Origin of the sequence: Rhodococcus sp. MH15, from assembly GCF_019266045.1 — a bacterium.
GTDB lineage: Bacteria > Actinomycetota > Actinomycetes > Mycobacteriales > Mycobacteriaceae > Rhodococcus_F > Rhodococcus_F qingshengii.
Map to the genome: position 1 here is coordinate 619,476 of NZ_LPNP01000080.1, position 57,671 is coordinate 677,146.

Genomic DNA, 57,671 nt, shown 5'->3' on the forward strand with positions numbered 1-57,671 from the left:
CTGGGTGTACATACGAGTATCGACGTGAGCGGCGCTCACGTCGTAGGTCCGATCAGTAGATCGGACACCCGGATGTACAGACATGCGCAAAGTCGACATGGCGCCGCCGCGTCAGCAGCGTGCCCGTCTCGTATGCGCCGATTCCCGTCACAGGAGAGACTGTAACCGGTTCATACCCTTTCCGACCAGACGTATAGGAAATCTGTCTCGGATTGTGGTCTGTCATGCGGGCGGCAGTCCGCTCCATCGGGGTGTCCGACGAGTGGCGAAAGCGTCGAGTCCTTCGGCGATGTCCGGAGAGCGCAACACTGCGTCCTTGGCGTCGTCGGTGACCTTCCATCCGTCGGCGTCGGCGTCGGCGTAGAGAGCCTCGATGGCCTTCAGGCTCAGACTCACGGAGGTGGGGGAGGACTCGCAGATCTCCGCTGCCATCACCAGTGCCTCGTCGAGTGTCTTACCAGGGGCAGTGACTGCATTGACGACGCCGAGGTCCTTTGCCCGTTCGGGATCGAGTGTGCGGCCGGTGATCAAGAGTTCACGGGCGACGTTGATCGGAAGCGCGCGAGGAGCCCGAAAGAGTGCGCCGGACGTCGCAACCAGACCGCGTTTGGTTTCGGGAAGGCCGAATTGCGCTGTGGCAGAGGCGACGATCAGATCGCAGGCCAGTGCGATTTCGAAACCGCCACCAAGCGCGTAGCCCTCGACTGCAGCGATCAGGGGCTTGTTCCGCCGGCGCCGAATGACGCCGTACTCACCGCCGCGAGGCATGCGAAGGTCGGCCCGCTCTCGGATATCGGTTCCGGCGCAAAAGATGTTGGGGGTTCCGGTGATGATGCCGACCCACAGATCAGGGTCGTCGTCGAGAAGATTCAGCGCGGCTTCGATTCCCTCGGCAGTCTCACGGTTGATCGCGTTACGGCGTTCTTCGCGTTCGATCCTGACGATGAGAACGCGGTCATGGCGTTCGGTGGAAACAGTCGACATAATTGGACTGTAGTCCACCTATCGGAGGCGGAGGTGCGTCACCTGACGGGACGGACATTGGACACATTCCGGACTGTGGCGAAGACTGTGTTCTGAGGCGGAGAAGGGCAGGTCGACGTGATTTCCAAACGAGAACAGAACAAGCGCGACACCAACGACAGGTTGCTCTCGGCTGCTCGAATTCTGTTCTCGGCGCAGGGTTTCGCCAGCACGACCGTCGACGACATCGCCGAGCGAGCCGAGGTGTCGCGAGCCACCTTCTTCAATTACTTCCAGGGCAAGGACTCGGTTCTCGAGGCGTTGCACAGTGATCATCTCGATCAGCTCGCGGCACTGGTGGATCAGCTCATGGAATCGCCGATGCCGACTTCTGATCGGATCTCCCGGATTTTTCAGGACTTTGCGCAGCAAGCGATCATGCACCCGCGCTATCTGCGCATGGTGACTGCAGAACTCGAGCGCGACTTCGCCTCCTCCGGAGCGGGGGCGGCCCACGATCATCGGTTCCACGTGGAACTTCTCCGGATCGTCACTGCCGGTATCGAAGCCGGCGAAGTGAGATCGGACTACCCGCCGCTCTTTCTCGCACAGATGATCGGTGGTACGTACGGAGCGTTGGTCCGCTTCTGGCGGCAAGACGCCGATTACGACGTGGTCGGAGAATTCGATCGCGGAGCCAGGTACGTCGCGGAAGGCATCGCTGCTCGCTGATCAGGGAGTGGGCACTACCAGGGGCAGCATCTGCTGGACGCTCTCCGAAAGATAGTTTGCGGCAGTCTGATCGCCGGACAGATGGCGCAGCAGGCTCTGCTGGAACAGGCCGTCGAAGATTGCGTACATCGCCGCCGAGGTGACCGATGCCTCTACGTCGAGAAGCTCGGCGTAGCGAGAAACAATGCGCCAGATCATGTTTTCGAGACTCTCGTCGATCGCGGCGACGTCGGCTCGGAACGACTCCTCGAACATCGACTGCGCGCGCAGGTCGTACCAGAGGCGGTGCATCGTGGGTTCTTCGATCATGGTCTCGGCGAGCAGTGCGCCGAAACCGGTTTTCAGTTCCTCCGGTGTCTTCGCGGTGGCGACGATGCCGTCGTAGCGGGTGACGCAGCGTGCCTTGTAGTGGCGCACGCAGTGGGTGATGAGATCGACCTTGTCGCTGAAGTAGTAGTGCAGGACGCCGTGGGAGAACTCCGAATTCTGGGCGATTTCGCGCAGGCTCGTGCGTGCGTAGCCCAATTCGGCCAGGGTTTGCAGTGCGGCCTCGGCGAGTTGATCACGTCGCTCGGAGAATTTGTCGACCTGGCGACGCGACACCTTGTCTGCGTTGGACCGCTTGGCGGAGTCGGACCGCTTCGCGGAGTCGGACTGCTGGCCCGGTGAGCTAGGTGCAGCCTTTTTCCCTGCCTCACTAGGCTTCTCGACTGTCGTGGTCACGATGGCACGTCCTGTTCCCTGCGGTTTCCACAGCGGCACGATCACCGCGTCCGAATCAGTGTAACCCCTGGTCTTGGACGAGCGTGTAACAAAATCTTGACAGTCGTCAAGATTTCTCTTGACACTCGTCCAAAGTTGAATACTCTGTGACTCACACCACTTGGCAGCGTCGCTGTGAACGGTGGCATCGCGAGAGTCGTTTCAGTCATGGAGGCAGTCGAAAATGAGCGTGTTTGATCTCGAGGGACGAAAAGCACTGGTCACAGGTGGTGCCAAGGGGCTCGGAGCCGGAATGGCTGAGGCGTTGGCGAAGGCGGGGGCGTCAGTGATGATCGGCGACGTTCTCGAAGACGAGGGTCGTGCCACCGCAGAGGCTGTTGGTTCGGGCGGAGTCAAAACCGGCTTCGTAAAGCTGGACGTCACCGACGATGCCAACTGGGAAGAGGCAGTCGCCGCCACCGCGGAGACTCTCGGCGGCTTCGACATCCTCGTCAACAACGCAGGCATCGAGATTTCCTCGCTGGTGGTCGACCTCGATCCGAACGACATCCGCCGTATGTGTGAGGTCAACATCCTCGGAACAGCGCTCGGAACCAAACACGGACTGCGCAGCATGCGTCCGGGTGGCGTAGCCGGAACCGGCGGTTCCGTCATCAACATCTCTTCAGTGGCCGCAACCATTCCGTTTCCCGGGATCAGTGGATACTCCGCGACCAAGTCCGCGGTCGATCGCTTCACCAGAGTTGCCGCCGCCGAGTCGGGCAAGCTCGGCTACGGAGTCCGCGTCAACTGCATCTACCCGGGTCTTGTCGCCACGGAGATGGGTCTCGGACTCGCGGCGGACATGGAGAAGCTCGGTCTCTGGCCCAGCGCCGAAGCAGCAGTCGGAGACGTCATCGGCCTCACCCCGCTCGGCCGCCTCGGTGAAGTGAACGACATGGCTGACGCCGTTGTGTTCTTGTCCTCCGACGCCGCGCGATTCATCACCGGAATCGGCCTACCGGTCGACGGTGGCATGGGCATGTAACTCGCCCTTCATTCGTACGTACACCCTTCTCACGTCTTCGAAAGGTTCCACGAACATGTCCGAAAAGAAGCCCGTCATCGTTTACGGCGTCTCCGGGTACACCGGCCGTCTGGTGTGTGAATACCTGCGCGAGTTCAACATCCCGTTCATCGCAGCCGGCCGCGACGCCGCTCGCATCCAAGAGGTCCTCGACAAGATCCCTGGTTTGGACACCGTCGATCACGAGGTCGTCGAGGTCGAGCACACGGTCGAGGCTCTCACCGAATTGTTCACCGGTGCACAGGTTGTCAGCAACATGGTCGGGCCGTTCATCAAGCTCGGCGGGACCGTCGTCGAGGCTGCGTTGAATGCCGGTTGCCACTACATGGATACCACCGGTGAGCAGGACTGGGTACTCGACGTCCAGGAGAAGTTCAGCGACAAGTATCAGGAGAAGGGCCTGCTTCTCTCGCCCGGTATCGCGCAGATGTACACCACCGGTGAGATCGCGGCCAATATCGCACTGGAAACGCCGGGGCTCGATACGCTCGACATCCTCGTGCTGTGGAAGGGATTTCCCACCTACGCGTCCACTCAGACGATCTTCACCATCCTCAAGGCAAACTGGTACTACCTCGAGCAGAACAAGTACGTGCAGTGGGCGCCCGGCCAGACTTTCGACGTCGTCGTTCCCGGCCAGCACGAAACTGCGCTTGCATTGCCGTGGGGCGGAACATGCCACCCGGTGTGGTTCAAGAACGATCCGCGAGTTTCCAACGTCAAGGCTGCGGGCGGAGTGTTCGACCGCACCGTGATGGAAGGCGTTGTCGCGACGCAGAAGATCGTGGAGGAGCAGATCAAGACCCTGCCCGCCGACGAGCAGGAAGCCGCCTTGGCCGAGATCGCCGGATCGGTTCAGGCCGGTATGCCCCCTCGTGAAAATCCGCGCATCAACACCTCACTCGACTCCGTCTACGCGTCGGGCCCGCTGGGTCGCTCGCACGTCGTGATCCACGGAAACTGTAACTACAAGCAGACGGGCCTCCTGCACGCCTATGCAGCGCATTCTCTGCTCCAGCAGGCGCCGAAGCGGACCGGGCTTGCCTCGGCTTGCCAGGCGTTCGGCCATCGCGAACTGCTCGGCGCGCTACGTAGTTTCGGGCTGGCTCTGGAGCCGGAAGTAACCATCAACGCCTAACTCGTCGTCCTCGTCATCATGTTCACGGCTCCCGGCGTGTAGCACGCCGGGAGCCCCGCCCTGGAGGCTCCCCATGCGTTTGACCGACTATCTCGACAAGGGAGCCTCTCTTGGTTCCACTGCACCGTGTTTGACGATGGGGGAGCGCACTCTCTCCTACGGCGAGGTGCAACAGTTCAGCCGACGCTTCGCAGCTTCGCTCGCGGCTTCGGGCATCGCGGCGGGCGAAAAGGTCGCGATTCTGTCCGGCAACGACCCGATCTCGTTCTCCTGCGTATTCGGTATCAGTAGGGCTGGTGCAGTCTGGTGCCCGATCAACCCTCGCAACGAAGCTGCGGAAAACCGAGACCTGTTGGATCTGTTCGATTGTCGCGCTCTGTTCTTCCCGAAGTCCTATGCGCCGCTAGTCGACCAGATCAAGGATGCGCTTCCCCAGTTGGTGACGCTCGTCTGCATCGACGGCGAATCGGAATCGGCACAGTCCCTCGAAAGCTGGCTCGGGGAAGACGAACTCGACGTCGCTGCGCCCGACGACGTCACCATGCTGGTCGGCACCGGTGGTACAACTGGACGGCCAAAGGGAGTGATGTTGACCGGGCACAACATCGAGACGATGACCGCAATCACCTTGATGAGTTATCCGTTCGAGGGGTGCCCGGTGTATCTGGCGCTGGCACCGTTGACTCACGCCGCCGGTGTTCTGTGCTTCCCGATCATGGCCCTCGGCGGCGAAGTGGTGATCATGCCGAAGCCCGATCTCGGGTACTTCCTCGCGAACATTCAGAAGCACAAGGTGACTCACACCTTCCTGCCGCCGACGCTCATCTACATGCTGCTCGAGCACGAGGCCCTGTCGGCCACGGATCTCAGCTCGCTGCAATGCTTCTGGTACGGAGCGGCGCCGATCTCCCCGACCAGACTCGCGGAGGCGATCGACAAGATCGGCCCGGTCATGGCTCAGCTGTTCGGGCAGAGTGAAGCCCCCATGATGATCTCGACGATGTCACCGAAGGAGCACTTCGGCTCGGACGGCACTGTCGCAACGTCACGACTTTCGTCGGCGGGTCGACCGTCGCCGCTGGTGACCGTGGGAATCATGGATGACAAAGGCGCGCTGCTCGGACATGGCGAGCGTGGTGAGGTGGTGATTCGCAGTTCGTTGGTGATGGCGGGTTATTACAAGAACCCCGACGCAACCGCGGAAGCGTCAGCCCACGGCTGGCATCACACCGGCGATATCGGGTACCTGGACGAGGACAATTTCCTGTTCATCGTCGACCGTGCGAAGGACATGATCATCACCGGCGGTTTCAACGTCTATTCGGTCGAGGTGGAGCAGGCACTCATGGCGTATCCGGGGATTCAGGACTGCGGAGTGATCGGGTTGCCGGACGACAAGTGGGGCGAACGCGTTGTGGCAGTGGTGCAACCGCACCTCGGCGCCGACATCGACGGCGCCGAGGTGATGGCTTTCGTGAAGGCTCGCATCGGAAGTGTGAAGACTCCGAAGCAAGTCATCGTCTGGGACGATCTACCTCGCTCCAAGGTCGGCAAAGTTCTCAAGAACGAGATCAAGAGCGAGCTGACGGGCTGAGGTCACGACTCGCACACCACGTCTTCGGCCGGCAGTGAGCCGTCGAGCAGGTACGAGTTGACGGCGGCGTTCGCGCAAGTATTCGCGTAGCCCGGGAACACCGCATGAGTGCGGCCTGGAACTGTCACGAGCCGTGAGCCTTTCATCGCTTCATGCATGCCGAGGCCTTCGTCGTACGTCGTGCGGGTGTCACCGGTTGCCTGGATCTGCAATGCCGGAACGTTGTTGTCGATGTCGATCCGCGTAGGGGCCTCACTGCGCCAGAACGCGCACGGCATGATCGTGTTGTGTGTGCCGGCAAAGATCGGCTGATCATCACGGTGCTCCTCCAACTTGTTGCGGTACCACTGGGGATCGCTCGGCATCGATACGTCTCCGCAGACGATGGCGATTGTCCCGGCATAGTCAGGACCGGTTCCCAGTTCGGTCTGGAACCATGCCTGCATCAATCTCGTCAGCTGGGGATGGATGTTCTCGACGGTCTTGCCTGCGGCGAGATCGCGCAACTGAACCAATACCTGTGCGAATGCCTCACTTTCCTTCTCGGTGTCGCCGGTTCCGTTGACGTACATCAGGAATGGAAGGACGTGATCGTCGACGGCATGATCACCGATCTGTATCGGAGTGGTGGCCGCGTCCGAGATCAGCTTCTCGATGAGGGCGCGAACTTCGGCGGGCGTCGATCCGAGTGCATAGGTGGAGTTGTGTTCTGCTGCCCACTGCGAGAATCCGTCGATCGCTTTCTCGTTGGCCGGGCCCATGTCCTGGAACATCTCGTATCCGTATTTCTTCGGATCCGGTGCACTGTCGAGAACCACACGGTCGATCCTGTCCGGGAACATTTGAGCATAGGTTGCACCGAGGTATGTGCCGTACGACCACCCGAAGTACGACGCCTTCTCCTGGTCGAGGGCGCCACGAATCACGTCGAGGTCGCGGGCGATGTTTTGAGTATTGATGTGTGGCAGATAGTCCGGGTACTTGTCCCAGCATGTGTCAGCGGCCTCGCGTGCGAGCGCAACACTTTCGTTCCATCCCTCGTCCGTGGTGCCCGGCGACCGCATCCATGTCATCTGTTCGACGCCGCAGTCGATCGGTGTGCTCTTGCCGAGTCCTCGGGTGTCCATGCCGATGACGTCGTATGCCGCTGCGACTTCCGGTGTCATGCCCGCATTCAGAATCTCGGGCAATCCCAGTCCTCGGCCACCCGGGCCACCAGGGTTGGTGAGCAGGATCCTTCGTCGCTGTGCGGGGTCGGTGGACGCGACCCGCGAGATCGCCACTTCGATCGTTTTGCCGTCAGGGACGGAATAGTCCAAAGGTACTGTGACCATGGCGCATTCACTTGCGGTCGACGTTCCGGCGTCTGTGGCGCATGGCCCCCACTCGAGATCCTGTTCGTAGAACGCGCTGAGATTCGATTGTGGATCTTCCTGCGGAGTAGCAGGATCCGAGCACGCCGCCAATGCCGGTACGGCGAGCGCGGCAGCGGCGATTGTGGTAGCCAGCCACCTTCGTGATCGAGGCATGCGTGATCTGGGCATGGTGAATCCAGTCATTGTCGTGTCCTTGCGTTGAGCCCATTTTCGGGCAGTGTTGGTCACCCCACTTCGAATGTGGGGGTCAATCAGGGTTTTTCAGAGGCGGGATTGACGGGCGGCGAACTCCGCGGCCACAGCCTTCGCGAATCTTTCCTGGGTGACGGTTCGTCGATCCGCTTGGTGTTCGCGCAGTACCGCTACCAGCCGGGTGGGGGAAGCGTCCTCCGGTGCAGCCTGTTCGGGTAGCACGCTCTCGGTGAAGTCGCAGAACTGAATGGCAAGGGCCGCAATCGTGTCCGCGTCAGCCGGTGCGTCGGCGAGGGCATACATGCGAGTTATCAATTCGATGGCCTGCTCGCGGTTCGGCTCGGCCAATACCCGGCGATGGGCGGACAGGAGTGAATCGCAGACCTCGGGATCGCCCCCGGAGACCGTGAGTGCGAGGATCAGAAGTTCACGCTCGTTGTCGATCCACGCTGTCGGCGCACCGGCAACGACGTACTGTGCGAGCACTTCCGAAAACGCGTCGGGTAGTTCAGGATCGGCATTGCGGCGTAGCGACTCGATGTGCGCACGCTGAACAGCGATCTGTTCGGCCTTCGTCGCCAATTCCTTGTCGAGGGCATCGAGTGCGGACCGAGTGTCGTGAGCGTCGCCGTCGAGTAGTTCGGCGATCTTGGCAACAGGAATCCCCAGATCGCGCAGGCGGCGGATGCGACTCAGTCGTGCCAGGTCCACCGCCCGGTACATGCGGTAGCCGTTGGGTTGGCGTTGTGGTTCTTCGAGAAGGCCGTTCGAGTGGTAGTAGCGCACGGACCTGACGGTGGTGCCGGCCAATTTGGCCAGCTCGCCGATGGTCATCATCGCCCTGCCCTCCCGTGATCGAATCGGATTCCGTCTGTGAAAACCATTCTCCAACCTTGACGCGGCGTCAGGGTCAAGATTCGCGCCGGAGAACGTGACCGTTGACACTTTAAGGAGGCGGACTTAATCTGACTTTTGTCCTTTACGACATCGTCGATTTCGAGGAAGTGCCCTGATGGCTACCCTTTTTCCTGCGGCAACAATCTTTCCGATCCCCACCGACCCGCTTGCTGCGTACGGTCCACTCGTTGCTCGCCGGAATCCCGAGTCGGTAGTTCCGGCACCGTACGAACACTTTGCGGTCAAGGCGGTCGCGCCGACGATCGGAGCGGAAATCTCCGGTATTCGACTCGGCGGGGGCCTGTCTGATGCCGTGATTGCGGAACTCCGCCGAGCTCTCCTCGAATGGAAAGTCCTCTTCTTCCGCGATCAGGACCTCGACCGAGCGGAACATCGAGCTTTTGCCGAGCGTTGGGGCGATCTCGAACAGCATCCGTTCTTCAAGTACACGCAGCCCGGGCAGACGGACGTCGATGTCACGACACTGGCGAAGGATGCGATGGTCGGCGGAGTCGAGAACAACTGGCACAACGACGTTACGTGGCACGAGTTTCCTTCGTTCGCAGCAGTTCTTCGTGCGGTCGAGGTGCCGGAGGTGGGTGGTGACACTTTGTGGGCCGATACTGCAGCTGCCTACGATCTGCTTCCTGAAGACATCAAGAAGCGTATCGACCCGCTTGTTGCAGAACACGATTGGATCAACTCGTTCGGCAGGTCGATGCCGGTGGATGCGGTCGAGATGTTGCGTCCGAAGTTCCCCGCTGTGCAGCATCCGGTGGTTCGGATCATTCCGGAAAGTGGCAGGCGGGTGTTGTTCGTCAACATGACCTTCACGCAACGGATCTTGGGTGTGTCAGAAGAAGAATCGAACGAACTTCTCACGATGCTGTATCGCCACGTCAATCGTCCGGAATTTCAGGTCCGTTTGAAGTGGGAGCCGAATACTGTTGCCTTCTGGGACAATCGGACCTGCCAGCACTACGCGGCCAGTGACTACTTCCCGGCTCGTCGTGTGATGGATCGAATCTCGATTGTCGGGGATCGACCGGTGGGCGTCGGGGGCTGATACGACGCTCAGCGCCTCGAGTGTCTACTACGGGAAGTAGTAACGCACCTCACATAGTTTTTCGACGCCTTGTCGATATGATTTCGACAAGGCGTCGATAAAAGTCGGCGTGACTCGTATCGACGACTTTGGAGCTTCCCGAATGTTCCTCGCCCTGCGTGAACTGTGGTTTGCGCGAAATCGATTCCTCTTGATGGGTGCCGTGGTTGCCCTCATCTCGATCCTGATGGTGATTCTGTCCGGCCTCTCGTCCGGACTGGTAAATGACGGTGTCTCCGCTTTGCAGCGGACGCCGATTCAGGCGTTTGCCTTCGCACCGGACACCAAAGCCGACTCAGCGTTTTCGCGCTCGGTCGTCACCGAGGAGCAGGCGCAGGCATGGCGTATGCAACCCGATGTCCAAGATGCCGAGCTCTTCGGCAACATGATCGTCAATGCAAAAACTCGCAGTGGCACGCCTGTCGATCTCACGCTCTTCGGCATCGAACCTGGCTCCTTCCTCGAGCCCGTCTCCGCCGACGGGAGGGGGCTGCAAGCCGACACGGACATCATCGTCAGCTCTACCTTCCGTGACGACGGTGTTGCGATCGGTGACACCGTGATACTCGATCGACTCGGTACGGAGCTGACAGTTGTCGGATTCACCGAAGACAAGCGCACTTTCGGTCACGTCGACGTCGCCTACCTGCCCCTGCGTACTTGGCAGGAGGTTCACGCCGGTGCCAAGATCGGCGAAACCGCCAATGCCAGTGCCTATTCCGAAGCAAGTGTTGTTGCGATTCGGGGCATTGGTGGCGCGTTACCGGATCTCGTGTCGGGCGATGCGGCGGCGGGAACGTCCGCAAAGACGCTCGAGGAATCTTTCGACTCCTCACCAGGGTTCTCCGCGGAAATGATGACTATGTCGATGATCAAGGCGTTTCTGTACGCGATTTCGGCCCTGGTGGTCGGTGCATTCTTCAGTATCTGGACGGTTCAGCGCGGTCGTGAACTCGCAGTGTTGCGCGCGATGGGAGCCTCTACCGGCTTCCTGCTTCGTGACGGCATGGCGCAGGCACTGGTAGTGCTGCTTGGTTCCATCGGCCTCGGTGTGTTGCTGGGCTTGGGGCTCGGTTCGGGGCTCGAAGGCGGGGGGATGCCGTTCGCCCTCGAGTCCGGCCCAGTCGTCAACGGCGCAGTGCTCTTGGCGGTACTCGGGCTGGTCGGCGCAGCCGTTGCCATCGTCCGTGTTACCCGTGTCAACCCGCTCACCGCATTGGGAGAAAACCGATGACCACAGTCGAAAAGACCACAACCGGATTGGTATTGACCGCTGTCAGTCTTCGATTCGGTGACGGTGACTCCACCGTGCTCGCCCTCGACAACGTGAACCTGGAGGTCTCGTGCGGCGAACTTGTCGCGATCGTCGGACCGTCAGGCGCTGGAAAGTCGAGCTTGCTCGCTGTGGCCGGCGGACTCGGTCGGCCGTCGAGTGGAACGATTGTCATCGACGGCGTGGACGTGTCGGCGATGCCGGCCCGTGCTCTCGCCAAACTTCGACGAGACAAGGTCGGCTTCGTCTTTCAGTCCGGCAACCTGATTCCAGCGCTGACGGCGCGCGATCAGCTTCGGCTGATTCCCAAGCTCACGGGGCGGCCGGGTCGCGATCCCGAGGAGTTGCTCGACTCGGTCGGTATGAGTCACCGTGCAGATCGTCGACCCGGTCAACTCTCCGGCGGTGAACGCCAGCGCGTCGGTATCGCTCGGGCATTGATGAGCAATCCCTCGCTACTGCTCGTCGACGAGCCGACGGCTGCTCTCGACCGCAAACGCAGCCATGAGGTGGTCGAACTGCTCTCGCGCGAAACTCACGAGGCAGGCGTCGCTACGATCATGGTGACCCACGATCACGACGTGCTCGGGCACTGCGACCGCATCCTCGAAATGGTTGACGGTCGGTTGCGTCAGAGCGAGTAAGCCCGCGAGGGGACTGGAGGAGATTCGGTGCCGAGGATCGATGCGCCCACTGTGGTCGAGCATCGTGCTGCTCAGCGCCGTGCCCTCCTCGACGCTGCACACGCTCTTCTGTCCGAGGCCCCGGACCGGCCGCCGGGGCTCGGTGAGGTGGCAGCGAAGGCAGGGCTCGCCAGGTCGAGTGCCTACCACTACTTCCGGTCCCGGGAAGATCTCCTCAGTGCCGTCGTCGAAGACATGTTCCCGCGCTGGAACGACAAGATCGTCGAGGCGATGGCAGGCGCAGACGATCCGGTATGGGCGTACGTCGAGGCAAACCTCCAACTGGTTGCCGACGGGGAGCATGCGATAGTCGGAGCGCTGGCGACGCTGACCCCGCAAATGTTTCGAGATTCGCGGATCATGGAAATGCACGACAGTCTTGTGCTTCCTCTGGTCGAGGCCCTCCGTCTCCGTGGCGTGTCGGACCCGAAGCTCACCGCCAAGTTGATCAACTCGCTGGTGCATACGGGTACTGAACTGATCGAATCCGGTTGCAGCATGGACGAAGTCAGGTCCGCCGTGCGTGAGGTCCTCGCGTGAATGGCAGCCTCAGGCCGTAATCAGATCCATCCGAAGGTACTCGGTGATGCGGAGCAGCCTCGGGGGTTGGGAGACGTCTGAGGAAAGTGCTTGAAATGCTTCGTCTTTCGCGACGAGGCGCGGGGCGCCAAGGCGCACCTCCGTCTCGTCGACCGACAGTCGAGCACTTCCCGCTTTCAAGACGTTCTGCACCCAGTCCGAGCCTGATCCGTACACCAGAATGAAGACGTAGCCACCCTCGACCGGATAGGCGTCGAGAGGTGTCCGGTAGGTCGTGCCGGATGTACGTCCGACGTGTGTCAGTACCGGCCATTTCCCGCTCGAGATCGCGCGAGGATTGAACACTCGCTTGTTGACATGTCCCCACCATCTCGGCATCGGCATTGCAATCTCCCTTCGCGAGCGCCTTACGAGCGTAAGGCTGACTTACACCTGTAAGGGTGACTTACGGATGTAAGGTTGTCAACGTATTCGTTCCTCGGAGGGGAGTCTGTGTGTCACGGCAGCCGCGACAGTTGCTGAACAGGACTCGCGTAATCGAGGGTGCGATCCGCGTTGCCGACGCGGGTGGTGTCGAGGCCGTCACGATGCGACGGGTGGCTCAGGAGCTGGGCATCGAGGCGATGTCGCTCTACCACCACGTGCCCAACAAAGATGCGATTCTCGACGGCGTCGTCGATGCGGTCTTCGAGGCGATCGACCTGCCCGACAGTGAGTGTGTGGATTGGCGAGACGCAATCCGTGGACGCGCCTATTCCGCTCGCAGAGTCCTGTCGCAGCACCGTTGGGCTCTCGGTCTGCTGGATTCGCGACGCAGCCCTGGCTCGGCGACCCTGCGTCATCTCGACGCTGTGCTCGGAGTCCTCCGGAAGGCCGGGTTCACACTCCCGATGGCCGCGCACGGAGCCTCGCTGATCGACAGCTATATCGGCGGATATGTTCTCCAGGAGGCGAATCTACCGATGAGCGCACCCGGCGACGTCGAAGAAGTTGCGAGTGACATCCTCGAGCGCCTTCCGGCTGAAGAGTTGCCCTTCCTTCACGAGATGATCGTCGATCACGGTCTGAGTCCTGATTACGACCACACGAATGAGTTCGCCTACGGTCTCGATCTCATCCTCGATGCGCTCGAGGCGCGCCGAGGCTAGCGCTGAACCGGCACGTGCTTCGTGACTATCCGGTGGATCAGACGAGCAGCCGTTCGGGCAGTGCGATTGTCGACGTCTAGGCTCGGGTTCAGTTCGGCGACATCGAGAACCGCGAGTTTTCCGCTGGACGTGACTCGGTCACATACGTATTGGATGGTTTCGAGGCTGACTCCGTAGGCCGCAGGTGCGCTGACGCCCGGCGCCACAGCTGCAGGCAGGACATCGAGGTCGATGGTCAGGTAGACCAGATCGACGTCGTCGAGGAAGTCTGCGAGGAACTGATCCACGACGCCTCGGCCGATCGCTCCGCATTCTTCGTCGAGCAGATAGCGAACACCGAGGCGGTGAGCCGTGTCGAACAGTGCCGTGGTGTTGCTCGGTTGGCTGATTCCGATCACGCTGTACTGATGCGAGGTGCCTGCCGCGGCTTCGTCCTCGGCGATCTGACGAAAGGGTGTGCCGGAGCTGGGTATCGGATCGCCCCGCAGGTCGAAGTGCGCATCCAAGTTGAGGATTCCGAGTTTGGCTCCAGCGGTTCGCAACTCGGAGCCCGCGACGCCGAGGTATGTACCGTAGGCGATTTCGTGTCCTCCCCCGAGAACCACGGGGAAGTGTCCCGAATCAAGCGCAGCGCTGACGGCGTTCCCGAGTGCGGCCTGACCGGCCTCGAGTTCTTCACCCGACACGGCAACGGTTCCCGCGTCCTGAATCTGCAGTGGTTCGGCCAGCGCCATGGAAGCCAACCCGGCTCGCAAAGCGTCGGGGCCATCCGCGGCACCGCGGCGGCCCTTGTTGCGGCGGACTCCTTCGTCGCTGGAGAATCCGATCAGAACACAGTCGCCGGGAGCTGTTTCGGCTGAATACGGTTGCACGGCATGATGCCACCGCAGATGCTCGGCAGTGGTGCCGTCGGAGCGCCCGGTCCACGGCTTGGGTTCGATGTCGACTGCGATCTGATGTGCCACGACGGCCTCCCGGTGAGTGTATTTCAGTAGCTTGTGGCGAGTGCGCCGTTTTTCCAGACCTCGCGCACCAGAGGGACGCCCGGGCGGTAGGCGAGGTGGAGGTACGACGGTGCATCGAGCGCGATGGCGTCGGCACGTGTTCCGAGAGAAAGGGTTCCGACGTCGGTGCGCTGCAGCGCCCGGGCGCCTCCTGCAGTGGCTGCCCAGACTGCCTCGGCGGGTGTCATGTGCATGTCTCGCACCGCAATTGCTATGCAGAACGGGAGGCTGGTGGTGTAGCAGGTGCCGGGATTGCAGTCGGCGCCGAGAGCTACGGTGACGCCGGCGTCCAGCAGTGCGCGGGCGTCGGGGTACTTGTTGCGGGTGGAGAAGTCGGCACCTGGCAACAGTGTTGCGACGGTGGAACTCTGAGCCAGGGCGTCGATGTCCTCGGCGGTGACGTAGGTGACGTGATCGACGGACGCGGCTCCCATCTCGACGGCGAGTTGAACTCCTGGCCCTTCGCCGAGTTGATTGCCGTGGACACGGGGGATCAGTCCAGCGGCGACGCCTGCGCTCAGGACTGCATGTGCCTGTTCGCGGTTGAACGCCCCTCGTTCGCAGAAGACGTCGATCCACTTCGCGTGTGGCGCACAGGCAGGGATCATCTCGTCGCACGCCATGGCGACGTAGTCATCGACGCGACCGGCATATTCGGGTGGTGGAACGTGGGCGGCCAGCAGTGTGACCTCGTCGGTGAACTGTCCGGCGATCAGTGCGCTGCGTAGTTCGCTCTCGGTGTTCTGCCCGTATCCGGTCTTGCATTCGACGGTTGTGCTGCCCGAGCGCAGGGATTCGTCGAGTAGGCGTCGAACATTGGCCTGCAATTGTTCGTCGGTGGCCGAGCGCGTCGCTTCGATGGTGTTGCGAATACCGCCGGCGGCGTACTTCTCGCCCGCCATGCGAGCTGCGAATTCCTCGGCCCGCTCGCCACCGAACACCAGGTGCGAGTGACTCTCCACGAATCCGGGGAGCAGGGCCCGACCGCCGATATCCTGACCGATATCGGCAGCCGGGGCGTCGGCGGAATCGCCGACCCAAGCAACAACGCCGTCGTCGAAAACGATTGCCGCGTCGTGTCGTACGCCGAGCTTGCCCTCACCCAGAGTCGGGTCATTGGTGACGAGAGTTCCGATGTTGGTCAGAACGGTGGTTCGAGAACCATTCGTGGTCAATGTAATTCCTAACTCAGGGTGAGGTGGTGAAGCTGTTTCAGTTCTCGGTCATCGGGATGCGGACGCCGCGGGTGGCTGCCGTGTCGATGGCGTGGTCGTATCCTGCATCCGCATGCCGGATGACACCCATCCCGGGATCGTTGGTGAGAACTGCTTCGAGCTTCTTGGCTGCGAGTTCGGTGCCGTCGGCGATGCACACCTGTCCCGCGTGGATGGAGCGTCCCATACCGACGCCGCCGCCTTGGTGAAGTGAAACCCACGAAGCGCCGGACGCGGTGTTGACCAGGGCGTTGAGCAGCGGCCAGTCGGCGATCGCGTCGGACCCGTCGATCATCGATTCGGTTTCGCGGTACGGCGAGGCGACCGATCCGGAGTCGAGGTGATCGCGGCCGATGGCGATCGGTGCGGAGAGCTCGCCCGAGGCCACCATCTCGTTGAACTTGAGGCCGGCGAGGTGGCGCTCACCGTATCCGAGCCAGCAGATGCGAGCCGGAAGGCCTTCGAAGGCAACCTTTTCGCCGGCCATGGTGATCCAGCGGCGCAGGTGCTCGTTCTCGGGGAAGAGTTCGAGGATGGCCTTGTCGGTGGCCTCGATGTCCTTGGGATCACCCGAGAGCGCTGCCCAGCGGAAGGGGCCGAGGCCTTCTTCGAAGAGCGGACGGATGTAGGCGGGAACGAATCCGGGGAAGTCGAATGCACGGTCGTAGCCGGCCTTGCGGGCCTCGTCGCGGATGGAGTTGCCGTAGTCGAATACCTCGGCGCCGGCGTCCATGAATCCGACCATGGCCTTGACGTGTGCGGCCATCGCGTTGCGGGAATCTTCGGTGAACTTCTGCGGATCCTTCTCCGACATGGTCTTCATGTCGCCGAAGTCGATGCCGATCGGCAGGTAGGCGAGGGGATCGTGCGCCGAGGTCTGGTCGGTCACGATGTCGATGGGGGCCTTCATCTCCAGCAGCGCCGGGAAGATCTCTGCCGCATTGCCTTCGAGGCCGATGGAGAGCGGCTTCTTGGCATCGCGTGCCGCGGTCGCCAGTTCGAGCGCGTGCTCGATGCTGTCTGCCTTGGTGTCGAGGTACTTGTGGGCGATACGACGGTCGATGCGGGTGATGTCGCAGTCGACGCAGATCGCGACGCCGTCGTTCATAGTGACGGCGAGAGGCTGAGCGCCGCCCATGCCGCCGAGACCCGCAGTGAGGGTGATCGTTCCGGCGAGTGAGCCGTTGTAGCGCTTCTTCGCGATGGCGCCGAAGGTCTCGTACGTACCCTGCAGGATTCCCTGGGTGCCGATGTAAATCCAGGAGCCTGCGGTCATCTGGCCGTACATGGTCAGGCCGAGGTCTTCGAGACGGCGGAACTCTTCCCAGTTCGCCCAGTCACCGACCAGGTTGGAGTTAGCGATCAGCACTCGCGGTGCCCACTCGTTGGTGCGGAAGACACCGACCGGCTTGCCGGACTGCACCAGCATGGTCTCGTCGTTCTTCAGCGTCTTCAGCGTGGCGACCATGGCGTCGAAGGCAGCCCAACTACGCGCTGCGCGACCGGTTCCGCCGTAGACGACGAGGCTGTCCGGGTGCTCGGCAACATCGGGGTCGAGGTTGTTCATGAGCATGCGCAGGGCACCCTCCTGCTGCCAACCGAGCGTCGTGAGCTCGGGGCCGCGGGGAGCGCGGACGGGGCGCGGCTCGTGGCCGGGGGTGCTGATTTCCATTGTGTTCTCCTAGCTTGCTGAAGTTCGAAAGACGTTGGGGGATCAGACGCGAGAGTCGGTCATCGCGGTGTGATCGGGGTAGATCATCGACGAAGGGGGATTGCTCGTGCGCTTGGCGAGTGGGTAATAGATCAGCCCGGTGAACACGATGCCGACGAGCCACGAGATGTCGGCGCCGCCGAGCATGTCCGTGACGGGGCCGGTGTACATCTTCTGGGCGAGGAACGGGATCTGGGCGAGAACGCCGGCGGCGTAGCAAGCCAATGCGGTGAAGTTCCATGCTCCGTATCGACCGTTGACGTCGTACAGCGCCGGAATGTCGATGCGTTCCTTGGAGATCAGGTAGTAGTCGATCAGATTGATCGCACTCCACGGCGTGAACACCATCAGCAACACCAGGACGAAGTTCTTGAAGTTGTCCAGGAAGTCGGCGCTGGCGGCGATGGCGATCAAGACCGAGACCGCAGTGAAACCGAGGATGTAGAGGGTGCGCGCGGTGCTCGAGATTCGAGACTGTCCGTTGAAGGCGGTGACGGTGGTCAGGATCGACATGAATCCGCCGTAGGCGTTGAGCACGTTCACCGTCAGCTTGCCGACCAGGATGACGAAGTAGATCAGGAAGGCGATGGCAGCGGGTCCGGCCAGATCTCCCATGAAGCCGACCTGGTTACCCAGGAACGCGTCGCCGGCGCAGGCCGCGACGAGAGCGCCGAAGGTCATGGACCACTGCGATCCGATGACACTACCGAGGAACGTCGACCAGAACGTGGTGCTCTCGGAAGTGCTGCGCGGCAGGTAACGCGAGTAGTCGGCGACGTACGGGCCGAAGGTGAGCTGCCAACCGGCACCCAGCGAGATCGCGAGCAGGAAGGTGACTATGTCGAAGCCCTTGATGCCGACGTACGAGGCGACGTCGTACTCGAGGAACAGTCGAACGGCCAGGTAGGAGAATCCGACGATGCCCACGACGGTGGCGATCCTGCCGACGATGTGGATCAGCTTGTAGCCGGTGACCGCGACGAATGCGGTGAGGAGACCGAAGACGACGATGCCGACGGTGGGGCTGTCGATGTGCAGGATCTTGTTGACGGCCTGTCCGGCCAACACGGTGCCGGTGGCAGCGAAGCCGAGGTACATCAGGATGACGAGAACAAGCGGTACGACTGCTCCCTTGACGCCGAACTGGGCGCGACTCGAGATCATCTGGGGGAGACCCATACGCGGGCCCTGTGCGGAGTGAAGCGCCATGACAGCGCCACCGAAGATGTTGCCGATCAGAAGTCCGACGATCGCCCAGATGGCGTCCGCGCCGAATACGACGGCGAGAGCGCCGTCGACGATTGCAGTGATCTGCATGTTGGCGCCGAACCAGAGAGTGAACTGGCTGCGCGGGGTGCCGTGTCGTTCTGCATCCGGGACGACGTCGATAGTGCGTCGTTCCGGAGTGAGGATGACCTCGGCCGGTCCATCGTGAGTCATAGGCCTGTCTTTCTGCTGCGAGCCCGTCGAGCGACGGAATCGACGTCGGGGTATTGCCCACCTTCTTCGTGCTTGGTGCTTTGCGCCTTGTGCTTTGTGCGCTGGGTCACTGTCACTGCGGATAAATGTATATGCCTGTATATACAGGCGTCAATACCCGGGACCCGTTTTCGCGTAAATGCTGTGTAACACCGCGCGAGAAATCAGAAACCCTTACCCGGGTTGAGGATTCCGAGCGGGTCGAAGGCAGCCTTGATCGATCGGTGCAGTTGCATGCTGTCCTCACCGAGCTCGAGAGAGAGCCAGCGACGCTTGAGAACGCCGACGCCGTGCTCTCCGGTCAGAGTTCCGCCGAGTTCGAGAGCACGCCGGAAGACCTCGTCCGCGGCGGTCCACACGGCTTCGGGGACCGAGCCGTCGGCAGCGCGGTCGAAGACGAAGGTCGGATGGACGTTGCCGTCACCAGCATGCGCGACAGTCATGATCTTGACCATGTGCTCGGCGGCCGCTCGGTCGATACTCTCGAGCATGTCGGGCAGTTTCGACCGCGGGACCCCGACGTCTTCCACGAGACATTGCCCGAGTCGTTCGGAAGCCGGATAGGCGAGTCGGCGAATCTCGAGTAGCTGTGCGGCTTCTGCCGCGTCCTGCGAGACGGCGACAAAATCGGCGCCCGCCCTCTCGAAGTGTTTCTGCATCGCCGCGGCTGCTGCGTCGGCATCGACCCCGTCGGCCTGTGCGATCAGCATCGCGGCGGTGTTGTCTTCCAACCCGATTCGTTTCCAGTCGTCGACTGCGCGCAGCGTTGCTCGATCGATCAGCTCCAGCAGGCTCGGTCCGATCCCGTCGCGAACGACCGCGGTAACTGCGTCCGCTGCGGAGCGGAGAGAATCGAAACTGCCGACGACGGTGACCGGTGCTCTCTTGGGCTTGGGCTGCAACTTCAGCGTGGCACTCGTGACGACTCCGAGTGTTCCCTCCGAACCGACGAGAAGACTGGTCAAGTCGTATCCCGCAACACCTTTGACGGTCCTTCGGCCTGTCCGCACGATCCGACCGTCGGCGAGCACAACCTCGAGACCCAGGACTGAATCGCGGGTGACGCCGTACTTCACGCAACGCAGTCCACCGGCGTTGGTGGCGATGTTTCCGCCGATCGTGGAGATCTCGAAACTGCTCGGATCAGGGGCGTACATCAGCCCGTACTCGTCTGCTGCTCGACTGATGTCGGCGTTGATCACCCCGGCTTCCACGACAGCGAGTTGATCGTCCGGATTGACCTCGAGAATCGAGCGCATGCGAGTGGTCGAGATGACCAGGCAGCCCTCGACGGCTGCCCCGCCGCCCGCCAAACCGGTTCCCGCACCGCGGGTTACCACCGGGACACGGTGAGCAGTAGCCCATTTCAGCGCGTCGGAAATGTCGGCCGCAGTTTCGGCGAGCATGACGGCTGCCGGATGGCCGGGTTCGGCGAGATGGGCCTCGTCACGGCGGTACGAGTCCATTACCGCAGGGTCGGTGATCAGGCGACTCGAACCGATCGACCGAGCAAGTTCGTGGACGGACATTCTTTTCTCCAGTCGGTCAAAGGTTGTATGCGAGTGCATCCACAGCGGAGATCACGGCGTCTTCTGCTGCCCGCTCACCTACGGTCACCCGCACTCCCTCGCCGGGGAACATCCGGACCGAGACACCCTGCGCGACGCAGGCCGCTTCGAGTGCAGAAGCTCTCTTGCCGAGAGGGATCCACACGAAGTTGGCACCGCTCGGGACCGTCTCGACGCCGCGCAGAGCCAATTGCTCACGTAGGTGAGAACGACCCTCGGTCACCGTTTCGACTATCGAATCGGTGTGTGCCGGATCGGTCAGGGCCGCGCAGGCCGCGGCCTCGGCAACGGCGCTGAGCCCGAAGGGCGGTGCAGCGCTGCGAAGATCCGCTGCGATCGCCGAGTTGGTGACGGCATAGCCGGCACGAAGTCCGGCCAATCCGTAAGCCTTGGAGAAGGTTCGGAAGACGACGATGTTGGGAAAGGCTCGAAGCAGGTCGACGCCGTCGACGTCGCTGGTCGCGAACTCCCGGTAGGCCTCGTCCAGGAGGATGAGGACGTCGCTCGGGATTGCACGGGCGAACGCGACGAACTCGGCGGTCGAGAACTCGCTACCGGTCGGATTGTTGGGGTTGCAGACGAGTACCGCGCGGGTTTGCGGGGTCACCGCCGCCGCCATTGCACTCAGATCGTGCCGATGTTCGGAATCGAGTGCGACGGGGACACCGCTCGCCCCGGCGATTCCGATCAGTATCGGGTACGCCTCGTAGCTGCGCCACGGGTAGACGACCTCGGTGCCCGGACCCGTGTACGCAGTCAATACCTGCTGGAGCAGTGCCAACGAACCGGCGCCGACCAATACCTGGTCGTCGCCGACGCCCAGGCGGCCGCTCAACCGAGCGATCAGCGTGTCGCCGAACAGCGACGGATACAAGTGCGAGTGTGAGGCCGCGAGATTGACGGCCTCGAGAATGGCCGCCGAGGGTGCAACCGTCGACTCGTTGCTCGACGCCCGCCACCGAACCTGCTCGAGGCCGGCGGCTTTGGAGTATCGAGGGAGTGCTTCGATTTCGGGTCGGGGGCGAGGCCTCAGCGCACCGGGCGCGCTCATGCCAGGGCGCCGATCGCGTTCTCCGCGGCCGCAACAAGTGCACCCGATGCCGCCAAGTCCACCGCGGCCTCGATCTCGGGGGACAGGAAGCGATCGGTACCCGGCCCCTGCACCTTCTCGCGCAGGGTCCGAAGGACGGCTCCGGTGGCGGGGGAGGGCTCGAGTGGGGAGCGCAAATCGATTCCTCGTGCTGCAGTCAGTATCTCGATCGCGAGAACTCGGGTGAGACCGTCGATGGACCGGCGGAGCTTGCGTGCACCCGACCATCCCATGGAGACGTGATCTTCCTGCATGGCCGAGGAGGGAATCGAATCGACACTGGCCGGGCTCGCGAGTCGCTTGAGTTCGGACACGATGGCAGCTTGTGTGTACTGCGCGATCATCAGTCCGCTGTCGACACCGGGGTCGTCGGCGAGGAAGGGGGTCAGACCGTGATTGCGTGCTACGTCGAGGAAGCGATCGGTGCGGCGTTCGCTGATACCCGCGACATCCGCGGTCACGATGGCGAGGAAGTCCAAGACGTAAGCGACGGGAGCTCCGTGGAAGTTACCGTTGGATCGAACCCGTCCGTCGAGGGTGACAACGGGATTGTCGACAGCACTGGCCAATTCGCGCCCGGCAACCAGTCGGGCGTGATCGACGGTGTCGCGTGCGCCGCCGGCGACCTGCGGTGCGCACCGCAGTGAGTACGCGTCTTGAACCCTGGTGCAGTCAGGGCCCGCATGGCTGGCGACGATCGGGGAGTCGGCAAGCAAGCGCACCATGTTCGAGGCGGCCGCGCCCTGTCCGGGGTGGGGGCGAAGCGCCTGAAGATCGGCGGCGAACACTTGATCGGTGCCGAGCAAGCCCTCGACGCTCATAGCGGCAGCGATGTCGGCCAACTTGAGCAGATGATCGAGATCGGTGATCGCAAGGGCCAGTTGACCGAGCATCCCGTCGGTACCGTTGATCAGTGCGAGGCCTTCCTTCTCGGCCAGAACCACCGGTTCGAGACCATGGGCAGCCAATGCCGTTGCCGCATCGGTGAGTTCACCGTCGGCGGTGCGGACGGAACCTTCACCGATGATTGCCATCGCCACATGCGCCAGTGGTGCCAGATCTCCCGAGCATCCGAGGCTGCCGTATTCGTGCACCACCGGGGTGATGCCTGCGGTGAGTAGGTCGGCGTACGCCTGTGCGACTACAGGGCGCACTCCGGTTCGCCCGGTGGCGAGCGTCGACAGACGCAGAAGCATCAAGGCCCGGATCACTTCGCGTTCGACTTCCGGTCCCGAACCTGCCGCATGTGAGCGGATCAGGCTGCGCTGCAACTGTGTCCGCAGATGCGCCGGAATGTGCCGGGTGGCAAGTGCGCCGAATCCGGTGGAAACTCCGTAGACCGGTGTGGGGTCTGCGGCCAGCGCTTCGATGCGTGCACGACTTTCGGCGATCGCGGCCAGTGATTCCGCGGTCAATGCAACGCCGTATCCGTTGCGCGCGACGTCGACGACGTCGGCGATGGTGACAGCGCCGATTCCGACCTCGATGGTTCGGGTGGCTGTCTGGGTGGCAGGGGTGGCGTTCATGGGACTCCAATGATGATGCGTGGCTATCTAACAAAGTCTTGTATACGAGACTCTAGTCTTGAATATGAGACGAAAACAAGGCCCGCAAAGTACGGAACGGAGAAATTGGCTACATGTCTGCGGTCGGGGTCTCCACCATTCGATCTCCGAGATCGGCGGAGAACTCGGCGCTGACGGCGCGCACTCGGTCGGCGATCAGGGCACTCTCCTCGGCCGATTTGGAGCCGGAGAGGAAGGTGACGCCGAGAGCTGCGACCGGACGACCGTCCCGTGTGATCACGGGGCTGGCGATGCAGTTGATCCCGGATGTCGTCGCATTCTCTTCGACCGCATATCCGCTCTCACGTGCTGCGGCGAGCAGTTCTCGCAGTTCGGCGAGCGTCGACGGACCCGTTCCGGTCCGCGTCGGCCAGGTGTACCCCTCGTAGAGCGCGCTGATCTGTTCCGCATCCAGACGGCTCAGAATCGCCCGCCCGACTGCGGTGAGATGCGCCGGAAGGCGGGTCCCGATCTCGGTCACCAACCGAACGCCGGGCTTCAGAGGTTCACGTTTGTCGAGGTAGATGACGTCAGAACCCTGAAGTACCGCCAGATGGGAGGTCTCGTCGGTCGACTGAGTGAGTGCCAGCATGAATCGTTGGCCCTCACGGTGAAGTGGGCCGGACCGCATGTACGACGCACCGACTTCGAACGCCGAGACACCCAGGGTCCAGGCGCGTTGATCAGCCCAGTACGAGACGAACCGTCGATCCCGCATGACATTGAGGAGGTGATGCGTCGTACTCTTCGGCAGCTCGAGGGCGCTGGAGATTTCTGCCGTCGCCAGCGGCACACCCCGGCGGGCCAGGAGATCGAGCACGTCGAGCACGCGCTCAGCAGATTTCACGCGGCTCGTCGTCATGTGGGGTGTGTCCTTACGGGTAGGGCTGAGGTGGGAGCGGGGAACCACATTGTCTCGGATACGAGACTGAATCGCCAAGTGCTCGGGGTGGTCAGGGTGTCTGGCTGCCGAGTTCCGCGGACAACCGGGCGCAGTGCTCCACCAAGACACGACCGTGGCTGGCGCAGACCTCGTCCGTCAGACGGAATGTCGGGCCGACGACGCTGAGCGCTCCGGCTATCTGACCGACCGCGTTGTAGATCGGCGCGGCAACTCCGGTCGAGTGATCCTCGATGGTGTCGTGCGCAATGGCGTACCCGCTCTCGCCTACCTTGCCGCTCAACGCTGCGCCGACGGCGGTGCCGTCCAGGGGAACGCTCTGGCCCACCCACCCCATGTGGCGGATCGCGTGCGTGCCCTCGATCTGATCGAGATACAGCGCAGTGTCTTTCGGTCCCTTCGTCGACAGGTAGGTCGACTCTCTCGTGGTTTCGGCGATGGCCTTCATCGCGGGCCGCGCTCTCGGCAACAGTTGATTGTCACCGAGAGCGCGAGCCCCGATCTGTAGTAGCCGCGGGCCGACGCGATAGACGTTGTCCTCGCCGCGGACGACGAACTCGGTTTGTTCGAGGCTTCTGATCAGGCGAAGCGCGGTACTGGTTGCCAGATCGGTTGCCTTGGCGGCGTCGCCGAGCGTCAACCCGCCGTGCTCGACGATCGCACCGAGAAGTTCGAACGTGCGATTCGCGCTGCGGGTCACGTCGCCGGGGGCCATGTCCTACTCCAAGTGCCGAGGGATGTCTGCGCTGAATCTATCGCGAGCCCGGCAGTACCTCACCGTGGTGCTCGTCCAGCAGGGGACTGCGGCGGACATCGGGGCGTCGGCTATCACCGAACACGACGGGTTGTCGTACGTAGGAGATTTTTCCTGCTACCGGGTGCTCGAACGATTCGACGACTCCGCGATACTCGGCCTGCGCGGAGGTGAGTGCCTGCTGGACGTCCCAGATTTCCGAGCCGGCGAGGCCCGCGTCGCCGAGAATACCGACCACGTCGGCGACGGTCTTTCCGGCAGCCCAGTTTTCGATCTCCTTGCGCAGTGCCGGTTCGTTCTCGGTCCGGGCGGTGTCGTCGGCAAATCGGGGATCTGCGATCAGGTCGACGCGATTCATCGTCTGCGCCAGCTTCTCGAAACCCGACTGGCTCGCAACTGCGAGGACGAAGAGTCCGTCGTCGGCCTTGTAGGTGTCGAACGGTGTTGACACCGGATGACGGTTGCCGACGCGTGGGGGAGTGAGCCCGGTGGATTGCAGTTGGCTGTGTGCTGTCGGCAGCATGGCGAGCATGCTGTCGAACATCGCGACGTCAAGGTGCTGCCCGAGTCCGCTCGCCCGTGCACTCAGCAGGGCGGTACTGATTCCCCAGGCGGCGAACAGCCCGGCGACCAGGTCTCCGAACGACTCACCCAACCGTGTCGGCCCGGATTCCTCCGAACCGGTGATGCTCATGATTCCCGAAAGAGCCTGGACTACAAGGTCGTAGGCGGCGGCTCCGGACATGGGCCCGTCCTGTCCGAAACCGGAGATGGACGCGTACACGATGCGCGGATTGCGAGCCCGCGCAGCCTCGTAGTCGATTCCCAGGCGCTTGGTGACGCCGGGGCGAAAGTTTTCGACGACGACGTCGGCGGTCTCGATGAGCGTCAGCAGCGCCTCACGGTCCTCGTCGTTCTTGAGGTTGAGTGCCACCGAACGCTTGCCACGATTGAGCACGTTGAAGTAGATGCTCTCGCCGTCGCGGAACGGGCCGAGGTGCCGAGAGTCTTCACCGTGTTCGGATTCGATCTTGACGACGTCCGCACCGGCGTCGGAAAGCAGTGCGGTGCAGTAGGGTCCGGCAAGGACGCGCGAGAGGTCGATGACCCGGATGCCGTCGAGTGGGGGAAGTGCAGTCATGTCCGCGCCTTTCAGAACTCGGTGGAACGCGGCGACGGAGCATTGCCGGCAATGGTGAGCAACTGGATCTGCGAGGTGCCCTCGAAGATGCGGAGAATGCGGCAATCGCGGTACAGGCGTTCGATTTCCGATTCGCGCATGAAACCTGCGCCACCGTGGATCTGTACGGTTTGATCGACGATCGAGAAGCAGGCTTCGGTGGCGACGTACTTCGAAATCGATGCGGCGCGGCGGATGTCCTGACCGGCGTCCTTGACGTCGGCGGCCCAGTCTGCGGTGACGCGTGATGCGACAAGTTGCGCGTCGCAGCCACCGAGGAGTAGCTGGATTGCCTGGAAGTCGAAGATCGGCGTGCCGAACTGCTTTCGCTCCGTTGCGTACTCGCGTCCCAGTTCCCAAGCGCGCAGAGCGATGCCGTTTGCCATTGCCGCTACGTCGATGCGTGCTCGGTTCAGGGCGGTCAAGGCAATGTTGCCGCCGCGACCTTCGGTGCCGATCACGGAGTCGAGCGGCAGAACGACGTCGTCGAGGTAGACGGTGTACGTCGGGGCCGAACGAATTCCCATCTTGTCCTGCGGCTCCGAGTAGCTGATTCCCGGAGTTCCCTTGGGGACGACGAAGGCGGTGATGCCTCGGAATCCTGCGCTCGGGTCCGTTTTGGCGAAGAGCACGACCAGGTCGGCTTCCTTGGCGTTGGAGATGTACGTCTTCGATCCGGAGAGATGCCAGCCGTCGTCCTCGCGTCGGGCGACGGTACGCATCGAGGCGATGTCGGAGCCGGCATCGGGTTCTGTGAGTGCAAAGCCGGCCAGTAGTTCGCCCGACGCGAGTTGAGGCAACCAGCGATGCTTCTGCTCTTCGGAGCCGCCGACGAGAATCGGCTCGAGGCCCAGGTAGTGCGCGGTGTAGATCGATGCCAGCGCGGCGTCGGTACGTGCAACTTCTTCGATGGCGACCAGTTGGGTTCGTGTCGACAGACCCAGCCCACCGAATTCCTCGGGCACGGAAATGCCCATGAGGTCCTGCTGCCCGAGGCGCTTGATCAGCTGCGCCGGGAACTCCTTGGACTCGTCGCGTGCGGCTGCTCCTGGGTGGATCTCGGCGTTGGCGAAGGCTCGGACAGTGCTGCGGAACTCTGCGAGATCGACGCTGTCGGTGTCGGGCGCGGTCTGGGTAGTCACGGGGGCTCCTTCGAGGCGGAATAGTTACGAATTTCATCTAATGAAATCTAATTGCCACTAGTTGGCATGGACTGACTATGGCCGAGGGTGGCGAATTTGTCCAGGGGTGAATTTGTTGTGTCGCGGCTCACGTTCTGCAATGATCAACTTGTCTAAGCCTGTATAGACAAGTTGATTGCGGATCGAACCCACTACAAGTCGGAAGCAGCGTGGCTTTCGGCGGAAGGTGCTGACATGAGCCTCGTTTCAGTCGACACGACACCGGACTCCGAGAATGTGAGGAGGGTGTCCAGTACGTATTTCGAGGGCTTGTCGGCGGACCGATACGCTGCGCTCGCCGAAGACCGCAAGCTGGCGATTGTCGCCGCGCACATGGACCTTTCGCGTCGACGAGGGCACAACTCGTCGATCTCGCGACTCGCGCCGGCCGGGGAGTTAGGGGATGGCCCCGCGATTCAATACGTCGGCGACGACATGCCGCAGCTCGTCGAAGCGGTCTTGGCGACACTTGCCCGTGCCCGCGTGGAACCTGAATTCGTGGTGCACCCCGTGCTTCGCACAGCCGTACAACCGGCGCACAGCACCGAAGACGCCCGGGCCGGGGAGCGCACCGAATCATGGATCCACATCGGACTACCCGCACACTGTTCGGACGCGCAGGCGCAGGTGATCGCGGACGACGTCGCCGGAATCCTCGACCGTATCGCGCGTGCCTTCCGCGATTCCGTGCCCCTGCGGGACCTCGCCGACGAGGCGCGCGAGCAACTGGACTCGAACGGCTACGCCGAAGAAGCTGACTTTCTCCGGTGGTGCAGCGCCGGAAACTTCAGTGTCATCGGTGGTGCGCGAACTGTCGACAGTGACGAGCCGTACGCCATCGGCGTGCTCCCCGATCCAACCGGCTCTTCGGATTCGAAAGCGGCGCCCCTCGCGATTGCAGTGGTGTACCTCCGGCAAGGGTTCGGTGGATCCGAATACGCCACCGAGATCGACGTGTCCGTCGGCGACCGTGCGTACCGATTCGTCGGGTTCTTCACCGCGACCGGTATCGTCGCCGACGTCAGGCGAACCCCGCTCGTGCGAGGACGCGTCGCAGACATCTTCGAGGCCTCAGGGTCCACCGTCGATTCGTTTGTCGGACAATCGATGCTGGCAGTGATTCAGTCGATTCCGGTCACAGTGCTCCTGGCGGCCGAGCCGGCCCGAATCGCGGACGCGCTGGACGAACTCACTTCCGTGGACGGCCGCACATCGATCCATCTGTTCTTGCAACCGGTGGGAAGTTCCCCGGTGACAGGGCGAGATCAAGAGTTGTCGGCTCTGCTCTTCGTTCCGCGCGAGAAATTCAGTACGACGATCAGAACAACGGCCGAGTCGGTACTCGCCGACGCACTCGGTGCTCACAATATCGAGTTCTCCAGTCGAGTCTCGGAATCCCCTTTGGCCGTCGTACATTTCACGGCCACAGTCGGCGGCGGCGCGAACTTCGCGTCGGCGCGACAAGCACGGGAGATTCGGGACCTCGTCGTCGACGCGTGCCTGACGTGGGACGAACGATTCGTTCTGGATGCTTCGCACTACGACGAGCGGCGCAGGCGTGCTCGGTTCGCCGAGCGAGTTCCGGTGGCATACAAGCAGGATTTCGACGCTGTCCGAGCCGCCGAGGACATGGCGGTGTTCGAGGGCCTCGCGCCCGGAGAAGTAAGTCCACGGTTGGCCCGATCTGTCGACGGACCGGGTACTCACCGTCTCGGGCTGTACGTCTCGGGTGATCCGCTCTCGCTGGGCGAGGTGCTGCCCGTATTGCAGAGCCTGGGCGTCGAAGTGGTCGACGAGCGTCCGTACGAGATCGCACCGGCGGGAACCGAACAGTCCAGGATCTACGAGTTCACGCTCGACTATCCGAGTGCTCCGGTCGAAGGCTTCGACAACTTTGCCGCGCGATTCGCGGCGACGTTTGCCGCGGTTCGAAACGGTGACGCCGAGCCGGACTCGTTCAACGAATTGGTCGCGATCGCGGGACTCGGCTGGAAACAGGTAGTGGTGCTGCGGGCGTACGCGGAGTTCTTGCAGCAAGCGGGATTTCCTTACAGCACCGGTCGCGTCGCCGAGGTACTTGCCGATCATCCCGAGATCGCCGGCAGATTGTGCGAATTGTTCGAGAGCCGTTTCGATCCTGACGTCGTCGACGGAGATCGAGGTGCACGTGCAGCAGCGGACGTGGAAACGGCCGTGGCGCAGGTGCAAGGACTCGACGCCGATCGGATCCTGCGCGCGTTGTCCGAACTGGTCCGTAACACGTTGCGTACCAACTATTTCGTGTATCCCACTCAATCGCTCGGCGCGCTCTCGTTGAAGTTCGATTCGGAGAAGCTGTCCGTATTGCCTTTCCCTCGACCGAAGTTCGAGATATTCGTGTACTCACCCGATGTAGCAGGTGTGCACCTTCGTTTCGGTACGGTGGCTCGCGGCGGCTTGCGCTGGTCGGATCGGAAAGAGGACTTTCGCACCGAGGTACTGGGATTGGTGAAGGCGCAGGCAGTCAAGAACGCAGTCATCGTGCCTGTCGGAGCGAAGGGCGGATTTGTCGTCAAACGCCCACCGGTTCCAGGGCTGGGCGCAGACGCAGACCGAGAAGCTGCGTTGGCGGCCGGGATCGATTGCTACCGATCCTTCATTCGCGGACTACTCGATCTGACCGACAACGTCGACAAGCAGAGCGGGGCCGTTGTCGCGGCGCGGCGGGTCGTTCGCCACGACGGAGACGACACGTATCTTGTTGTCGCCGCGGACAAGGGAACTGCGAAGTTCTCCGACATCGCGAACGAGGTTGCCGCGGAGTACGGATTCTGGCTCGGCGACGCCTTCGCGTCCGGCGGGTCGGTCGGCTACGACCACAAAGCCATGGGTATCACGGCGAAGGGCGCCTGGGAAACTGTCAAGCGGCACTTCCGTGAGCTCGGCGTCGATACCCAGCACGATGACTTCACCGCGGTGGGGATCGGAGACATGAGTGGCGACGTCTTCGGCAACGGTATGTTGTGCAGCAAGCACATTCGCCTGATCGCGGCGTTCGATCATCGGCACGTGTTCGTCGATCCGAACCCGTCGCCTGAGCGCTCGTACGACGAGCGATCACGTCTCTTTGCGCTCCCCCGATCCTCGTGGGCCGACTACGACCCGACCTTGATCAGTGCCGGCGGCGGAGTGTGGGAACGCTCGGCGAAGCGCGTTCCGATCAGTGACGAGATACGAGAGGCGCTGGGCCTCGAGGACGACGTCACCGAACTGACTCCACCGCAACTGGTTCGGGCGATTTTGCGGTCCCCGGCAGATCTGTTGTGGAACGGCGGCATCGGAACGTACGTCAAGGCCTCCGGTGAGTCCGACCTCGAAGTCGGCGACAAGAGCAACGACGCCGTTCGGGTGAACGGCAACGAAGTGCGTGCCCGAGTGATCGGTGAAGGAGGCAATCTCGGCCTCACCCAGGCCGGACGGATCGAATACGCACGCGGCGGTGGACGGATCAACACAGACGCCCTCGACAATTCGGCCGGAGTCGATTGTTCCGACCACGAGGTGAACATCAAAATCCTTCTCGACTCCCTGATCAGCTCAGGCGTCGTCACGGACTCACGTCGTGACGCACTACTCGAATCGCTGACCGACCAGGTCGCAGAACTCGTTCTCGCAGACAACCGTTCGCAGAACGAACTGATGGGTACCACGCGGGCGGATGCGGGGGCGATGATCGGTGTGCACGGCAGAGTGATTTCCAACCTCGAATCGCGCGGGATCGTCGACCGTGTCATCGAAGGGTTTCCGACCAAGAAGCAGTTCGCCGCGGCCGAGAAGTCGGGAACGGGGCTGACGTCGCCGGAACTCGCCACACTGATGGCCCACGTCAAGCTCGATCTGAAATCCACGCTGTTGGCGGGAAGCTCGATCGACAACCAGATCTACCGCAAGGCGCTGGTGAACTACTTTCCGGAGGGCGTTCGAGTTGCAGGGGGCGACGCCCTCGACCGGCACCCACTGCGGCGCGAGATCGTCGCGACCGTGCTGACGAACAACGTCATCGATCGGGGCGGCATCACCTATGCCTATCGGCTCGGTGAAGAGGTCGGCGCTGATCCGGAAGACGCGGTACGTGCCTTCACCGTGGTTTCCGAGGTGTTCGGACTGTGGAAGTTGTGGCACGACATCAGCGAAGCCTCGATCTCGACCGCCGTATCCGACGAGTTGATCCTGCTCACCAGGCGACTGCTCGACCGGGCGTCACGGTGGATGCTGACACGTCGTCCGCAACCGCTGGCCGTCGGGGCCGAGATCAGCAGATTCGGTGATCGCCTCGCGGAGGCGTCGGCAGAGCTCGATGGCTGGCTGGTAGGCGCAGATCAGCGGAACCTGGCTGCGCGAACGGTCCTCATCACGGACAAAGGCGCGCCGGAGAACCTGGTCAGGCGAGTGGAGATATTGCTCGATCAGTTCGGACTGCTCGACGTGGTGGAGATCGCGGACCTTGCCGATCGGACGATCTCGGAGACCGGCGAACTCTATTTCCGGCTCGGTGAGCATGTTGGGCTCGTCCCGATGCTCAATCGAGTGTCGGCATTGAGCAAGGACGGAAAATGGAACGCGTTGGCGAGGTTGTCGTTGCGGGACGAGTTGTACTCGACGGTGCGGGCCCTGACCCTCGACGTCTTGGCCGACGCGGAAGCGGGTGACACGACAGCGGAAAAACTCTCGAGGTGGGAAGAAAGGAATGCGTCGAGAATCGAGAGGTCCACTCTCGCGCTCGCAGAGATCGAAGCGTCCGGGCAACACGATCTTGCTGCGCTTTCGGTTGCGACGAGCCAATTGCGGCGCATGGTGGGTTAGGTCCGGCGCGGACGCTCGCGGATGGATCGGAAAGGTGCACGAGGCGGATAGACTTCGGAGGCCGAACGGGAGAACCGACTCGGTGGTTTTCGACGAACGGGTGGTGGCGATGGCGATTGCCGAAGTGGACGCAGAACTCGCCGTGCTGTTCAACGAGGCAGGCGGCGAGTCCGCCCCTGCCTACGAACGGGTCAAGAACCTCGTGGTCTCGCAGATCAACTCGGGTCGGTGGACCGAAGGCGATCAGCTGCCTTCGGAGAATCAACTGGTCAATGCGCTGGGGTTGTCACGAATGACGATCAATCGAGCGCTTCGCGAACTCACCAGCGACGGTCTGATCGTGCGGATGATGGGAGTCGGTACTTTTGTCGCCGCCACGAAGACCGCGTCCCCGCTGTTCGAAGTCAAGAACATAGCCGACGAGATTCAGCGCCGCGGCCACCGTCATCGAACCGAGGTCGTCTTCGTTCGTGAGGAAGAAACCGACCACGGGCAGACGTTCCTTCGTGAATCGGTGGGCAAACGGGTGTTCCATTCGCTGATGGTGCACTTCGAGGACGAAACTCCGATTCAGGTGGAAGACCGATTCGTGAATCCGAACGAGGCGCCAGACTATCTGCGCCAGGACTTCACCGCGATCACCCCCAACAACTACTTGAGTGACGTTGCGCCTCTGGTTCGCGGCGAGCATGTCGTGGAAGCGGTGTTGGGTAGCCCGGACGAATGCGAGCTGTTACGCATCGATCGCGGGGAACCGTGCCTGCTGATTCGCCGCCGCACCTGGTCGGCTAACGGATTGGTCAGCGCGGCGCGCTTGATCCATCCGGGTTCACGCAATCGCTTGGAAGGAACCTTCGAGCGCTGATCGTTTCGAATGGCGAATCCTGAACACTCGCTCGTCGGATTGCACCATTTTCGGGGTCGACTTCGGTGCAATCGACCAGGACGTGACTGCGAGCACACTGAGATCATGGGTGGACGGTTATTGCTTCCGCAACCTCACTTCCCGACGAGTGAGACCTGAGCGGATCCCAGCAACGCCGTCTACGCCGCTCGCTTCCATGATCGAAGGAGTTCGACCTGTGACCGACTTGCCCAAGGACCTACTTGTCGCCCCGAAGTGGCAGGAACGCCTCGACGAACTGGCAGCCAAGCATTCGGTACCGGGCGCGCAGGTCGGTGTGATCGCGCTGGGCGAAGACGGCGCATCGGACATCCGTGTCATCACCACCGGAGTGACGAGCCTGAACACGCGCGTCGACGTCGACGCAGACACCCTGTTCCAGTACGGATCCGCGAGCAAGATCTGGACGACGACGCTGATCATGCAGCTCGTCGACGAGGGCAAGCTGACGCTGGACACCCTGGTGGTGGAGGTGCTTCCGGAGTTCACGATCGCGGATCCTTCCAACACGAAGGAAATCACGATCCGCCAGTTGCTCACGCACACAAGCGGTATCGACGGAGACCTGTTCAACGACACCGGTGACGGTGACGACTGCGTCGAGAAGTACGTCGACGAACTCGCGACCGCGATCAGCGTCACCGAGCCCGGCGGGCATCTGAGTTACAGCAACGCGGGTTTTGCCGTTGCCGGCCGCATCGTCGAGGTCCTTCGTGAGATGACGTGGGACGAGGCGTTGGTCGAATATCTCTGGAAGCCACTCGGATTGACGCACATCATCACCAAGGCCAAGGACGCGCCGCTGTTCCGCACGGCCGTCGGCCACGTGGCCAACCCGGATCGGACGTCGCCGGACAAGGTGATTCCGACCAAGCAGTGGCTGCTTCCGCGCGGTATCGGTCCGGCCGGGATCATCACCGGATCGGTCAGCTCGCTCCTGACCTTCGGTGCTGCACACATGCGTGACGGACTCGCATTGACGGGTGAACGCATTCTGTCCGAAGAATCCGCGCGCCTGATGCGCACTCCGCAATTCGACCTGACCGCGGTCTCGAGCGTCGATCAGGCCTGGGGTCTCGGCTGGATCCTGTCCGACTGGGGCGGCGTGACGTCCGCGCAGCACGGTGGTGCGACGATCGGCCAGATCACTCGTTTTCACACCTTCCCCGAGCTCGGTCTCGCCATGGCCGTGGTGACCAACTCGCGTGGCGGCGGCGCCCTGGCCCACGACATCGAGAAGGAGATCGCCCAGGAGCTCGATCTCGTTCTGCCGGAGCCGAAGTCCGAGCCGAATGCGGAAGACATCGACCTGTCGCACATTCTCGGAACCTATGAATCGACAACCGTGCGAATCGAACTCACGCGCGGCGAGGACGGCGGATTCCTGGTGCAGAACTTCGCCAAGGTCGAGATCGACGGCGAGCCGCCGGCTCCGCCCACCAAGGTCGTGCCTCTGTCCGCCTCCCGGTTCTCGATCAGTAACGAGAGCGCTTCGGGTGAGATGGCTCATCTCACGATCGATGGCGAGCAATATCTCTACATGACAAGGCTTTTCAAGAAGATTTCCGACTAGTCGCGGCGAGATGATTCTCTCCGCTGAATGAAATCTCGGGCAGGTCGAAGGCGATGAGGGCCCTCGACCTGCCCGCACTACTTTTCGAGGAAAACTCATGATGAAACCTCTCGCTCCTTTTCCGGACGTGAATCACCCCGCGGCACTGGATGCTTACGGCCTTGCGCCGGTCATCGACGGTCACAACGATCTGGCCTGGACGGCTCGCGAAACTGCCGCATACTCGGTGGAGAATCTCGAGAAGGATTCCATCTTCCAAACCGACATCGACAAACTCGGTCGCGGCGGCGTCGGTGCGCAGTTCTGGTCGGTTTACACCCCGTGTGACAGGACGGAGCCAGAGGCGGTTCAGTACACACTCGAACAGATCGACTACGTGTACCGGATGATCGAGCGATATCCGGATACTTTCGAATTCGCGCGTACAGGTGACGACGTGCGTCGCATCTGGAGCGAGGGCAAGGTCGCGTCCTTGTTGGGCGCGGAGGGCGGTCACAGCATCGGCAGCTCGCTCGGTGTCCTGAGAATGATGGCGCGCCTTGGTCTTCGGTACATGACGCTGACGCACAACGACAACACCGGGTGGGCGGACTCCGCGACGGACACTCGAGTACACGGCGGGCTGACCGACTTCGGTCGCGAGATCGTGCGCGAAATGAATCGGCTCGGCGTACTCGTCGACCTGTCGCACGTCTCGGTGGAAACGATGAGAGATGCCATCGAGACGTCGTCGGCGCCGGTGATTTTCAGCCATTCGTCGTGCTCTCAGCTATGCGGTCACCCCCGTAATGTTCCCGACGACGTCATGCGACTGCTCGCGGACAACGGCGGGGTCATCATGATCGCCTTTGTACCCATGTTCCTTTCTGCCGAGTACAACGAGTGGTTCAAAGGCGGGCGAGTCGGCCCACGACCGGCGATGACAGTGGACCATCTCGCCGACCACGTCGAGCATGCCCGAGACGTCGCGGGCATCGACCACATCGGTTTGGGCAGTGACTACGATGGGTTCGACGACTTTCCGGACGGTATGCAGGACGTATCCGGTTTCGCGGTGTTGATAGACCGTCTGGCGGAACGCGGTTGGTCCGCGGAGGACTTGGCAAAGCTGATGGGCAACAACGTGTTGCGTGTGCTCGACGAGACCAGTGCGGCCTCGATGTCGAGCCTTTCCTAGCCGTATCGACGCCCGAGAAGATGAGGATGAGAATGAAGAAGATTCGTACCGTTGCACTGAAGCTGGTTGCTTCGGTGTCCGTAGTTCTGGTTGTGCTGGTATCGATAGCGCTCGTATTCAATGTCGGCTCCAGCAAAGCGAGCGTTCCGGCCGGGGAGACGGGCAACCAGTTCGTGTCCGTCGACGGAAAGAACATGAGCTACTCGATCCGCGGCAACGGCGATCAGACCATAGTGCTGTTACCCGGGTTCGGAACGTCCGCACCGATTCTCGACTTCACACCGCTTGTCAACGAGCTCGCACCTGACTACCGCGTCGTCACGATCGAGCCCTTCGGTTACGGCTACAGTGATGGAACGGACAAGGACCGCACGACTGCGAACATCGTCGAGGAGATTCATACGGCAGTACAGTCGCTGGGAATTGACGAATACATCCTCATGGGGCACTCGATCACTGGTCTCTATGCGCTGGACTACACCGCGAAGTACCGTGACGAGGTCACCGCATTCGTGGGTATCGACAGCAGTGTTCCAGGGCAGCCGAACATGGATACCAAATTCCCGATCGACGCACTCCGAGTTGGAAGGCAATTGGGCTTGGCGGAATTGCTGTCCAAGGTCGTCGGTGGTGAAGCCTCGGACGAGTACCTCGATCCCGCCGCAAAGGACGAGATGCGACAGTTGACTGCGAAGAACAACTTCAGCGATACCTATCTCAACGAGATGGATCACCTTTCGAGTAACTTTGCTGAAGCAATCGGCAAGACGTTCCCAGCCGATCTTCCGATTCTGTTGTTCGCCGTGAACAATTCAGAAGTTCAGGGCTGGACAGAGCTGCACGAGGGGCAGGCAGCCTCCGTCGATCACGGAGAGGTGATCTTGCTGGACGGAGACCACTACCTGCACCACACCAGGTCGAAGGAAATCGCCGAGAACCTCGGAAGGTTCTTGGGTGAGCTGAACTGAATCCGGGAGGACGTTAAAGTTGGAGGCGGGGCCATCGAGTCGAGATGGTCCCGCTTCTTTCTTCTCCACTGATCGTTCGGAGGCATTGTGGCGCAGACCTGGTCACGCGAAGAACTGGTGAGCGAGCTGGACTCGGCGTATTCGAAACTCGAAGCGTTACTCGACGGCGTCGCCGAGGCCGATGCGTTCGACGCCGTTGCCGTCGACGCGTGGACGGTGCACGACGTACTCGCTGTGCGTGTCTGGTGGGCAGAGGCCGTCGCAGAGTGGATAGGTGCCGGGCTGCGAGACGAGGCTCCGCAGACGCCGGCGGCGGGTTACAAGTGGACGCAAACACCCGCACTGAACCAGTCGGTTGTCGACGCGAGCATCGACATTCCGGCTCAGGAGCTTCGTGACCGCTTGGGAGCTGCTGTTGCGATGTTGCGCAACTACATCGAGACCCTTGACGATGATCAACTGCTGTCGGTCGGGGTTTTCTCGTGGACCCGGACGTGGCCGGTCTCGAGGTGGATCGCCGTCAACACGATCACCCAATACGCGTCGTTGTCGAAAATGATTCGGCGAGTGCTGAAGTCGAACAATCAGCTCTGAAGTCGATGCATCCGCCATACGTCCGGTCCGTCGGGGAGCGAGGTCTGGCCGACGATCGTGAAACCGAACCGTTGGTACAGCGGTAGATTTCGTTCGGTCGACGTATCGAGCCAGCAATTCTGTTCGGTTCGATCCAGTTCCGCCAAAGCATGTTTCAGTAGCGCAGAACCCAATCCGGTTCCGCGTGAGCGCGGCGTCGTACCGATCGTTGCCAACGACCACGCGTTGTCGGGGACGGGAAGCGCAGACAGTTGTTCGTCAGCCTGAAGAACGCGCTCGAACCGATCTCCGTGCAGTTCGACGATCTTCTCGACGGTCGCTTCATCAGGCTCTGGAGTGTCCGGCGGCAGGACTGCGATGACGCCGTTGCCGGAATCGTCGATGTAGGAACGCCCGAACGGTAGTGCCAGGTGTTCGAGGTAGATCCGTTGCAGAGTCGCGACGCGCTCCACGTGGGAGTCTTCGGCGACGCACCAGTTCGTCCAGGGGTAGTCGGCAAACGCCTCGCCGAGAACCTCGGCGGCACGGTCGAGATCGTCGATGGACAGCGGTCGAACAGAATTCTGCATAGTGCCACTTCAGCACAGTGAGGTCTTCCGTCGCCACTCGATTTCGGCGGTGTAGCAGGTGCGCGGGCCGTGGTCACGTACTTGTGAGTTCATTCAAGAAAGTTGGACGAGGCTGTCGATCCTGCGTTGACTGGTAGTGATCGGGCAATCGCCGAGCTGTCAACTCCGGGCACGTGAGATCCGGGTACGGCGATTCTCCGCGAAAGGAACAGATATGAACAGGCTCGAAGGCAAGAATGTAGTGATCACAGGCGCCGCCAGTGGAATCGGGCGTGCAGCAGCACAACTCATGGCGGCAGAGGGCGCCAAGGTGTTGGTCGCCGACCTCGATCCTGCGCGTGCAGAGGAAGCGGCGGTGGCGATTCGCGAGACGGGTGGCAATGCAGTGGGTTTCGGCGTCGATGTCATGAACGAGGACTCTCTGGCAGCGATGATCGAAAAGGCGGTCGCCGAATTCGGCGGCATCAACGTCCTGTGTAATCACGTGGGCGGTAGTAACCCGCGCAAGGATCTCGACCTGCTCCGGATGGACTTGGACGAGTGGGATCGCGTGATGTCGCTCAACGTCCGCAGCACTGTCGTCGCTTCACGACTTGCCATTCCGCACATGAACAGTGCCGGTGGAGGATCGATCGTCAACACGGCCTCGGTAGGTGGATTGATCGGGGATTCCCTGCAGTCTGCCTACGGATCCGCCAAAGCGGCAGTCATTCGTCTGACGCAGTACATCGCAGTCCAGTACGGAGCAAACGGTGTTCGGTGCAATGCCGTAGCGCCGGGCGCGATCATGACACCCGCTCTCGTGGACAACATCCCCGCTGATGTCATCGACGGTATGAAGCAGGCAAACGCCCTGCCTTACCTCGGCGAACCCGAAGACATCGCGCATGCCATGGTCTACCTGGCTTCGGACGAATCTCGCTACATGACGGGGCAGACCCTGGTGGTCGACGGCGGACTCACCAGCAAGAGTCCGCTCGCGACCGGCCGTTCGTCGATGTTGAGCTGAATCAGCTCCGCCAACCGCTGGGGCCGGCGCCCAGAACCTCGATGGATCCCTGACTGGCGTGTGAATGCTTGGTGCGGTGCGTCATTCGCCACTTTCCGTCGATCCGCGCCCATGAGTCGTGGTAGTCGCCGAGGGTGAAGAAGTTCAGGTGAGCCTTGCTCCCGGTGCCCACATGCATGTCGCTGACATAGGAGCGGCTGGTGGCGAGATCGCCGACCACCTCGACCAGCACGTTACCGATCAGATGTTGGGTGGGACCGCACTCGTCGAGGAACGAGCGGATGGACGCCACTACCTCGGCGGGTCCGCGCAGAGTTCCGGTGCCCAATTCTGCCGTAGCGTCCGGCGTCATGATCCGGTGGAGTTCATCCCACTCTCGCGCATCCATGGCTCGGGCGAACTCGAAGATGGAGCGGGTGATCTCGCGTTCGTCGAGAAGAGTGGTGATGTCGATGCTCATGCTGTGCGCCTTTCTTAACGTCGGGGGGTTAATAAAGGCGCACAGCAGATGTCAGCGGTTGAGCAGCTTGCGCATCGCTTCGGCAGCACCCTTGACCATCTTGTCTCGGGGGAAGCCACTGCGCTTCTTGGCGCCTTCGTAGTTTCCTGCAGCCACCCAGATCGGGCCGTCGGCAAGGTGTTCGAGACCTTCACGTGCAACATCTTCGGGCTCTGCGACGTTCATGCCCGGGATGTCGAAGTTCAGTCCCGCGCGAATCATAGCGGGTGTGCGAGTGACACCGAGAATGAACTCGACGACGTGAACGCCGTACGGCTGGAGTTCGAGCCACAGGCTTTCGGCGAAGATGCGCCCGAATGCCTTGGACGCCGCGTAGATGCTCTGGTGCTCGGAGCCCATGAATCCGGCCAGCGAACCGAGCAGCATGATGCCGCCGCGTCCGCGATCCTTCATCAATCCGCCGAAGTGGTGCGAGAGTTCGAGCTGCTTGTTGATGTTCAGCTCGATGACTCCGGCAAATCCCGTCAGATCTCCGGTGACGAACTCGTGGCCGTAGCTGTTGGCGCCGGCGTTGAAAATGAGGAGACCAACCTCGACGTCGTCGGTGACAGCCTTGATCTGATCGAGCGCGTCCGGAACGAGCAGATCCAATGCGAGAGTGCGTACTTCGACGCCGTTGGCGCGTGCCTTGGCCGCGGTCTCCTCGAGCGGGCCCGGCTTGCGGGCGATGAGAACGAGGTTGATGCCGATCTTGCTGAGCTCGTCGGCGAACCCTGCGCCGACACCTTCTGAACCGCCGGCGATGACTGCCCACGGGCCGTAGTACTGAGGATCGATCATTACTACCTTCTTCGAAAGATGTTGGCTTGACTAGTGAAACGGAGTCGGTACGGGTTCGCTGTCGTCGACGATCGGCTGAGGCACCGGCTCGTCGTTGAGGATCTCGAGTTCGCCCGCTGTTGCAGCGTTCACGATGGACGCGATCAAGGCGCCGCACTGCTTGCGAGGGGCACCGGGTCGTCCCTCTCGCTGCCCGAATTCACGGTCGTCGGCGATTTCGAGGCACTGGGCGCGGGCCTGGTCACTCCACTGAACGGTGGTGTGTTCCCAACTGTTCTTCTGGACCAGGACCTGAGCCTTGCACTCAGCGCACTGAAGAGGCTGCATCTTCGTCTGCCTTCTTTGCAGCGAGGTTGTCTTCGACTTCCTTCTGCCAGGCTGCGACGGGTCGCGCGGTGTCGAGTTCGAATTCGAAGCGCTCGGTCATCTCGGGAGCGATGTCCGCGACATCGACGTAGAACTGTTCGTACCAGCGACGGAGCTGGTAGACCGGGCCGTCTTCTTCGCACAGGAGCGGGTTCTCGATGCGAGTCTTGTTCTTCCAGATCTCGACGTCCTGCTCGAAGCCCTTGGCGATGAACGTGCCGAAGTTCGCGGCCATCGCGTCGGCGGCTTCACCCTGGAAGCGATCCGACTTCTTGACGATGATGCCGTACTGGAGCACGAACTTGTCAGCGCTGACCGGGTAGTGGCAGTTGATGAGCACAGAGTCGACGTTGTAGTCCTCGTACTCGTAGGTCAGGTCGTCGACCATGAAGGAGGGGCCGAAGTACGTGGCAACCGAGTTGCTGCCGACCATCTTCGGGGTGCCTGCTGCGTGGGGACGCATGTCCGAGCGAGCGACGCCGCGCATGTACTGCGTTGCGGCGTGGCCTTCGAAGACGTTCTTGAAGTACGTCGGGAAGGAGTAGTGCACGTAGAAGAAGTGCGCCATGTCGACGATGTTGTCGACGATTTCGCGGCAGTTGGTGTCGACGGTCGTGGTGTACCAGACCCAGTCGCTCCACTCGTCGCTGAGCGCGCCTTCGATGCGGGGGATAGCCACGTCGTCGGTCGGCGGGTTGCCCTCGGGGTCGTGCCAGACGAAGAGCATGCCGTCCTGGTCGAGGGTTTGCCAGGCGCGCGTCTTGGCCAGCGGGGGGACGCGGCGTGCGTACGGAATCTTCTGGCACTTGCCGTTGCCGCCCCAGCGCCAATCGTGGAACGGACAGGCAATGGCGTCGCCCTTGATGGTGCCCTGGCTCAAGTCGCCACCCATGTGACGGCAGTACGCGTCGAGGATCTTGACGTTGCCTTCACTGTCGGCGAAGACGACCAGTTTGGTGCCGAACGCCTCGATGGAGTGCGGCTGGCCGTCCTTGAAGGACTCCGTGAGTCCAATGCAGTGCCATCCACGCGCAAAGCGTGTAGGCGCGGTTCCAGCTTGGATCTCGCGAACCTCGTCGTTGTCGGACTGAGTGATCGTCACGATGAGTCCCGTCCTTTCCAGGGGCAGTGTCGACGCCCGACGCTAGGGGAGCGTGAATTGCCTCTGGGGTCTCGTCTCACTGGCCGGGACCAGCGGCGAGCGCGAGGATCCGGCGGCTGATCCCGGCCTCCGGGACTTCCGATCACCGGAACGCGTGACCGACATATCGTGACGGGGCAGCCGTTATGTCTATCTGCCGATCCGCTCCCTCACGGTTCGGTGCGAGGAGTGTCTCCCATGGTCAACAAGGTTCTGAGTTCAGTCCGTGATCTGCTCCCGAAGATCGCGGCCCGCGCTCAGAAGGTCGACGATTCGCGCAAGATCTCCGAACGGACCATCCGGGAGCTGTCCGAAGCCGGCGTCTTCTCCATGCTGGCGCCGAAAAGATACGGAGGTGCCGAGAGCGACCCGGTTCAGTTCTACGAAGTGGTCAGGGCCATCTCGGCTGCCTGCGGCTCGACCGGTTGGGTCGCGTCGGTGGTGGGGGTGCACCCGTGGCATCTTGCACTTTTCGACGACCGAGCGCAGGCCGACGTGTGGGGAGAGGATCAGACGACGCTCATTTCGTCCGCCTATGCGCCGGTCGGTCGACTGACGGCGGTGGACGGAGGCTACGAGCTATCGGGCCAGTGGGGTTTCTCCTCCGGTTGCGACCACGCGAGTTGGGCGTTGCTGGGAGCGATGGTGGTCGGCATGGATGGTCGTCCCGTCGATTTCATGACGGTGTTGGTGCCGCGCACCGATTACGAAATCCGTGACGTGTGGGATGTCGTGGGTATGCGGGGCACCGCGAGCAACGAGATCGTGGTCGAGAAGGCCTTCGTTCCCGAGCACCGATTGAAGCGCAACTACGAGACCGCACAACTGCGTGGGCCTGGCCAAGCGGTCAATCCTGGCCCGCTGTACAAACTTCCGTTCGGGAGCATCTTCACCTCGACGGTTGCCGCGCCGTGTGTGGGCATCGTCGCCGGTTGTTACGAGGGGTACCTGGACGTGATGCGTGAGCGCGTCCGTCTGAGTTTGGGTGGTGGACGGTTCAGCGAGGATCAGTTCGCTCAGGTCGCCGTCGCACGTGCGTCGTCGGAGATCGATGCTGCGATTTTGCAGATGGATCGCAATATCCGGGAGATGTACGAACTTGCTGTGGCCGGTCAGGAGCTCCCACTCTCGATGAGGCTGCGTGCGCGTCGTGATCAGGTTCGTGCGACGGAACGCTCGGTGGAAGCGATCGACATGCTTTTCAAGACGGCAGGCGGGAACTCCCTCTCTCGCGGAAACCCGATCGAGCGTGCGTGGCGTGACGTTCATGCGGGCAGCGTTCACGTTGCCAACGAACCCGAGCGCGCGTTGGCGCTCTACGGCCGGGCGGCGTTCGGACTGCCGGTGGAGGACAACCTGATCTGACGGGTTGGCGCGTCACCGGGTGGGGTATTTGCCTTTGGATGAGGGAAGTACCGGCTCTGACCATCGGCTCGATCGTCGACATGGCGGGTGTCGCGCGCGCGAAGGTGATGCCGGCCGGCCGAACCGGTGTCTTCGAGAAAGCCGGTGCGGGAGTCTCACCGAGCTGGAACGTCTTCTGTAGCGACGATCGGATTGCCTTCACCGATTCCTTTTCCGTCGTGGGTGATCTCCGGTTGCGTATCGACCGCTCCGACCTCCGTGATCTCGGAGGGGGCGTGTCGTGGGCGCCGGCGACGTTGCACGATCAAGACGGTGCGACGGCTGCCGTGTGTACTCGGTCCGCACTCACTGCCGTCGTGGCGCGGCTTGCCGCCGACGGACTGGAAGCTCGGGTGGGTCACGAGATCGAGTTCACTCTTTTCGGTGATGCGTGTGACGGAGCGTGGTCGGCGTACGGGTTAGGTGCAGTCCTGCGCCGCGAGGACTTCCTCAAGGACCTTCTGCGCAATGCCGAACGCGCACAACTTCATATCGAGCAAGTGCATGCAGAGTACGGACCGGATCAATTCGAGATCTCCATCGCTCCGGCAACTCCTGTTCAGGCTGCCGACCTGGTGATACTGGCCCGGATCTTGATCAGCCGCACTGCCAGAGCCCATGGATTGGCGGCCTCGTTTTCACCGATACCTACGGTCGGAGGTGCAGGGAACGGTGCACACCAGCACTTTTCATTGAACTCAGGTGGGCGACCCGTCTTCTCCGGTGGCGGGCAGGAGTACGGGATGACCGACAAAGGATCGTCAGCTTTGGGTGGAATCCTCTCTCACCTCACGGAATTCACGGCCATCTTTGCGTCCTCACCGCTCTCCGAGGTCAGGCTGCGACCGGACAATTGGTCGGGGGCCTACGTCTGTTGGGGGCTCGAGAACCGGGAAGCGGCACTGAGGTTCTGCGCCGAGTCACCGTCGAATCCACACGGCGCCAACGCCGAAGTGAAAATCGTCGATCCATCGGCCAACCCGTATCTGGCGACCGCTGCGATACTTGGCCTTTCGCATATCGGTATCGGCAATGCCTCGCCATTGCCGCCGGAAATTGTGGTGAACCCGTCGACTCTCACGGAGGCGGAACGTGATGAGCGCGGGGTGACCCGAGTCCCCACCGATCTGCGCGAGATAGTGCAGAAGTTCAACTCCTCCTCGGTGGCGAAGGAAATCTTCGGGGAGCCGATCATCGAAGCGATGGTGTCAGTGAAGGGAGTTGAGCGCGAGACTTTCTCCCAGATGGACGAGGCGACAACCGTCGAGCGGCTTCGATATACCTGGAGCTGAAAGGGTTGACGCGCAAGATGTCGAGTCCTATGTTTAAGCTATTCCTTAATTAAGGAGTTGCTTACATGGACGAGCGAAGTGGCCGACTCGATGCAGTGTTCAGCGCATTGGCCGACCCGACGAGGCGTGAAATGCTCTCTCGCCTCACTGATGGTTCGATGACCGTCGGTGAGTTGGCCGAGCCGTTCGAAATGAGTCGACCTGCCATCTCTCAGCATCTGAAGGTGCTCGAGCGAGCCGGTCTCATCGAACGAACCGCCACCGCGCAATGGCGCACGTGCACCCTTCGCGCAGAGGGTCTCGACGACGCCAGCGCCTGGGTCGACGAACACCGGCGAGGCTGGAACGAACGCTTCGACCTCCTCGACGAGCGTCTACGTGAGCTGAAGCAACGTCGACCGAAGAAGGAGAAGGACAATGAGTGACCGGAATGCCGATGCCACTGCAGAATTCACCATCACCCGGATCTTCGACGCGCCGCGCGACCTTGTCTGGCAGGCGTGGACCGACCCCGACGAGGCGGCGCGCTGGTGGCATCCGAAGGGTGTCAGCAGTCCCCGTGAGCATGTCACGATCGATCCCAGAGTTGGCGGAACGTACCGCTACCTGATGATCAACGACGAGAACGGAGCCGAGTACCCCACCGGCGGAACCTATCTCGAGGTCGACGAGCCGAAGAGGCTGGTCTTCACCTGGGGAAATCCGAGTGATCCGGTGGATGCCGCACCTCGGATAACGGTCACGCTCGCAGAACGGGGTGACAAAACCGAGATGACCTTCCACCTGGTAGGAATTCCGGGATTCAAGGGTGACGGGAATGTGTACGACGGATGGGAATCCGCTTTCGACGTGTTGGACGAAGTTCGCGCCGGCGACTAGTCGGGAATCGGACACCGCGACAGCGGTGCCGGTGATTGAATGGGGCTGATAGTCCATTCGTCACCGACGCAGGAGAGCCTGATGGCACCAGAAGTTGCGGTAGTTCTCGAGGGATACACCTACTTCGAATGCCCGCGCTGGCACGAGAACCGGATCTGGGTATCGGACTTCTACACCTACCAGGTGATTTCGGCCTGCGAGGACGGGACAGACATACGCGTCGAGGCGGAGGTTCCAGGGCAGCCGTCCGGGCTGGGGTGGCTTCCGGACGGCAGATTACTGGTCGTCTCCATGCGGGACCAGAAGATTCTGCGGCGAGAATCCGATGGCGAGTTGGTGGTGCACGCAGACTTGTCCGGGTACGTCAGTGCCAACGTCAACGACATGCTGGTCGACGCACAGGGACGAGCGTACGTGGGCAACTTCGGGTTCGATCTGATGAACCTGGCCCCCGTCGAGACGGCAGATCTCCTCCGCGTCGACCCGGACGGATCGGTGCACGTCGTCGCGCGAGATCTCCACTTCCCCAATGGAATGGCTCTGACGTCGACCGGAGATCTGCTCGTGGACGAAACGCTGGGAAATCGAATCAGTGCGTTTGCCGTCCAGGCCGACGGCTCTCTGGGTGAACGCCGCGACTGGGCGTCGTTCGGGCCGGTGCCTGGTGGACCCGAGATGGAGACCACCCTCGCTCAGATCGTCGTTGCGGCGGACGGGTGTTGTATCGACGGAGACGATTCGATGTGGGTGGCCGATGCCCTCGGAAGCCGTGTTCTTCATGTGGGCGCCAGCGGGGAGATAGTCGACGAAATTGCCTTCGACAGCGGTGTCTTCGCTTGCGGACTCGGCGGTTCCGACGGTCGTACCCTGTTCGTTTGTGCCGCCCCGGATTTCAATGAACACGCTCGCAAGGTGGATACCGAAGGAAAGCTGCTGTCGATTCGCCTGGAGCCTTTGATCTGATATGGAATTGGTGACCTCGCTACCTGCCGACACTCCGCTGCGGCAGGTAGCTCAGCACGTCCGACGCATCGAGAACCTTGGTTTCGACACGGTGCACATCTCCGAAACCATTCGTGATCCGTTTGCGGTGGCGGCCCTGGCCGTCGAGCACAGCAGTACTCTCACTGTCCGGACGTCGATGGTTGTCGCGTTTGCGCGCAGTCCCATGGTGACGGCTTTGGCTGCCTGGGATCTTGCGGGTTTCTCGGGTGGGCGATTTCAACTAGGGCTTGCGACGCAGGTGCGTGGGAACATCGTCGGGCGGTACTCGATGCCGTGGACGGATCCTGTTGCGCAACTGCGTGATTACGTCAGCGCTGTACGCGAGATCTTCCGAGTTTTTCAGGAGGGCGGTGAACTCGACCATGCCGGAACGCACTACACCTTCGACCGGCTGCAGCCCTACTTCAATCCGGGGCCGCTCGATGTTCCGGCTCCGGAGATCTGGACCGGGGGAGTGAACTCTCGCATGTGCTCACTGGCGGGAGCCGTCGCCGACGGTTTTGTTTCTCACCCCACCAGCTCCCATCCGAAGGTGCTCGCGGAGAGGATCATTCCATCGTTGACGGCGGGCGGAAGGAAGCCGCGACTGATTGCCGTTCCGAAGATGATCACCGGCAAAGATCCTGCCGCGATACTTGCTCAACGAGAAGCGGTGCGCAGTGAACTTGCCTTTCTCTACTCCACTCCGGCGTACCGAGTCGCGCTGGAGGTCCTCGGATTATCCGAGGTCGGGGAAGAACTGACAGTGATGGCGCGGGCAGGTGATTGGGCTCGACTACCTGCCGTCCTCACCGACGATGTTCTCGACAGGCTGGTCACGCAATGCACCTACGCCGAACTCCCCGAGGTGCTGAGTTCGAAATACGCGAGTCTCTGCGACGGCATTGCACTGGCGGTGCCGGCGAATCCCGCCGACGACCGCGTCTTCGCAGCGATGTGTGAGGAGATTCGAGGCGCCGCAGCGTCTGCCCCGTGACGTCCAGTCGGCGCGAACTACACTCTCGACATGGGGCGCGTCTACGAAGGCATCGATGAAAAGCTCACCACGTGGTTGCAGGCTCAACCGCTGTTCGTCGTTGCCACCGCACCGTTGTCTGCTGACGGGTTGGTCAATTGCTCACCCAAAGGGGGAGTCGGATCGTTTGTGGTGCTGACATCCACCCGGGTGGCGTACCTCGACCTCACCGGCAGCGGTGTGGAAACCATCGCGCACGTGCGCGAGAACTCGCGAATAACACTGATGTTCATGGCGTTTGACGGACCGCCGAAGATCGTACGACTGCACGGTCACGGACACGTTCTGCTTGCAGGGTCGGAACCGTTCAACGAGCTTGTCGGTAGGTTCCCTGAGCACCCGGGGGTGCGGTCGATCGTCGTGGTCGATCTGACGCGCATTTCGGATTCGTGCGGATTCGCAGTACCGCTGATGGACTACCAATCCGATCGTGACGTGCTCGACCGCGTGGCGGAGAAGAGGGGGCCGGAGCGGCTCATCGCCTATCGCGCCGAGAAGAACGCGAAGAGTGTGGACGGGTTGCCCGGTATCGACCTGGAGTGATACAAAGTTGCCCGGTATCGACCTGGAGTGATACAAAATCGCGTCGCCGTGCGAAAGAGTGTGGGGCAGGTGATTCTGACATTGCCTGCCCCACGTCCTCGTTGTGCTGGTTACTTCGCCATGTCCTGGGCTGCTCGGTACGAGAAGACCATGGCCGTGCCGAGCGGAACGCCAGGACCGGGGTAGAAGCGGCCGCTCAGTGACGCGCTCGTATTGCCGGCGGCGTACAGGCCGTCGATGGCGCTGCCGTCGGCACGCAGGACTCGACCGTTGACGTCGGTGACCAATCCGCCCTTGGTGCCGAGGTCACTGAGGACGATGCGGGCCGCGTAGAACGGACCGTTCTCGATCGCCGTCAGTGCCGCATTCGCGCCGCCGTTGGGTGGGCAGAAGAATGCGTCGTACGGGTCTTCGCCGCGATGGAACTCTTCGTCGACTCCCAGCTTTGCGGCATCGTTGAACTTTTCGACAGTGCTGCGCAATGCGTCGGCCGGCAGTCCGGTCTTGGCGGCGAGTTCTTCGAGAGTATCGGCGGCGACCCAGGTTCCGGCCTCGAGGTGCTTGGCGGGCGCCGTGTTCGGGATGCAGATGGCAGGTAGTCCGCCACCCTCGCGCGAGTCGAAGATCATGAACGACGGCACTGCAGAACCGTTGTCGTCGTGCGCATCCATGGCCCGGCCGAACTGGTCGTACGGGAGAGACTCGTTGAGGTAACGCTCGCCCGCGTTGTCGACGACGAGTCCGCCGCGAACGCCGACCATGAATGCGGCGCTGCCGTCCGGCTGCTCGACGCCGGGGCAGAACCACGCCTGATCGAGCAAAGCGGTTGCGCCACCGACAGCAATTCCGGCGGAGATCGCGTCACCGGTGTTGGCGCCGAAGGGACCCATACTCCAGATCGCTTTGCCGGGGGTGCCGGCCTGCTCACGCATCTCGGCGTTGCCTTCGATGCCGCCCGCTGCCATCAGCACACCGCGGTTCGCCTTGATTCGCTGGGTTTCGCCGCCGGATTCGACCTCGGCGCCGACAACCCGACCGTCTTCCACGATCAGGGAGGTGAGGATGGATTCGGTACGAAGTTCTGCGTTACCGGTGCTCTGGACTGCGGCCAGCAGTCGGCCGATCAGTGCGCGCCCACCGATCATCGGGCCGGGAGCATGATCCTGACCGGTGCGGTCTTGGTCGAGTTCCGGACGCACCTTGCCGGCGAGGTCACCGATGTCGGCGGGATCGAGATCGAGAGGGTTGATGGAGCGTCCCGTGTCCATCCGGCCTTCGGCCTTGTAGTAGTCGGGGAACGCACGGAACTCGAATTCGATGTGCGGGTTCTGCTCGAGTAGTGCGACGACATCGGGAGCGGTCTCGACATAGGCATCCTGGCGCTCGGACTCGGCGTCGCCGAGCAATGCGCGCAGATAGGTGCGTGCGTTCTCCGCTGAGTCGGGGAGTCCCGCACGTTCCTGTACTTGGGTTCCCGGCAGCCAGATGGATGCGCCCGAGTACGCGGAAGTTCCGCCGAAGCGATCGGTTTTCTCGAGGACGATCGTCGTCAATCCTCGAGCTGCCGCGGTGTATGCGCCGGTCAGCGCGCCGCCGCCGGAGCCGACTACCAACACGTCGCACTCGGTGGTCCAGTCCTGCATCATTGCGTCCTAACTCCAAGAGGGTGGGGTGTCCACGGAATACCGCACGGGGAGAGAAGGCCATGCCAGGTCCCACTGAGCGGGCAATATGCCGAGATGGGTGGTCGAGATGAGAGAATTGGCGAGGTCGTTCGCGACCGGGACACAGAATCGATGATGGGGGCGACGTTGCCGAGAATTGCCGAGGTCAGGGACGCTGCAGAGCCCAGTTCGGACGAGCAGCGGGCGCGCCATGTGCGGATGCTGGAAGCGGCGGCCGAATTGGGGACCGAGAAGGAACTCTCACGGGTACAGATGCACGAGGTCGCCAAGCGGGCGGGCGTGGCCATCGGCACTCTTTATCGCTATTTCCCCTCGAAGACGCACCTCTTCGTCGCTGTGATGGTCGAGCAGATCGACCAGATCGGTGCCAGCTTTGTCAGGCATCAGGTTCAGTCGGACAATCCGCAGGATGCGGTGTACGAGGTATTGGTTCGCGCGACTCGCGGGTTACTGCGTCGGCCGGCTCTCTCGACTGCGATGCTGCAGTCGTCCAGTACCGCCAACGTCGCGACGGTGCCGGACGTGGGAAAGATCGATCGCGGCTTCCGGCAGATCATTCTCGATGCGGCCGGGATCGAGAACCCCACCGAGGAAGACAACACCGGGTTGCGTCTGCTGATGCAGCTGTGGTTCGGGGTCATCCAATCGTGCCTCAACGGTCGAATCTCCATCCCCGATGCGGAGTACGACATCCGCAAGGGATGCGACCTGCTTCTGGTGAATCTCTCACGGCACTGACGTGACTTCGCCCCTCTCTGGGGAGGGTTCGTCATGTTCGCAAAATTGAAATCAATTCTATTTTTGAATCCGCATCAGTTGAGAGTTGATGTCAATCCGGACATTGCCCTGACATCATTAATAGAATAAATTACAGAAAATTAGACGGTGAGCCAGCTCACCGACCGAAAACTCCACGAAGGAGCGAACATCATGGGTCATGCAGTCATCGTCGAGGCCGCTCGGACACCGATCGGCCGTCGTCGCGGCGCCCTGGCGGGACTGCACCCCGCCGAGATTCTGGGAGCAGCGCAGCTCGGCGTTCTCGAACGGGCAGGCGTCGCACCGGAAGACATCGGACAGATCATCGGCGGCTGTGTCACCCAGGCAGGTGAGCAGTCCAACAACGTCACGCGGCAGGCGTGGCTGCACGCCGGATTGCCGTACAGCACCGCGGCAACCACTATCGACTGCGCCTGTGGATCCGCCCAGCAGGCAGTGCATTTGATTTCCGGCCTGATTTCTTCTGGTCAGATCTCGGCCGGTATCGGCTGCGGCGTCGAGGCTATGAGCCGTGTGTTCCTGGGTCAGGCAAACGCACCGGGAACGGGAAACCCGTACCCGGACGACTGGACCATCGACATGGGTGACCAGTTCACCTCCGCGCAGCGAATTGCCGAGAAGCGTGGGATCACGCGCGCCGACGTCGACGCGTTCGGTCTGGAATCGCAGCGCCGCGCAGCTCAGGCTTGGGCAGAAGGACGCTTCGACCGCGAGATCGTGCCCGTCAAGGCTCCCGTGGTGGACAAGGAAGGCGTGCCTACCGGTGAGATCGCCACTGTCACTCGCGACGGGGGACTGCGTGAGACGACGGCAGAAGCGCTGGCTGGGCTCAAGCCGGTCATCGAAGGCCATATCCACACCGCCGGCAACTCGTCGCAGATCAGTGATGGCGCGGCTGCGGTACTGCTGATGAGCGAAGAGCGCGCACAGGAACTGGGATTGAAGCCCCGCGCGCGGATCGTCGCGTCCGGCATGGTCGGATCCGATCCCTTCTATCACCTGGACGGACCGATCGAGTCCACCCAGATGGTGCTCGACAAGGCCAAAATGACCTTGGACGACATCGATCTCGTCGAAATCAACGAAGCCTTTGCCTCGGTCGTGCTCTCCTGGGCGCAGGTTCACGGCGCAGACCTGTCCAAGGTCAACGTCAACGGTGGTGCGATCGCGCTCGGACATCCCGTCGGTTCCACGGGCGCTCGTCTGATCACCACTGCGCTGCACGAACTCGAGCGCTCGAACAAGTCGACGGCTCTGGTCACGATGTGCGCCGGTGGCGCTCTCTCGACCGCCACCATTATCGAACGCATCTGACCCGTACTGACACTGTCGAATTGACGAGGTAGACATGACTATTGGATTGAGTGAAGAAGATCGTGACCTCCGCGACTCCGTACGGGGCTGGGCGGCGCGTCACGCAACACCCACCGTCGTCCGTGAAGCCGTCGAGGCGAAGGTCGAAACTCGCCCCCAACTCTGGAACGGGCTTGCCGAGCAGGGGCTTCTCGGACTACACGTAGCCGAGGAATTCGGCGGCGCAGGATACGGATTGGTCGAACTCGCCATCGTCGTCGAGGAACTTGGACGCTCGATGGTTCCCGGACCGTTCCTGCCGACGGTAGTGGTCAGCGCTGTTCTCAGTGATGCCGGAGAAACGGACAGGCTGCCGACGATCGTGGATGGCAGCACGCTCGGAGCTGTTGCACTACAGCCGGGTTCGCTGAAGATCATCCGCGACGGCGACAACACCACCCTCAGCGGAACGTCCAGCCTTATTCTCGGCGGCCATGTCGCTGACCTGTTCCTCCTCGCGACGGACAGCGGATTCGTTCTGCTCGGACGTGACCGCCTCGAGGTCACGGACTTGGCCAGCTACGACGCCGTGCGTCGTAACTCCGAGGTCACCGTCGACGGTTTGGTGCTCACCGATTCCGAGATCCTCACCATCGATACCCAGCGTGTACTGGACATTGCCGCAACACTGTTCGCGGCCGAGGCATCAGGCTTGGCCGACTGGGCAGTCACGACGTCGGCCGACTACGCGAAGGTGCGTCAGCAGTTCGGTCGCCCGATCGGCCAGTTCCAGGGTGTCAAGCACAAGGCTGCACGTATGCTCGCGCTTGCCGAGCAGGCACGCGTCTGCGCTTGGGACGCTGCGCGTGCGCTGACTCCCGCCAACGGCGTCGGTGCCGAAGAGGCTTCTCTCGCAGCAGCCGTCGCCGGAGCCACGGCCCTCGAGGCTGGCTTCTCCGTCACGCGTGACTGCATCCAGGTGCTCGGCGGAATCGGCTACACGTGGGAGCACGACGCGCACCTGTACCTGCGCCGCGCGCAGTCCCTGCGAATTCTGCTGGGTTCCACGGCATCCTGGCGTCGTCGCGTTGCCGAGCTGACCATTGCCGGAACCCGTCGCGTGCTCAGCGTCGAGCTGCCGCCCGAGGCCGAGGCGATCCGAGCCGACGTCCGAGCCGAGCTCGCTCCTGCACTCGAACTCGAAGGCGCCGCCCAGAAAACGTATCTCGCGGAAAAGGGCTACACCGCACCGCACTTCACGGCTCCGTGGGGCAAATCCGCCGATGCCGTCAGCCAGCTGGTCATCGCCGAAGAACTGCGCGCTGCGAAGATCAAGCCGCACGACATGATCATCGGCAACTGGGTCATCCCGACGCTCATCGCGCACGGCAACGAAGAGCAGCTCGCCAAGTTCGTCCCGCCGTCACTGCGCGGGGACATCGTCTGGTGTCAGCTCTTCTCCGAGCCCGGCGCAGGTTCCGACCTCGCCGCGCTGAGTACAAAGGCCACCAAGGTCGACGGTGGCTGGAAGTTGCAGGGCCAGAAGGTGTGGACGTCGATGGCACGCGACGCGCACTGGGGAATCTGCCTCGCGCGCACCGACGCCGACGCACCCAAGCACAAGGGCCTGTCCTACTTCCTCATCGACATCAAGAACAGTGGCCTCGACATTCGTCCGCTGCGCGAGATCACCGGTGAAGCACTGTTCAACGAAGTCTTCTTCGACGACGTCTTCGTTCCCGACGAGTGCCTGGTCGGCGAGCCAGGCGACGGCTGGAAGCTCGCTCGCACCACGCTGGCCAACGAGCGTGTCTCGCTGTCCAACGACTCGTCGCTCGGATCGGGTGGCGAGGCTCTTCTGAGCCTGGTCGACGGACTGCCCGGTGGCATCGACGACGAGCAGCTGACCGTGCTCGGAAAGGTGCTGTGCGACGCGCAATCCGGTGGTCTGCTCGGTCTGCGCACCACGCTGCGCTCGCTCACCGGCGCGCAGCCGGGTGCCGAATCCTCGGTGGCGAAGCTGATCGGTGTCGAGCACATCCAGCAGGTCTGGGACGTGGCAATGGAGTGGGCCGGACCGAGTTCACTTCTGGGCGAACAGCATCGGATGTCTGCAACCCAGATGTTCTTGAACTCGCAGTGCATGTCCATCGCGGGTGGTACAACCAATGTTCAGCTCAACATCATCGGTGAGCGAATCCTGGGTCTGCCTCGCGACCCTGAACCGGGAAAGTGACCTGCACATGAGCAATCGCACCTTCGTCATCGGCGTCGGCATGACCAAGTTCGAGAAGATCGAGACCCGCGACTGGGAATACCCGGACATGGTGACCGAAGCCGTCTCGAATGCCCTGACCGATGCCGGGATCGGCTACGGCCAGATTCAGCGTGCTGCGGTCGGTTACGTGTTCAACGCGTCGACAGCAGGACAGCGAGCTCTCTACGAGACCGGTCTGACCGGCATTCCGATCTTCAACGTCAACAACAACTGCGCGACCGGCTCGACGGCGCTGATGATGGCGCGCGAGTGGGTCCAGGCCGGACAAGCCGAGTGCGCCTTGGCCGTCGGCTTCGAGAAGATGACCAAAACGGCGTTGACCGGTAACGGTGAGATGCCCAAGGTCACGACCTTGGACTCTCAGCTGAAGATCATGGTCGAGGATTACGGGTTCGCCCGATCGCCGATGACAGCTCAGCTGTTCGGTAACGCTGCCGTCGAGCACATGAAGAAGTACGGCACCACGGTCGAGCAGATCGCAGCGGTGGCGGTCAAGAATCACAAGCATTCGGTGAACAATCCGTACGCACAGTTCCGTGACGAGTACACCCTCGAACAGGTACTCGGCGACAAGATGATTCACGAGCCGCTGACACGTTCGCAGTGCTCGCCGACCTCGGACGGCGCCGGAGCCGCGATCGTCGTGAGCGAGAAGTTCGTGCGTGAGCACGGCCTCGAAGACCGGGCGATCGAAATCGTCGCACAGGCGTTGACCACTGACACCGAGGCAGCGTTCGCCGAGAAGTCGATGATCGACGTGGTCGGCGCGCCGATGACGGCAGCTGCGGCAGAGCAGGTCTTTGCGCAGGCCGGGATCACCATCGATGACGTCGACGTCATCGAACTGCACGACTGCTTCGCGATCAACGAGATCATCACCTACGAGGGCCTGGGGATGTGCGCGGTCGGAGAAGGCGGAAAGCTCGTCGAATCCGGCGCGACCACGTACGGCGGCCAGTGGGTCGTCAACCCGTCGGGTGGTTTGATCTCGAAGGGACACCCGCTGGGCGCGACGGGCTTGGCGCAGTGCGCCGAACTCACGTGGCAGCTCCGCGGGACCGCGGATGCGCGGCAGGTCGAAGGCGCTCGTATTGGCTTGCAACACAACCTCGGATTGGGCGGCGCGTGCGTCGTGACGGTCTACCGAGCCGGAACTTTGGAGAACTGATGGCTATCGATCTCGAGGTGGCGTTGGCTGCCGAACCGACTGTGCGCGAGGCGTCGTGGACCGATCGCGACGTCATGCTCTACCAATTGGGACTCGGGGCAGGGGCGAATGCTCTCGATCCCGCTGAACTGACCTGGGTGTACGAAAAGGGGCTGAAGGTACTCCCGACGTTTGCAATGGTTGCAGGCCAGGGAGTTTCGGCGGGTGTACTGCCCGCACCGTCGATGAGTATGCCGGGAATCGACATCGATCTGCGAAAGATCCTGCACGGTGGGCAGTCGCTGGCACTTCACGCGCCCATCCCGTCGACGGGTGCTGCCCGTATTTCCTCTCGGGTCGCCGATGTCTGGGACAAGGGTAAGGCAGCTGTGATCGTTCTCGAGACGGCGGCCGAGGACCTGGACGGGAATCCGTTATGGACCACCGGAATGCAGATCTGGGCGCGCGGCGAAGGTGGATTCGGCGGCAACGCCGGACCCGAAGTTGTTGCCGGGGTGCCTGATCGAGCGCCCGACAAGGTACTGACGTCGAGCACGAGTCCCTCACAGGCGCTGGTGTACCGACTCAGTGGAGACATGAACCCGCTGCACGCTGATCCCTCCTTCGCGAAGATGGCGGGCTTCGATGCACCGATTCTGCACGGCCTCGCGTCGTACGGCATCGTCTGCAAGGCCGTGGTAGACGGGATTCTCGACGGAGATCCGACGCGGGTGAAGAACTACTCGGTGCGGTTTGCCGGTTCGCTCTTCCCCGGCGAATCCATCACCACCTCGGTATGGCAGGACGGCAACACACTGACGTTGGCGGCGACGTGCCCCGAACGCGAGAACTCCCCGGTTCTCACGCACGCAACAATGGAGATCAACTGATGGACCTCGGTTCGCACCCCACAGCAGCGACACATCCGGGCGGCACGATTCTGACGTCGCCGCCGCAGGACGCCCCGGTCGACCGGGCCACGGCAGCAGCGCGTCGCGTTGTCGACGCGATGCTGCGCACCGACCGCGGAAACGCCAATTTGGACCGGGTTGCGGAGGAGCTCAACAGCATTGCCGAGCACCTCGAGCAGCACTCACCCGAGGTGGCCGAGCGCTTGATCGACATGTGGAACGGTGAGGGCGTGACTCGTCACGACCCCGTGACCGGCCCCGAGAACGCCATTGCGCCGCCGCTCGTTCTGGAAGGGCTCGCTGACGGGTCGGTGCAGGGAGTGGTCACGTTGACGCTGCCGTACCAGGGCCCTCCCGGCCATGTGCACGGCGGTGTTTCGGCGCTGCTGCTCGATCACGTTCTCGGCGTCGCGAACGCCTGGGGTGGAACTTCCGGCATGACAGCACAATTGAGCACTCGGTACCATCGCCCGACTCCGCTGTTCGAGCCCCTCACGATCAGCGGCAAATTCCTGTCCAAGGACGGCCGCAAGATTCACACCGTCGGTGAGATCAAAACTGCGGACGGCGAATTGTGTGTGTCGGTAGAGGGACTGTTCATCGACAAGACCGTGCCGCGCCCCAGGTAGGGGCTTCGCCCCCGTGCGCCTTTTTGGTAGTGGGAACTACCAAAAAGGCGCACAGGGGTTCTGACGAAGGAGGGCCCAGTGGGCAAGCTCGACGGACGTGTAGCAGTGGTCACCGGTGCCGGTATGGGCATCGGGCGCGGAGTGGCGGGCGCGTTCGCGCGTGAAGGCGCGTCGGTGTTGGTTGCCGAGATCGACGAGGCGGCGGGCCTCGAAACCACCCAGTGGTTGCGGGACGAATGGGGCGCGGAGGCGGAATTCGTCCGGACCGACGTCACTGACAAAGCTCAGGTTGTCGCCATGGTCGACAAGTCCGTCGAGCGGTTCGGACGCCTCGACATCCTGGTGAACAATGCTTGGCGGACTTTCGGTTTCGCTCGGCTCGAGAAGATGTCCGACGAGCAGTTGCGCGGCGGTTTCGACATGGCAGTGATGGCGGCATTCTGGGCGATGCAGGCTGCCCTGCCGGAACTGGAGCGTCACGGCACGGGCCGCGTGATCAACATGTGCAGCCTCAACGGCGTGAATGCTCACATGTACTCGGTGCAGTACAACGCGGCGAAGGAAGCATTGCGAACCCTGACTCGCACTGCTGCCCGCGAGTGGGCTCCCAAGCAGGTGAACTGCAACGTCATCTGTCCCGGTGCGCAGAGTGCGGCGTACAAGCGTGTCGCCGAAGCCAATCCGGAGAACGTGGCAGTGATGGCCGCACAGAACCCGATGGGGCGGATCGGCGATCCCCTCGACGACATCGGCCCCGTTGCGGCCTTCCTGGCAAGTGACGACAGCCGTTACGTCACCGGCAACACCCTCTTCGTCGACGGTGGTGGGCACATCAACGGCGTGCAGTGGGCGCCGACCGTCGACTGATCGACGGCGACTCGGCCGGTGTATCCGGCATCTATTTGGCCGTGAACCCGGCGTCGACCGGCAACGCGATACCTGTGACGTATCGAGCCTGATCCGAAACCAGCCAGGCTATCGCGTTGCTGACGTCGGCAGCTTCGATCAACTCGACGTTCAAGAGGTTGCCCACGTCGGCTCCGCTCGATGTCGGGGAGTCCGCAAACAGCTTCGCGACCGCGTCGTTGACGACCATCGGTGTATTCGCGCCAGTCGGGTGCACGGAGTTGACACGAATATTGTGGGGAGCAAGCCAGTGCGACCACGTGCGCCCAAGCCCCACGATGGCGTGTTTACTCGCGCAGTAGCCGTCGGATCCGCCGGTGCCGTCACCTCCACGACCGACAAGTCCCAGAGTTGATCCGGTAAGGACTATTGCGCCACCTGTAC

Annotated in this window: 53 protein-coding genes (1 of these 53 only partly in view); 30 read left to right on the top strand and 23 right to left on the bottom strand. The window is 62.2% G+C overall.

Translation table 11 applies throughout. The features are described 5' to 3' along the window. Nucleotides 1-222: 222 nt before the first annotated feature. Entirely contained in the window at nt 223-984 is a 762-nt protein-coding gene (locus ATN37_RS25830; RefSeq protein ID WP_218679992.1) for an enoyl-CoA hydratase-related protein, read from the bottom strand. A gap of 117 nt (nt 985-1,101) precedes the next feature. Here ATN37_RS25830 and ATN37_RS25835 point away from each other — a divergent pair, with 117 nt between their 5' ends. Then, complete coding sequence (locus ATN37_RS25835; protein WP_003940428.1) at nt 1,102-1,695, top strand: TetR/AcrR family transcriptional regulator; 594 nt, start codon at nt 1,102-1,104, stop codon at nt 1,693-1,695. Here the strand turns inward: ATN37_RS25835 and ATN37_RS25840 are convergent, their stop codons facing one another. Beyond that, the gene (locus tag ATN37_RS25840) at nt 1,696-2,298 is read right to left on the bottom strand and encodes a TetR/AcrR family transcriptional regulator (RefSeq protein ID WP_042448650.1); all 603 of its coding nucleotides are present in this window, start codon (nt 2,296-2,298) and stop codon (nt 1,696-1,698) included. It abuts the gene before it with no gap. Nucleotides 2,299-2,641: 343 nt separating this feature from the next. Here ATN37_RS25840 and ATN37_RS25845 point away from each other — a divergent pair, with 343 nt between their 5' ends. From ATN37_RS25845 to ATN37_RS25855, 3 genes are all read left to right on the top strand, one after another. Then, entirely contained in the window at nt 2,642-3,445 is an 804-nt protein-coding gene (locus ATN37_RS25845) for an SDR family NAD(P)-dependent oxidoreductase (RefSeq protein WP_007732778.1), read from the top strand. Nucleotides 3,446-3,500: 55 nt separating this feature from the next. Beyond that, complete coding sequence (locus ATN37_RS25850; RefSeq protein ID WP_003940189.1) at nt 3,501-4,622, top strand: DUF5938 domain-containing protein; 1,122 nt, start codon at nt 3,501-3,503, stop codon at nt 4,620-4,622. 73 nt (nt 4,623-4,695) lie between these two features. Beyond that, the gene (locus ATN37_RS25855; RefSeq protein WP_218695766.1) at nt 4,696-6,216 is read left to right on the top strand and encodes an AMP-binding protein; all 1,521 of its coding nucleotides are present in this window, start codon (nt 4,696-4,698) and stop codon (nt 6,214-6,216) included. A gap of 2 nt (nt 6,217-6,218) precedes the next feature. Here ATN37_RS25855 and ATN37_RS25860 read toward each other — a convergent pair whose 3' ends face one another. Both ATN37_RS25860 and ATN37_RS25865 read right to left on the bottom strand, forming a co-directional pair. Continuing rightward, a complete protein-coding gene (locus tag ATN37_RS25860) occupies nt 6,219-7,775 on the bottom strand; it encodes an alpha/beta fold hydrolase (RefSeq protein WP_218695767.1) in 1,557 nt (518 codons plus the stop codon). A gap of 78 nt (nt 7,776-7,853) precedes the next feature. Next, entirely contained in the window at nt 7,854-8,621 is a 768-nt protein-coding gene (locus ATN37_RS25865; protein ID WP_003940101.1) for a MerR family transcriptional regulator, read from the bottom strand. A gap of 175 nt (nt 8,622-8,796) precedes the next feature. Here ATN37_RS25865 and ATN37_RS25870 point away from each other — a divergent pair, with 175 nt between their 5' ends. The 4 genes from ATN37_RS25870 to ATN37_RS25885 all read left to right on the top strand — a co-directional run bounded on the left by ATN37_RS25870 (nt 8,797) and on the right by ATN37_RS25885 (nt 12,282). Continuing rightward, nucleotides 8,797-9,747 carry a TauD/TfdA family dioxygenase gene (locus ATN37_RS25870; RefSeq protein WP_054187475.1) on the top strand — a complete coding sequence of 317 codons (951 nt, stop codon included), beginning with the start codon at nt 8,797-8,799 and terminating at the stop codon, nt 9,745-9,747. A gap of 142 nt (nt 9,748-9,889) precedes the next feature. Next, nucleotides 9,890-11,020: an ABC transporter permease gene (locus tag ATN37_RS25875; RefSeq protein WP_030536958.1), complete on the top strand. Its 1,131-nt coding sequence runs from the start codon at nt 9,890-9,892 to the stop codon at nt 11,018-11,020. Next, nucleotides 11,017-11,703 (top strand): ABC transporter ATP-binding protein, encoded by a 687-nt coding sequence (locus ATN37_RS25880; RefSeq protein WP_003939803.1) that lies wholly within the window; start codon nt 11,017-11,019, stop codon nt 11,701-11,703. The genes ATN37_RS25875 and ATN37_RS25880 overlap by 4 nt, the downstream gene beginning before the upstream one ends. 27 nt (nt 11,704-11,730) lie before the next feature. After that, nucleotides 11,731-12,282 carry a TetR/AcrR family transcriptional regulator gene (locus tag ATN37_RS25885; RefSeq protein WP_064074270.1) on the top strand — a complete coding sequence of 184 codons (552 nt, stop codon included), beginning with the start codon at nt 11,731-11,733 and terminating at the stop codon, nt 12,280-12,282. Nucleotides 12,283-12,291: 9 nt separating this feature from the next. Here ATN37_RS25885 and ATN37_RS25890 read toward each other — a convergent pair whose 3' ends face one another. Continuing rightward, on the bottom strand, nt 12,292-12,666 hold the full coding sequence (locus tag ATN37_RS25890; protein ID WP_064074271.1) for a nitroreductase family deazaflavin-dependent oxidoreductase: 375 nt from the start codon (nt 12,664-12,666) through the stop codon (nt 12,292-12,294). A gap of 110 nt (nt 12,667-12,776) precedes the next feature. Between ATN37_RS25890 and ATN37_RS25895 the strand changes: the two genes are divergently transcribed. Further along, a complete protein-coding gene (locus ATN37_RS25895; RefSeq protein ID WP_054801486.1) occupies nt 12,777-13,430 on the top strand; it encodes a TetR/AcrR family transcriptional regulator in 654 nt (217 codons plus the stop codon). Here ATN37_RS25895 and hutG read toward each other — a convergent pair. The 11 genes from hutG to ATN37_RS25950 all read right to left on the bottom strand — a co-directional run bounded on the left by hutG (nt 13,427) and on the right by ATN37_RS25950 (nt 27,038). Then, on the bottom strand, nt 13,427-14,395 hold the full coding sequence (gene hutG / locus ATN37_RS25900) for a formimidoylglutamase (RefSeq protein ID WP_042926100.1): 969 nt from the start codon (nt 14,393-14,395) through the stop codon (nt 13,427-13,429). The two genes, ATN37_RS25895 and hutG, sit on opposite strands and share 4 nt — an antisense overlap. A 23-nt stretch (nt 14,396-14,418) precedes the next feature. Next, nucleotides 14,419-15,609 (bottom strand): imidazolonepropionase, encoded by a 1,191-nt coding sequence (gene hutI / locus ATN37_RS25905; RefSeq protein ID WP_054187472.1) that lies wholly within the window; start codon nt 15,607-15,609, stop codon nt 14,419-14,421. Nucleotides 15,610-15,646: 37 nt separating this feature from the next. Then, a complete protein-coding gene (hutU, locus tag ATN37_RS25910; RefSeq protein WP_007732742.1) occupies nt 15,647-17,320 on the bottom strand; it encodes a urocanate hydratase in 1,674 nt (557 codons plus the stop codon). Nucleotides 17,321-17,362: 42 nt separating this feature from the next. Beyond that, a complete protein-coding gene (locus tag ATN37_RS25915) occupies nt 17,363-18,799 on the bottom strand; it encodes a cytosine permease (protein WP_003940251.1) in 1,437 nt (478 codons plus the stop codon). 203 nt (nt 18,800-19,002) lie between these two features. After that, nucleotides 19,003-20,367, bottom strand: coding sequence for an FAD-binding oxidoreductase (locus ATN37_RS25920; RefSeq protein ID WP_218695768.1), 1,365 nt, complete (start codon nt 20,365-20,367; stop codon nt 19,003-19,005). A 16-nt stretch (nt 20,368-20,383) separates the two neighbouring features. Next, nucleotides 20,384-21,457, bottom strand: coding sequence for a histidinol-phosphate transaminase (locus ATN37_RS25925; RefSeq protein WP_054187469.1), 1,074 nt, complete (start codon nt 21,455-21,457; stop codon nt 20,384-20,386). Continuing rightward, complete coding sequence (hutH, locus tag ATN37_RS25930; RefSeq protein ID WP_007732730.1) at nt 21,454-23,022, bottom strand: histidine ammonia-lyase; 1,569 nt, start codon at nt 23,020-23,022, stop codon at nt 21,454-21,456. Before hutH ends, ATN37_RS25925 begins: the two co-directional genes overlap by 4 nt. 109 nt (nt 23,023-23,131) lie before the next feature. After that, on the bottom strand, nt 23,132-23,923 hold the full coding sequence (locus tag ATN37_RS25935) for an IclR family transcriptional regulator (protein WP_007732728.1): 792 nt from the start codon (nt 23,921-23,923) through the stop codon (nt 23,132-23,134). Nucleotides 23,924-24,014: 91 nt separating this feature from the next. After that, entirely contained in the window at nt 24,015-24,677 is a 663-nt protein-coding gene (locus ATN37_RS25940; RefSeq protein ID WP_003939923.1) for an IclR family transcriptional regulator, read from the bottom strand. Between the two features lie 37 nt (nt 24,678-24,714). Next, complete coding sequence (locus ATN37_RS25945) at nt 24,715-25,857, bottom strand: CaiB/BaiF CoA-transferase family protein (protein WP_003940060.1); 1,143 nt, start codon at nt 25,855-25,857, stop codon at nt 24,715-24,717. A gap of 11 nt (nt 25,858-25,868) precedes the next feature. Then, nucleotides 25,869-27,038, bottom strand: a complete 1,170-nt coding sequence (locus ATN37_RS25950) for an acyl-CoA dehydrogenase family protein (RefSeq protein ID WP_218695769.1) — start codon at nt 27,036-27,038, stop codon at nt 25,869-25,871. A 234-nt stretch (nt 27,039-27,272) separates the two neighbouring features. Here ATN37_RS25950 and ATN37_RS25955 point away from each other — a divergent pair, with 234 nt between their 5' ends. The 6 genes from ATN37_RS25955 (at nt 27,273) to ATN37_RS25980 (ending at nt 37,135) form a co-directional block, all read left to right on the top strand. Further along, nucleotides 27,273-31,919, top strand: coding sequence for an NAD-glutamate dehydrogenase domain-containing protein (locus ATN37_RS25955; protein ID WP_256933485.1), 4,647 nt, complete (start codon nt 27,273-27,275; stop codon nt 31,917-31,919). 109 nt (nt 31,920-32,028) lie between these two features. Then, the gene (hutC, locus tag ATN37_RS25960) at nt 32,029-32,784 is read left to right on the top strand and encodes a histidine utilization repressor (RefSeq protein WP_207624376.1); all 756 of its coding nucleotides are present in this window, start codon (nt 32,029-32,031) and stop codon (nt 32,782-32,784) included. A 217-nt stretch (nt 32,785-33,001) separates the two neighbouring features. Further along, on the top strand, nt 33,002-34,396 hold the full coding sequence (locus ATN37_RS25965) for a serine hydrolase domain-containing protein (RefSeq protein ID WP_308125236.1): 1,395 nt from the start codon (nt 33,002-33,004) through the stop codon (nt 34,394-34,396). Between the two features lie 97 nt (nt 34,397-34,493). Then, on the top strand, nt 34,494-35,573 hold the full coding sequence (locus ATN37_RS25970; protein ID WP_007732718.1) for a dipeptidase: 1,080 nt from the start codon (nt 34,494-34,496) through the stop codon (nt 35,571-35,573). 32 nt (nt 35,574-35,605) lie between these two features. Continuing rightward, on the top strand, nt 35,606-36,541 hold the full coding sequence (locus tag ATN37_RS25975; protein WP_007732711.1) for an alpha/beta fold hydrolase: 936 nt from the start codon (nt 35,606-35,608) through the stop codon (nt 36,539-36,541). An 87-nt stretch (nt 36,542-36,628) separates the two neighbouring features. After that, nucleotides 36,629-37,135: a ClbS/DfsB family four-helix bundle protein gene (locus ATN37_RS25980; RefSeq protein WP_007732702.1), complete on the top strand. Its 507-nt coding sequence runs from the start codon at nt 36,629-36,631 to the stop codon at nt 37,133-37,135. Here ATN37_RS25980 and ATN37_RS25985 read toward each other — a convergent pair. Continuing rightward, nucleotides 37,126-37,704 carry a GNAT family N-acetyltransferase gene (locus ATN37_RS25985; RefSeq protein WP_218695772.1) on the bottom strand — a complete coding sequence of 193 codons (579 nt, stop codon included), beginning with the start codon at nt 37,702-37,704 and terminating at the stop codon, nt 37,126-37,128. The genes ATN37_RS25980 and ATN37_RS25985 overlap by 10 nt on opposite strands. Before the next feature lie 214 nt (nt 37,705-37,918). On the opposite strand from ATN37_RS25985, the gene ATN37_RS25990 reads away from it, so the two are divergent. Beyond that, nucleotides 37,919-38,713 (top strand): SDR family NAD(P)-dependent oxidoreductase, encoded by a 795-nt coding sequence (locus ATN37_RS25990; protein WP_218695773.1) that lies wholly within the window; start codon nt 37,919-37,921, stop codon nt 38,711-38,713. Nucleotide 38,714: 1 nt separating this feature from the next. On the opposite strand, the gene ATN37_RS25995 is transcribed toward ATN37_RS25990, so the two are convergent. From ATN37_RS25995 to ATN37_RS26010, 4 genes are read right to left on the bottom strand one after another with little or no spacing between them, the layout of a single operon-like run. Next, on the bottom strand, nt 38,715-39,173 hold the full coding sequence (locus ATN37_RS25995) for a nuclear transport factor 2 family protein (RefSeq protein ID WP_003940631.1): 459 nt from the start codon (nt 39,171-39,173) through the stop codon (nt 38,715-38,717). Between the two features lie 51 nt (nt 39,174-39,224). Next, complete coding sequence (locus ATN37_RS26000; RefSeq protein WP_020909164.1) at nt 39,225-40,013, bottom strand: SDR family oxidoreductase; 789 nt, start codon at nt 40,011-40,013, stop codon at nt 39,225-39,227. A gap of 30 nt (nt 40,014-40,043) precedes the next feature. Beyond that, complete coding sequence (locus ATN37_RS26005; RefSeq protein ID WP_003940353.1) at nt 40,044-40,340, bottom strand: hypothetical protein; 297 nt, start codon at nt 40,338-40,340, stop codon at nt 40,044-40,046. After that, nucleotides 40,318-41,481 (bottom strand): Rieske 2Fe-2S domain-containing protein, encoded by a 1,164-nt coding sequence (locus ATN37_RS26010; protein WP_003940257.1) that lies wholly within the window; start codon nt 41,479-41,481, stop codon nt 40,318-40,320. The genes ATN37_RS26005 and ATN37_RS26010 overlap by 23 nt, the downstream gene beginning before the upstream one ends. A gap of 237 nt (nt 41,482-41,718) precedes the next feature. Between ATN37_RS26010 and hsaA the strand changes: the two genes are divergently transcribed. The 7 genes from hsaA to ATN37_RS26045 all read left to right on the top strand — a co-directional run bounded on the left by hsaA (nt 41,719) and on the right by ATN37_RS26045 (nt 47,658). After that, nucleotides 41,719-42,885 carry a 3-hydroxy-9,10-secoandrosta-1,3,5(10)-triene-9,17-dione monooxygenase oxygenase subunit gene (gene hsaA, locus ATN37_RS26015; RefSeq protein WP_003940567.1) on the top strand — a complete coding sequence of 389 codons (1,167 nt, stop codon included), beginning with the start codon at nt 41,719-41,721 and terminating at the stop codon, nt 42,883-42,885. Nucleotides 42,886-42,923: 38 nt separating this feature from the next. Then, the gene (locus ATN37_RS26020; RefSeq protein ID WP_063315770.1) at nt 42,924-44,216 is read left to right on the top strand and encodes a glutamine synthetase family protein; all 1,293 of its coding nucleotides are present in this window, start codon (nt 42,924-42,926) and stop codon (nt 44,214-44,216) included. A gap of 65 nt (nt 44,217-44,281) precedes the next feature. After that, complete coding sequence (locus ATN37_RS26025) at nt 44,282-44,641, top strand: helix-turn-helix transcriptional regulator (protein WP_003940373.1); 360 nt, start codon at nt 44,282-44,284, stop codon at nt 44,639-44,641. Further along, on the top strand, nt 44,634-45,095 hold the full coding sequence (locus tag ATN37_RS26030) for an SRPBCC domain-containing protein (RefSeq protein ID WP_030536982.1): 462 nt from the start codon (nt 44,634-44,636) through the stop codon (nt 45,093-45,095). The genes ATN37_RS26025 and ATN37_RS26030 overlap by 8 nt, the downstream gene beginning before the upstream one ends. 81 nt (nt 45,096-45,176) lie before the next feature. After that, the gene (locus ATN37_RS26035; protein WP_064074280.1) at nt 45,177-46,058 is read left to right on the top strand and encodes an SMP-30/gluconolactonase/LRE family protein; all 882 of its coding nucleotides are present in this window, start codon (nt 45,177-45,179) and stop codon (nt 46,056-46,058) included. 1 nt (nt 46,059) lies between these two features. Next, a complete protein-coding gene (locus ATN37_RS26040) occupies nt 46,060-47,076 on the top strand; it encodes a TIGR03617 family F420-dependent LLM class oxidoreductase (protein ID WP_218695774.1) in 1,017 nt (338 codons plus the stop codon). A gap of 30 nt (nt 47,077-47,106) precedes the next feature. After that, on the top strand, nt 47,107-47,658 hold the full coding sequence (locus ATN37_RS26045; protein ID WP_218695775.1) for a pyridoxamine 5'-phosphate oxidase family protein: 552 nt from the start codon (nt 47,107-47,109) through the stop codon (nt 47,656-47,658). A 110-nt stretch (nt 47,659-47,768) separates the two neighbouring features. Here the strand turns inward: ATN37_RS26045 and ATN37_RS26050 are convergent, their stop codons facing one another. Further along, complete coding sequence (locus ATN37_RS26050; RefSeq protein ID WP_218695777.1) at nt 47,769-49,301, bottom strand: FAD-dependent oxidoreductase; 1,533 nt, start codon at nt 49,299-49,301, stop codon at nt 47,769-47,771. A gap of 153 nt (nt 49,302-49,454) precedes the next feature. Between ATN37_RS26050 and ATN37_RS26055 the strand changes: the two genes are divergently transcribed. The 7 genes from ATN37_RS26055 to ATN37_RS26085 all read left to right on the top strand — a co-directional run bounded on the left by ATN37_RS26055 (nt 49,455) and on the right by ATN37_RS26085 (nt 57,248). After that, a complete protein-coding gene (locus tag ATN37_RS26055) occupies nt 49,455-50,081 on the top strand; it encodes a TetR family transcriptional regulator (RefSeq protein WP_030536987.1) in 627 nt (208 codons plus the stop codon). Nucleotides 50,082-50,273: 192 nt separating this feature from the next. After that, nucleotides 50,274-51,437, top strand: coding sequence for a steroid 3-ketoacyl-CoA thiolase (locus ATN37_RS26060; protein WP_007732681.1), 1,164 nt, complete (start codon nt 50,274-50,276; stop codon nt 51,435-51,437). A gap of 34 nt (nt 51,438-51,471) precedes the next feature. Next, nucleotides 51,472-53,652, top strand: a complete 2,181-nt coding sequence (locus ATN37_RS26065) for an acyl-CoA dehydrogenase (protein WP_218695779.1) — start codon at nt 51,472-51,474, stop codon at nt 53,650-53,652. Nucleotides 53,653-53,659: 7 nt separating this feature from the next. Beyond that, the gene (locus ATN37_RS26070) at nt 53,660-54,862 is read left to right on the top strand and encodes a lipid-transfer protein (RefSeq protein ID WP_003940027.1); all 1,203 of its coding nucleotides are present in this window, start codon (nt 53,660-53,662) and stop codon (nt 54,860-54,862) included. Further along, complete coding sequence (locus ATN37_RS26075; protein WP_030536989.1) at nt 54,862-55,731, top strand: MaoC/PaaZ C-terminal domain-containing protein; 870 nt, start codon at nt 54,862-54,864, stop codon at nt 55,729-55,731. Before ATN37_RS26070 ends, ATN37_RS26075 begins: the two co-directional genes overlap by 1 nt. Then, entirely contained in the window at nt 55,731-56,381 is a 651-nt protein-coding gene (locus tag ATN37_RS26080; RefSeq protein WP_003940283.1) for a PaaI family thioesterase, read from the top strand. Before ATN37_RS26075 ends, ATN37_RS26080 begins: the two co-directional genes overlap by 1 nt. 78 nt (nt 56,382-56,459) lie before the next feature. Beyond that, nucleotides 56,460-57,248, top strand: coding sequence for an SDR family NAD(P)-dependent oxidoreductase (locus ATN37_RS26085; protein ID WP_003940182.1), 789 nt, complete (start codon nt 56,460-56,462; stop codon nt 57,246-57,248). Nucleotides 57,249-57,279: 31 nt separating this feature from the next. Here ATN37_RS26085 and ATN37_RS26090 read toward each other — a convergent pair whose 3' ends face one another. Continuing rightward, on the bottom strand, nt 57,280-57,671 hold the 3' end of the coding sequence (locus ATN37_RS26090) for a mycofactocin-coupled SDR family oxidoreductase (RefSeq protein ID WP_003940537.1). 433 nt of this gene lie beyond the right edge of the window; 392 of the gene's 825 nt are visible here — the last part of the coding sequence; its start codon lies off the right edge, out of view — the gene reads right to left on this strand; it ends in the stop codon at nt 57,280-57,282.

Coding starts and splice junctions, on each gene's coding strand:
- ATN37_RS25830 (WP_218679992.1), bottom strand. CDS start 984: ATGTCGACTGTTTCCACCGAACGCCATGACCGCGTTCTCATCGTCAGG.
- ATN37_RS25845 (WP_007732778.1), top strand. CDS start 2,642: ATGAGCGTGTTTGATCTCGAGGGACGAAAAGCACTGGTCACAGGTGGT.
- ATN37_RS25850 (WP_003940189.1), top strand. CDS start 3,501: ATGTCCGAAAAGAAGCCCGTCATCGTTTACGGCGTCTCCGGGTACACC.
- ATN37_RS25855 (WP_218695766.1), top strand. CDS start 4,696: ATGCGTTTGACCGACTATCTCGACAAGGGAGCCTCTCTTGGTTCCACT.
- ATN37_RS25860 (WP_218695767.1), bottom strand. CDS start 7,775: ATGACTGGATTCACCATGCCCAGATCACGCATGCCTCGATCACGAAGG.
- ATN37_RS25865 (WP_003940101.1), bottom strand. CDS start 8,621: ATGATGACCATCGGCGAGCTGGCCAAATTGGCCGGCACCACCGTCAGG.
- ATN37_RS25870 (WP_054187475.1), top strand. CDS start 8,797: ATGGCTACCCTTTTTCCTGCGGCAACAATCTTTCCGATCCCCACCGAC.
- ATN37_RS25875 (WP_030536958.1), top strand. CDS start 9,890: ATGTTCCTCGCCCTGCGTGAACTGTGGTTTGCGCGAAATCGATTCCTC.
- ATN37_RS25880 (WP_003939803.1), top strand. CDS start 11,017: ATGACCACAGTCGAAAAGACCACAACCGGATTGGTATTGACCGCTGTC.
- ATN37_RS25890 (WP_064074271.1), bottom strand. CDS start 12,666: ATGCCGATGCCGAGATGGTGGGGACATGTCAACAAGCGAGTGTTCAAT.
- hutU (WP_007732742.1), bottom strand. CDS start 17,320: ATGGAAATCAGCACCCCCGGCCACGAGCCGCGCCCCGTCCGCGCTCCC.
- ATN37_RS25915 (WP_003940251.1), bottom strand. CDS start 18,799: ATGACTCACGATGGACCGGCCGAGGTCATCCTCACTCCGGAACGACGC.
- ATN37_RS25920 (WP_218695768.1), bottom strand. CDS start 20,367: ATGTCCGTCCACGAACTTGCTCGGTCGATCGGTTCGAGTCGCCTGATC.
- ATN37_RS25925 (WP_054187469.1), bottom strand. CDS start 21,457: ATGAGCGCGCCCGGTGCGCTGAGGCCTCGCCCCCGACCCGAAATCGAA.
- hutH (WP_007732730.1), bottom strand. CDS start 23,022: ATGAACGCCACCCCTGCCACCCAGACAGCCACCCGAACCATCGAGGTC.
- ATN37_RS25935 (WP_007732728.1), bottom strand. CDS start 23,923: ATGACGACGAGCCGCGTGAAATCTGCTGAGCGCGTGCTCGACGTGCTC.
- ATN37_RS25940 (WP_003939923.1), bottom strand. CDS start 24,677: ATGGCCCCCGGCGACGTGACCCGCAGCGCGAATCGCACGTTCGAACTT.
- ATN37_RS25945 (WP_003940060.1), bottom strand. CDS start 25,857: ATGACTGCACTTCCCCCACTCGACGGCATCCGGGTCATCGACCTCTCG.
- ATN37_RS25955 (WP_256933485.1), top strand. CDS start 27,273: ATGAGCCTCGTTTCAGTCGACACGACACCGGACTCCGAGAATGTGAGG.
- hutC (WP_207624376.1), top strand. CDS start 32,029: ATGGCGATTGCCGAAGTGGACGCAGAACTCGCCGTGCTGTTCAACGAG.
- ATN37_RS25970 (WP_007732718.1), top strand. CDS start 34,494: ATGATGAAACCTCTCGCTCCTTTTCCGGACGTGAATCACCCCGCGGCA.
- ATN37_RS25975 (WP_007732711.1), top strand. CDS start 35,606: ATGAAGAAGATTCGTACCGTTGCACTGAAGCTGGTTGCTTCGGTGTCC.
- ATN37_RS25985 (WP_218695772.1), bottom strand. CDS start 37,704: ATGCAGAATTCTGTTCGACCGCTGTCCATCGACGATCTCGACCGTGCC.
- ATN37_RS25990 (WP_218695773.1), top strand. CDS start 37,919: ATGAACAGGCTCGAAGGCAAGAATGTAGTGATCACAGGCGCCGCCAGT.
- ATN37_RS25995 (WP_003940631.1), bottom strand. CDS start 39,173: ATGAGCATCGACATCACCACTCTTCTCGACGAACGCGAGATCACCCGC.
- ATN37_RS26000 (WP_020909164.1), bottom strand. CDS start 40,013: ATGATCGATCCTCAGTACTACGGCCCGTGGGCAGTCATCGCCGGCGGT.
- ATN37_RS26005 (WP_003940353.1), bottom strand. CDS start 40,340: ATGCAGCCTCTTCAGTGCGCTGAGTGCAAGGCTCAGGTCCTGGTCCAG.
- hsaA (WP_003940567.1), top strand. CDS start 41,719: ATGGTCAACAAGGTTCTGAGTTCAGTCCGTGATCTGCTCCCGAAGATC.
- ATN37_RS26020 (WP_063315770.1), top strand. CDS start 42,924: ATGAGGGAAGTACCGGCTCTGACCATCGGCTCGATCGTCGACATGGCG.
- ATN37_RS26025 (WP_003940373.1), top strand. CDS start 44,282: ATGGACGAGCGAAGTGGCCGACTCGATGCAGTGTTCAGCGCATTGGCC.
- ATN37_RS26030 (WP_030536982.1), top strand. CDS start 44,634: ATGAGTGACCGGAATGCCGATGCCACTGCAGAATTCACCATCACCCGG.
- ATN37_RS26035 (WP_064074280.1), top strand. CDS start 45,177: ATGGCACCAGAAGTTGCGGTAGTTCTCGAGGGATACACCTACTTCGAA.
- ATN37_RS26040 (WP_218695774.1), top strand. CDS start 46,060: ATGGAATTGGTGACCTCGCTACCTGCCGACACTCCGCTGCGGCAGGTA.
- ATN37_RS26045 (WP_218695775.1), top strand. CDS start 47,107: ATGGGGCGCGTCTACGAAGGCATCGATGAAAAGCTCACCACGTGGTTG.
- ATN37_RS26050 (WP_218695777.1), bottom strand. CDS start 49,301: ATGCAGGACTGGACCACCGAGTGCGACGTGTTGGTAGTCGGCTCCGGC.
- ATN37_RS26055 (WP_030536987.1), top strand. CDS start 49,455: ATGATGGGGGCGACGTTGCCGAGAATTGCCGAGGTCAGGGACGCTGCA.
- ATN37_RS26060 (WP_007732681.1), top strand. CDS start 50,274: ATGGGTCATGCAGTCATCGTCGAGGCCGCTCGGACACCGATCGGCCGT.
- ATN37_RS26065 (WP_218695779.1), top strand. CDS start 51,472: ATGACTATTGGATTGAGTGAAGAAGATCGTGACCTCCGCGACTCCGTA.
- ATN37_RS26070 (WP_003940027.1), top strand. CDS start 53,660: ATGAGCAATCGCACCTTCGTCATCGGCGTCGGCATGACCAAGTTCGAG.
- ATN37_RS26075 (WP_030536989.1), top strand. CDS start 54,862: ATGGCTATCGATCTCGAGGTGGCGTTGGCTGCCGAACCGACTGTGCGC.
- ATN37_RS26080 (WP_003940283.1), top strand. CDS start 55,731: ATGGACCTCGGTTCGCACCCCACAGCAGCGACACATCCGGGCGGCACG.